Below are 57671 nucleotides of genomic sequence, written 5' to 3'. Positions count from 1 at the left end.
GGGAATATTGGCAGAAGGCAGGTCGGCCGCCGCCACGATCCGCGCCCCCGAGAGTGCAGCCCAGACATGCGCAAGGTGGGTTTTTCCCGATCCCGGCGGGCCTGCGAGGATGAGTTTCCGCGTTGGCCAGTCTTGCCATCCTTCGATCATGGCCACGGCCTCGGCATTGGCGGGAGACACGAAAAAATCCTCGCGCCCGAGTGCGGCGCGCACGGGCAGGTCAAAGCTGAGCTGCTGAGGGCTCATTTCTTGTCCAGACTTTCAAGCCCGCGATACAGGCGACTCTCGCGGTATTGTTCAAGCACGAACCGCGCGATCACGCCGAGGGCGGCTGCCACGGGCACAGCGACGAGCATTCCAACAAAGCCGAACAGCGTGCCAAAGGCCGACAGCGCGAAGATCAGCCAGACAGGGTGCAGCCCGACCGAGGATCCGACAAGCTTGGGTGTCAGGAAATTGCCCTCGATTACTTGGCCAGACACGAAGATCGCGGCCACGAGACCCACACTCAGCCAGTCCCCCCAGAACTGAAAGAGCGCCAGACCAACAGCCAGTGCCCCGCCGACGACAGCGCCGACGTATGGGATGAAGGTAATCAATCCCGCGAGTGCCCCAACCACGAGCCCAAACTGTAATCCCACTAGCATCAGCGTGACCGCGTAGTAGACACCGAGGATCAGGCAGACAGTGCCCATGCCGCGAATGAAGCTGGCCAGCGTATTGTCGATTTGTTGGGCAATCCTGCGAATGACCGGAGCGTGATCGCGCGGCAGCAGATGGTCGATCTCGCCGACCATGTTGTCCCAGTCATAGAGCAGGTAGACCGCAACGACGGGAACGATGACGAGCAGGATCAGGATGTTGACCATCGAGGCCGCAGAACTCAGCGCGGTCTCTAGCAATTGACCACCACGCTCGCGGATCGTCTCACCGAGCGACAACAATGTCTTGTGCAACGCCGAATCGGGCTCGAAGACAGAGGGGAAATGTGTGTTCAGAAAGCCCTGCAAGTCGCGTGCGAGCTGTGGTGCGATCTCGAAGAGTGCGACGGCCTGATTGACGAGGGTCGGCACTACCAAGAGGGCCACCATGACGAAGATGAGAATCGCAATGAGTGTGATCAGCACGACCGACGCAGCGCGGCTCAGGCCCATCCGCTGGAGCCGGTCGGCGACGGGATCAAGGAAATACGCGATGGCTCCGCCAAGCACGAAAGGCAGGATCACATTTCCGAGAAACCACAACAGGACGAAGAAGACCGCAGTCGCCGCGCCCCAGTATTTCATTTGTTCCCTTACGGGCAGCGCCATGCCGTGCCTCCTGATCCTGACCCTATGTCATCGTTCGTTTAGACGGTTTCAAGGGAAAAGACAGCGGGCGCACATAGCAAGCCGAACGCGGCTTGTCGCGCCCAAGGGGCGCGACAGGCGGTCTTATGCAGGCATCCTGCCCTTTGGTATCTCGCTCAGGCGAGGACGATGTTCGCCGCCGATTCACGGCCGTCGCGGCCTGCTTCGATGTCGAAGGTCACTTTTTGGTCGTCGGCCAGACCGGTAAGGCCGGCGCGCTCAACGGCGGAAATGTGGACGAAAACGTCCTTGCCGCCGCCATCAGGTGCGATAAACCCATAACCTTTGGTGGAATTGAACCATTTGACGGTGCCAGTAGCCATTGTACTGTTCTCCTTTAGTTTTTGCTGCCCACGGGACTGCGGCAGCCCGGCTAAGTCGTGCAAGATCGAGTGACTGAGCCGTAAAGGAGCAGATGGTCGATAGTGGTAACGTCGCGCCCTGAAAGATGCGGTCAAATTGCGAAAAAATCAAGAACCAACACCTGCGTGCGCGTAAAATCGCTAAATTGCATCGTCGTTGCCCGACGCCGGGATGCGGTGCGGGCCGCGATCAAAGGACGGTGACGACGGTACCGACCGGTACGCGTTCGTAAAGATCCTGCACATGCGCGTTGATCATCCGGATGCATCCGTTGGACACGGAGCGCCCGATAGATTGTGGCTCTGTGGTACCGTGAATGCGGTAGTATGTGTCACGACCGTTTTGAAAGAGATAAAGCGCGCGCGAGCCGAGCGGGTTGCCGGGGCCGCCGGGCTGTACATAATCGTTCCCCTTGAAGCGACCATAGGCACGGGGATCGCGTTCGATCATTTCATTGGTCGGTCGCCAGGTCGGCCATTTTTTCTTGACGTCAATCGTTGCGGTGCCGGTGAATTCCAGCCCGGCCTTGCCGACACCAACTCCGTAGCGGCGGGCGCGGCCCGGCGCCGTCACGAAATAGAGGAAATGCGCGCGGGGCAGCACGAACAGTTGCCCGGGCTTATATTTAGGATCAAATCCAACCTCTTGCGGCGCGAATTGCGGATCGAGTTCAAACGCGCCTGCGATGGTCGGAGCAAGCCCGGTGGTTGCTGCTGTGGCGAGGCCGGTGGCCATAAAGCTACGACGATCGATCATTTTGGACCTCCTCAGGATTGCACTCGTTTATAAGCGGGTCGCGCACGGTAGAAGAAATCAAAATCCGGTCTACGCAACGTTCCGTGGAAAAGTGTGGCGGCGGCGCCGCGCGATGAGGTCAGATAGCAGCCCAATCGGTGAAGCGAAATGGCAATGCACGAGGTTTCCACGCTGTACGCGCGATGCGAGGGGCGAATTTCGGTTTGGTCATGGTTTCCTCCTTGTCGGCGTGTAGTCCTGACATGGGATCCTGACGGCTTCGCAGCTAGGGCGTCTGTACGAAGTGTGAGTTTCTGTGAGCCGTGTGTCACCGCGCGTTCAGAAAGCCCGAAAACGTCTGTCGCGTCGCATTGGTCTCATGTGGCGGCCTTGGCCCGGGCCGCCATCACGTCGCGGCCCAGCGTGAGCGTGTAGGCCTCCAGCTCCGAAAGTGCAGCCTGTGCCGCATCGGCCTCGTGGCGCTCCAGCGCGTCGGCGATGCGGGTGTGAAACCCGACGATCGCCTCGCGTGAGCGGGCGGTGAAGGTGATCATGTTCATCAGAGGCTGCATCGCCTCGACCGCGCCCGCGAGTTGGTAACTGAGCACCGGATTGGCCGCGCTGTCCACCAAGGCCCGGTGAAACGTGACATCCGAGGCGCAGAACGACTCATCCGTCAGCCCCGGTTGCCCCTGCCGGTGAATTTCTGCCCGCATCGTGGCCAATGTGTCGGGCGTGCGGCGCGCGGCGGCCAGCGGCGTGCAGGCGCGCTCCAGCGCATAGCGCGCCTCGCAGGCCACATCGAAGCTGATCGCGTTCATGCTCAGAAGCAGCGTCGAGGTGGTGATATGCTGCCCGTAAGCCTCCGGATAGCTCAGCCGGTTGACGAAGGCCCCGCCGAACGCACCGCGCGCGGTGCGGATGAGCGACTGCGCCGCCAGCCGCTTGAGCGCCTCGCGCACCGTCGGGCGCGACACCGCGAAGTGATCGGCCAATTCCGCCTCGGACGGCAGGCGCTCGTCGATGATCAGCCGCCCGGCCATGATCTCCTTGCGGATGGCTTCGGCGATCTGGGCCGAAAGGTCGGCCTTGTTATCGGGATCAATTTTCATTTGTCTTACATTTAAATGTCTGACAATTTAAACGCAAGAGATGAGTCGTGAGGGAGCGCGCGATGATCGCGGCACAGGTCAGACGGATGGGAGGCGGGCACTGGCTGGTGCTGTTCGGCCTCATTCTCGGGGCCTGGGGGCTGCTCTATGCCATGGCGCTGCCTGCGGATCTGCGCGACGGCGCGGTGATCTACGGCGCGGATTTCCTGCAGAGCCTTTGCATCGTCACGCCGGATGCTGCCGGGTTCGGCCGCATCGTGCTGATGTGGGCGCTGATGTCGGCGGCGATGATGGCCCCCACGGCGCTGCCCGCCTTCGCCACCTATGAAGAGCTGAGCCATACCGGCGAGACGCGCTTTGGCGCACTGGTCGCGGGGTATCTGTCGGTCTGGCTGGGCTTTTCGGTGCTGGCGGCGGCGGCGCAGATGGCGCTTTTTCAGGCGGGGCTGCTGACGGCCTTCGGCGATAGCCGCTCAGGCGTGCTCTCGGCGGCGCTGCTGGCGCTCGCAGGGCTGTATCAGTTCAGCCCCGCCAAGGAGGCATGCCTGTCGAAATGCCGCCGTCCGCTGGCGTTCTTCATGCAATACTGGGACGAGGGCGCAGCGCGTAACGGCGTACGCCTCGGCCTTGTCTGCCTTGGCTGCTGCTGGGCGCTGATGCTGCTGGCGTTCGTGGGCGGGGTGATGAACCTCGCCTTCATGGGGCTGGCCACGGTGATCATGGTGCTGGAAAAACTGCCCGATATCGGGCGCTATCTGACACGCCCCCTTGGCGCGCTGCTGCTCGGCGCCGCGCCCTGGGTTCTGTTCGCAACGATCTGAAACGGAGGAGGCCGAAAATGGCATTGGATACGGTGGGCACGGTGCCCTGGACGATCAAGGGGGAGCTGATCCTCAACTGCAACTGCACGGTGTTCTGCCCCTGCGTGGTCAGCCTTGGCAAACATGCCCCCACCGAAGGCTACTGTCAGGCGTGGTCGGGCGTGCGCATCGACGAGGGGCAGTATGGCGACGAGGACCTCAGCGGGCTCAACGTCGGCCTGATGCTCGAAATCCCCGGCCTGATGGCGCGCGGCAACTGGAAGGCCGCCGCCTATATCGACGAACGCGCCAATGATGCGGCCTATGAGGGGCTGGTCAACATCTTCTCCGGCAAGGCCCGCGGCACCACCGGACTCTTCGGGGTGCTGGTCAGCGAATTTCTGGGCGCCGAGCGCGCGCCGGTCATCTTCGAGACTGAAGGCAAGGCCCGCCGCCTGATGGTCGGCAAGAAGATTCAGGGCGAGGTGGTCCCCGTGGAGGGCCACAAGGGCGAGGATATCGTCGTCACCAATACCGAATACTGGATGGGCCCCGACATCACCGTCGCCACCGCCACCAAGGGCCGCGTGCGCGCCTTTGGCCGGGTCTGGGATTTCGACGGGCGCAGCGCGGAAATCTGCCAGATCGACTGGAAAGGCCCGCGCTGATGATGCTGACGGCGGATTATGTCGCGCTCATGGCGCGTTATAATGCGTGGCAGAACGCGCAGATCACCCGCGTCCTCGACGGGGTGAGCCTCAAGGTCTTGACCGAGGATCACGGGGCGCATTTCTCGTCGATCCTCGGCACGCTCAACCATATCCTCTGGGCTGACCGCATGTGGCTGCACCGGTTTGGCGTGGAGGACACCCGCCCCGAGGGCGGGATCAAAGAGAGCCCCACGCTCACCCCCACCGGCGCGGCGTGGAGCGCCGAGCGTTTCACCACCGATGGCCGGATCAAGGCCTGGGCAAACCGCGTGCACAGCATCGACCTCACCGGTGATCTGACCTTTTATTCGGGCGCACTCGGGGCCGAGATCACCACCCCTATGGCCGCCTGCGTCGCCCATTTCTTCAACCATCAGACCCATCACCGGGGGCAGGTCCACGCGATGCTGACCCGCGCCGGGCTGCCCGCCCCGGTCACCGACATTCCTTTCATGCCCGAGGAGGCAAAATGAACGCACCCTTGCTGTCCCTGTCGCGCCGGTTGCGCCGCACGCCCTTTTCCGACGGGGTCGAGGCGGCGGGGGTCAAGGCCTACACGGTCTACAATCACATGCTGCTGCCCACGGTGTTCCGCTCCATTGAAGAGGATTACCGCCACCTGAAAGACGCGGTGCAGGTCTGGGACGTGGCCTGCGAACGGCAGGTCGAGTTGCGCGGCCCCGATGCGGGCCGCCTGATGCAGATGCTGACCCCCCGCGACCTGCGCGGCATGACGCCGGGCCAGTGCTATTACGTGCCCATCGTCGATGAGACCGGCGGCATGCTGAACGATCCTGTCGCCGTGAAACTGTCCGAGGATCGCTGGTGGATCTCGATTGCGGATTCGGACCTGCTCTACTGGGTGCGTGCCACGGCGCATGGCTGGCGGCTCGACGTGCTGGTGGACGAGCCGGACGTGAGCCCGCTGGCCATCCAGGGCCCGCGCGCCGATGACCTGATGGCGGCGGTCTTTGGCGACAGCGTCCGCGACATCCGCTTCTTCCGCTTCGGCGTGTTTGACTTTCAGGGCCGCGACATGGTGATCGCGCGCTCGGGCTATTCCAAGCAGGGCGGGTTCGAGATCTATGTCGAGGGCTCTGACCTCGGCATGCCGCTCTGGCACGCGCTGATGGAGGCGGGCAAGGGCATGGACGTGCACGCGGGCTGCCCCAACCTGATCGAGCGGATCGAGGGCGGGCTCTTGAGCTACGGCAACGACATGACCGACGACAACACGCCGCATGAATGCGGGCTGGGCCGGTTCTGCAACACACACACGGCGATCGGGTGCATCGGCCGCGATGCCTTGCTAAGGGTCGCCAAGGAAGGCCCGGTGCAGCAGGTCTGCGCCATCGCCATCGAGGGGGATGCTGTGCCGCCCTGCCGCGAATGGTGGCCGGTCCTGTCGGAAAAGGGCAAGCGTGTGGGTCGGATCAGTTCCGCCGCATGGTCGCCGGATTTTGACACCAACGTCGCCATTGGCATGGTGCGGATGACCCATTGGGACGCGGGCACCGAATTGCGGATCAGCGCCCCCGATGGCGAACGGCGCGGCGTGGTGCAAGACGGGTTCTGGGCCTGAGCGGTCCCTGAGCGTGGGAGTGAGGGGCCAGCCCCTCACACTCCCCGGGATATTTCTGGCAAGATGAAGCAGGGGGCTGGCCCTGCGATCGAAAAAGGAGAGCGATATGTTCAACGCATTGGTCGTCGAGAAGGACGAGGAAAGCGGCAAGACCTCCGCCGCCGTCAAGCAGATCACGGTCGATGATCTGCCACACGGCGAGGTGCTGGTCGCGGTCGAGTATTCCACGGTGAATTACAAGGACGGGCTCTGCGTCGGGCCGGGCGGCGGTCTGGTGCGCAATTATCCGCATGTGCCGGGGATTGATTTCGCCGGAACCGTCGAGGAAAGCAGCGACGACCGTTACAAACCGGGCGACAAGGTCGTGCTCACCGGCTGGCGCGTCGGCGAGGCGCATTGGGGCGGCTACGCGCAGAAGGCGCGGGTCAAGGCCGACTGGCTGGTGCCGCTGCCCGAGGGGCTGGACACGCGTCAGGCGATGGCCGTGGGCACGGCGGGGTTCACCGCCATGCTGGCGGTGATGGCGCTCGAGGATCATGGGCTCAAACCGGGGCACGGGCCGGTGCTGGTCACCGGGGCGGCAGGCGGTGTCGGCTCGGTCGCGACCGCGATCCTTGCCAATCTCGGCCACGAGGTGGCCGCCGTCACCGGTCGCCCCGATCAGGAGGACTATCTGCGCGGGCTGGGTGCCAGCCAGATCGTCGCCCGCGACGAGCTGACCGAGGTGACGAAGAAGCCGCTCGAGGCCGAGCAATGGGCGGGTTGCGTCGATGCGGTGGCGGGCGCGATGCTGGGCCGGGTGCTCAAGCAGATGAAATACGGCAGCTCGGTCGCGGCCATCGGGCTGGCAGGGGGACCGGCCATCGAGGGCGCGCTGATCACCCCCTTCATCCTGCGCGGCGTCAACCTGCTGGGCATCGACAGCGTCATGCAACCCTACGAGAACCGCACCCGCGCCTGGGACCGCATCGCGCGCGACCTGCCGATGGACAAGCTCGAGGCGATGGTGCAGCCCGCCTGCCTCGGGGATCTGCCAGAGCTTGGGCGCGACATCCTCAAGGGTCAGGTCAAGGGCCGCGTCGTCGTGGACGTCAACACCTGAGCCTTGTCAAACCCCGCGCCCCCCGCTAGCCATGGCTTGAGCGGGGGGCGGCGACATGGACAGCGATCAGGGCATCACCATAAGGTACGCGCGCGAGGGCGATTTCAACGCCCTCTGGCCGATCCTGCGCGGTGTCATCAAGGCAGGCGAGACCTACACGATAGAGCCGGGCCTGACCCGCGAGGCGGTGCGCGAGATGTGGATGCAGACCCCGCGCGCCACCTACGTGGCCGAGATCGCGGGCGAGGTCCTGGGCACCTATTACATCAAGACCAATCAGCCCGGCGGCGGCGCGCATGTCTGCAACGCGGGCTTCATGGTGGCCGAGGCGGCGCGCGGTCAGGGCCTGGCCCGGGCGATGTGCCTGCATGCGCAGACGCAGGCCCGCGCCATGGGCTATCTCGCGATGCAGTTCAATTTCGTGGTCGAGACCAATGCCGGGGCCATCGCGCTCTGGGAGGATCTGGGCTTTGAGACTGTGGGCCGCCTGCCGCGCGCCTTTCGGCATCCCGTTGAGGGGCTTGTCGATGCGCGCATCATGTACAAATGGCTCGGTTCTGGCGAAGGCGTGAATTGAGTGTGGAAGACGCGCGGACCCCTCAGATGATCGCGTGGCGCACACGTGCCGAGACCCATTCGCTCAGCACCACGGTGGCGAGGATCAGGAGCAGGATCATCGTCACTTGCGGCCAGGCCAGCACGTTGAGCGAGGCTTGCAGCTTGAGCCCGATGCCGCCGGCGCCGACCAGCCCGAGGATGGTGCTCTCGCGGATGTTAATGTCCCACCGGAACACCGAGATCCCCCAGAAAGCGGGCATGATCTGCGGCACGATGCCGTAGCTCACCACCTGTGCGGGGCTGGCCCCGGTGGCTTGCACCGCCTCGATCTGGCGCGCGTCGGTTTCCTCGATCGCCTCATAGAGCAGCTTGCCGACAAAGCCGATCGAGCGCAGCGCGATGGCGACGATCCCCGCGAGGATGCCTGGCCCGATGATCGCCACCAGCAAGAGCGCCCAGATCAGCGAATTGATCGAGCGTGAGGCCACAATGATGAAAAGGGCAATGGGCCGCAGGATGTGCTGTGAAGGCGTGGTGTTGCGCGCTGCGATGAAGGCCACCGGCACCGCCATGATCACGCCGCCTAACGTGCCGAGGGTGGCGATGTTGATCGTGTCCCAGAGCGGCACCATCAGTTCGGGCAGGTAGCTCAGCCGGGGCGGCATCATTCGACCGCCTATGTCGGCGGCCTGTCGCGGAGCGTCAGACACGAATGCCCAGATGGTGTTCTCGGTCATCACCCGCCAGCACCAGACAAACAGTGCCACCAGCGCCAGCCAGCCCATCCACATAAAGAGCCTCTTGCGAGGCGTGCGGTGTCGCCAGACCTCTGAGTGATGGGTGATCTCGCTCATTGCAGGAACTTTCGCAGGTAGCTGGAGCCGTATTCGGCGACCATCACGATGCCGATGATGATCAGCAGGATCGCCCCCGCGCTGTCATATTCATAGCGGTCGATGGCGGTGTTGAGCGTGGCCCCGATGCCGCCTGCACCGACAATGCCGATGACCGCGCTTTCGCGGAAATTGATGTCGAGCCGGTAGAGCGACAACCCGATCAGGCGGGGCATCACCTGCGGCTGGATCGCGTAATTCACCAGTTGCCACCACGACGCCCCGGTGGCGCGGATCGCCTCGGCCTGCGCCTCGTCGATCTCTTCGATGTCGTCGGCGAGGAGCTTGGCGATGAAGCCGATGGTGGCGAAGCTGAGGGTGAGAAACCCCGCGAAGGGGCCGAAGCCGAACATCGCCACCAAAAAGATCGCGATGATGATCTCCTGCAGCGCCCGGCTGACCGCGATGATGCCGCGGCAGACGTAATAGACCGCGCGGGGCGCAAGGTTACGCGCCGCGCCAACACCGATGGGGACCGATATGACGACCCCAATCACCGTCGAGGTCAGCGTCATCGTCAGACTCTCGATCAGCCCTTGGCGGATATCGGTCCAGCGGCTGGTGAAATCAGGTGCCAGAAACCCCATGACAAAGCGCTGCCCACGCTCCAGCCCGGCCGCGACGCGCGCCCAGTCCACCTCGAGTGAGCCGATGGCGAGGACGAGATATAGGACGATCCCCAGTTGCAGCGCAAAGCGCCAGCGCCGGTCGGTTACGATCTGCGGTGGACGCCGCCATGTCGAAGGGTAGGGCGTCGTCATCAGGCGATGGCCTCCATCCGGGCACGCGCCTCCGCCTCGGCTTCGGCTTGTTCGGCATCGCCTGCGCGCATGGCATTCCAGTCTTCGGCACCGTAGATCTCTGTGAGCGCGGTCTCCGTCAACTCGTCTGGCGGGCCGTCAAAGACCACGCGGCCCGCGCGTAGCCCAACGATACGCTGCATGAATTGCTGCGCCAGCGGCACGTCGTGGATGTTGACGATGGCCGGCAGGTTGCGTTCGGCACAGATCTCGGTAAGCAAGCGCATGATCTGGCGTGACGTCTTGGGATCTAGGCTGGCGGTCGGCTCGTCCACCAGCAGCAGTTCAGGTTCCTGTGCCAGCGCGCGTGCGATGCCCACCCGCTGCCGCTGCCCGCCCGAAAGCGCGTCGGCGCGCTTGTCCGCGTGCTCCATCAGGCCAACCCGGTCGAGCAGCCGGTAGGCGTTCTGGATGTCGCGGGACGGATAGCGGCGCAGGAAGCTGCGCCAGAACGGCACATATCCCAAACGGCCCGAGAGCACGTTTTCCATAACTGTGAGACGTTCGACCAGCGCATATTCCTGAAAGATCATTCCGATCCGCCGCCGCTGGCGGCGCAATTCGCGCTTGCCAAGGCGCGCGAGGTCCACATCGCCCAGCATCACCGCACCGGCGGTCGGTTCGACCAGACGGTTGATGCAACGGATCAGGGTGGATTTGCCCGCGCCTGAGGGGCCGATGAGGCCCATGATCTGACCCTCGGGGACCTCAAGCGTCACATCACTCAGCGCGGTGTCGCCGGTCTTGTAGGTTTTGGACAGACCTGTGAGATGCAGCATGTCTGGGCCTTTTCATGTAGAACACGGGCAGCAACATGCCGCCCGTGCGAAATCTTGCAAGACCTGCTCAGTTGCAGTTATAGGAGACGTCGTTCGCCGCGTCGATGGTGCGGATCACCGACCACTCGTCCTTGAACGTGATCGGGATGAACTGCGCTTCGCCGTTCTTGGAGAATTCCTCTTCGAGCGCCGTGCCCTCCCATTCAAAGCTGAAGAACGCCTCCTCGATCTTGTCCTGCAACTCGGGGGCCAGATTGTAGACCACACCGTAGCCTGTGGTCGGGAAGGTCTGGGACTTGTAGAGCACCTCGAGCTGGTCTTCTGATACCACGTCGCGCTGGATCATCCGCGCCTTGACCGAATTGGCGATCGAGGCGGCCATGTAATCCTTGTTGGCGACACCCAGGATCGAATTGTCATGCTTGCCTGAAAAGGTCGCCTCGAAATCTTCGCCCGCGACCATGCCAAACTCGGCCTTGAGGATCGCGGAGGGAGCCTTGAAGCCAGAGTTGGATGTCTCAGAGGTAAAGGCCAGCTCTTTGCCCTTGATATCCTCGACGCTCGACAAACCCGATTCGGGATAGGTGATGATCTCCATTTCGTAGCCAAAGGAGCCATCCGCAGCCGCCATCATCGTGAACGGGCGGAACCCGGCGCAAGCGACTGCAAGCGGATTCGAGCCGGTATTGAAGCCCGCCACATGCAGCCGGCCCGCGCGCATCGCCTCGATCTGGGCGGCGTTTGATTGCACCGGGAAGAACTGTACCTTCTTGCCGGTCAGCTCGCCCATGTGATCGAGAAAGCCTTGCCAGACCTCGGCATAGACGGCCGGATCCTCGACCGGCGTATAGGCAAAGATCAGCGTGTCGGGGTCAAGCCACTGCGCGCTGTCCTCGGGAATGTCCGCGATCAGGTCACCATCATTGTCGGTGAACCGGTCGCTCAACTGAAACTCTGCCAAGGCTGGCTGCGCCAGGCCAAGTGTCGCGATGGCGGTGAAGACTGTGGTCAGTTTCATGGTGATCCCCTGATTGGCTTTGGTTGAACTTGCCGCATATCGGCTCAATGTAACAGCCCCTTGACCTTAGCTGGCGATTTTACGGTCTGTCCAGTCACAAGCAAGCCCTGGTCAAGTGCGCTTGGTCTGCGCCGCCTTGTGAGACGTCCGCACAAGGCGAGCACATTTCGGTTTCATGGCGTTCAGATCCCGTGCAGCGCCGGCTTGGTTTCGCTGAACCGCGCCGGGTTTGCCGGAGACCTATGCTTCATTTCACGCGACCATATCGAGCACTTCGCGATGGCAGCGCTGAAAGAGCAAGGCTTCACGCCATCCCACATAAAATTCACCTCGGACGGAGGCTTAACTATCGACATCGAGGCCGCAGCTACGTCACGAGACGTACCGGAGGCGGACAGCAAAGGCCCGAAGAATTGGAGTGACAAAAGATGAAGCATCATTTCCCTGGGTTGCTGAAAGACAAGACCGCAGCCGGCACTACAAGATGGCGGGTCCGGGTCGAGGGTCAGCCGAACAAAAAATCGTAAGCCCTTGTGGCCCTGGCGAGCCCGGGTTTCATGAGCAGTACTATGCCGCCAGAGCGGGGCGGAAACTCGAGACTGTGAAGCCAGAGAAAGCAAAGCGCGGAGCACTGCATGCGATGTGCGACGAATTCTTGAAGTGGATGGAATGCCAGGTCGAAGCCGGCAATCTCTCCAGGCTCACGCTTTCAAACCGACGCACGGGGCTCAACCAAGCGTGCGACACGAAAGCCACGACGGCGACCGCATCGGTTCACTCGACGCAGACCTGCCACGACAGGCGTTCATTCACATCCGCGATGCGTTCGGCGGTCGAACCGGAGCAGCCGCCACGTGCTTGAAGGCCCCCCGCGCCGCATACAAGTGGGGCGAAGATCGCAAATATCCCGCTAACAGTCCTGTCTTCGAGGTTGAATCCGGGCATAAAGCGAAAGGCGGCGCAACATCCTGGTCGGCCAAGGACGTCGAGAAGTTCCTGGAGACACACGGCCCACGGACCATGGTCCGGCTTTGCTTCTGCCTCGCATACGCAACGCATGGCCGCATCGGCGACGCGCCCTTCCTGGGCCCTGACAATGAAGCGATGCACGACGATGTACGGTATATCGAATGGCAGCTACGAAAGAGCGGATCCGCATTCGTCTCGATCCCGTTTGACGATATGCTTGCGGAAGAACTCGAGAATCACGAGACGCGTGAGACATATCTCGCAACGGAATACGGTAGGCCTTTCGCGGCGGCCGGATCACTCGACAACCGGGTCCGGAAATGGATCGTCGCTGCGGGCCTGGTAGACGATGACGGCAAGGCGAACCGGAGCCAGCACAGCATCCGGAAGGGTGTTGCCGAACTGATGGCCGCGAACGGCGCTACGGAATACGAGCTCATGTCGGCGTTCGGCTGGACTGAAGCGAAGACAGCGGGAATCTACACCAAGAAATTTCAGCGGCGAGGGGCTGCAAAGTCCGCTCACCAGAGAGCCTCTGGCGCGCAAGGTGGACCATGGCCAGAAATTCGAGGTCCAGTATCTGTCCTAAGTGTCAGTAAAACAAGGGAAAATTAGGTATAGTGGCAGCCCGTAGGGGAATCGAACCCCTCTTTCCAGGTTGAAAACCTGGCGTCCTAACCGATAGACGAACGGGCCAGCGTTGCCGTGGGGCGTAACTAGGCAAAAGCGCCATGGCGCGCAAGAGGGATTTTACAAAAACTTGCGCTCGAAATGCAGAATTATCGGGCGCGTCGACGGCGGTGGAGTCAGCCGGCGCCAGCAGCATCCTCAAGACGCAATTGAACTGTGCACCGCCCGCCCCAGGTGTTTGTGTCAAGCCGGCCCGCCAAGTGAAAACGGGCACCGCCATGGTCCATCAGCGCCGACCCCAATGGTCCATCGAACGCGCCAAAGGCAATTGCGTCGAGGCTGGCGCCCATACCATCCCCAAAGCGCAGTTTAAGATGGTTACCACTTAGTTGTTTGGCGAAAGTGATCTGACAATCTGGGAAGACGTAGCGCGGTCCCGGGGCGCCAGCGCCGAACGGTCCAGCGGCCTCGATCTGCTCGACAAGCTCGATTGTGGCGGCCCCCGGCATGAGCATGCCGTCGAGGCGCAGATCCGCAGGCCCGACTTGTCCCGCGCCTTGCCGCGCAAGCAACTCCGAGAGCCGAGCCATGGCTTCTTCCATCCGATCTCGCGCCACGGTAAGTCCTGCGGCCATCTTGTGTCCGCCGCCCTTGATCAACAGCCCCTCCGAAGCCAGACGCTGAATCGCGGCGCCGAGATCGACCCCCGCGACCGAGCGACCGGAGCCCTTGCCCTCGCTACCGTCAAGCCCGATCACGATGGCGGGCCGGTTGGTGGCTTCCTTGAGGCGGCTCGCGACGATACCCACAACGCCGGGGTGCCAGCCTTCTCCGGCGGCCCATACCAGCGGGCCTTCGATCCCGCGCGTTCGGGCCTGTTCCATGGCGGCATCACGAACCAGCGCCTCGACCTCGCGGCGCTCGGTGTTGAGATGATCAAGCCGTTCGGCTATGGAGCGGGCCTCGGACCAGGTGTCACTCGCCAAGAGGCGCGCGCCCAGATCTGCCTTGCCGATCCGCCCTCCGGCATTCACACGCGGCCCGAGCAGGAAGCCGAGGTGGTAGGCGTTGGGAGCGGTATCCATGCGGGCCACATCTGCAAGGGCCTTGAGCCCGGGACGTTCGCGCCGGGCCATGATGCGCAGCCCTTGGCGCACGAAGGCCCTGTTGACGCCGATCAGCGGGGCGACGTCGGCTACGGTGGCGAGGGCCACAAGATCGAGCATCGCCATCAGATCCGGGCCTTGATGTCCGGTCTCGCGCAGTTGTCGGCCCGCCTCGACCAGCATGAGAAACACGACACCCGCCGCGCAGAGATGTGCGAGGTCTCCAGTTTCATCCTGTCGGTTCGGGTTGACCACGGCAAACGCCGGGGGCAAGGTCTCACCTCCGAGGTGGTGATCGAGCACCACGACCTCGGCGCCGTTCGCCGCGGCGATAGCGTCATGGCTCAGCGTACCGCAGTCCACGCAGATGATCAGATCGTGTCGAGCGGCCAGATCGGTCATGGCGGGCACGTTCGGCCCGTAGCCCTCGTCGATCCGGTCAGGGATGTAGAGCGTGGGTGGTGTCATGCCCATGTGCCGCAACCAGTCAATGATAAGAGCGGCGGACGTGCCTCCATCCACATCGTAATCGGCAAAAACCGCGATCCGTTCATTCCCGCGCACCGCCTTGATGAGACGGCTGGCGGCTGTTTGCATGTCGCGCAGGGTGCGGGGATCTGGCAAGAGGTCACGTAGAGCGGGCGCCAGATATGTATCCGCCTCCTCAGGTGCAACGCCAAGCCTTGCCAAGGTCTGGCACAGCGGACGCGGCAGCGCGGTGGCCTGAGCCATCGCCTCGGCGTGCCGGTCGGTCTCGACAGCGGGGCCAACCCAGCGTCGCCCGGAGAGCGAGCACTCTACGCCGAGATAGGCGGTCACGGGATGCGTACCTTCTTCATCTGGCTGCAAATACCTCGGGGGTGCGGGGGCGGTGCCCCCGCGTGTCCCGGTCTCAGTCACGCTTGCTGCGATAGATCATGCGACGCAGCGACCCGGTGCGCGAGCGCATCAGCAGGGTTTCGGTCTCGACATAGCCCGGACGGCGCTTGACACCCGACAGGATTGAGCCGTCGGTCACACCCGTAGCTGCAAAGATTACGTCCGAGGTCACCATCTCGTCCCGGGCGTAGATACGATTGAAATCTGTAATCCCGGCCTTCTTGGCGCGGGCACGTTCATCCTCGTTGCGAAAAACCAGCCGACCCCACATCTGCCCGCCCATGCATTTGAGAGCTGATGCCGCCAGCACGCCCTCGGGCGCGCCGCCTGTGCCCATGTACATGTCTATGCCGGTGCGATCGGCCTCGGCGCAATGGATGACGCCCGCAACATCGCCATCGGGTATAAGAAAGACCGCAGCGCCGGTTTCACGCAACTCAGCGATCATGTCCTGATGCCGGGGGCGTTCAAGAACACAGACGGTGATCTCGGATGGGCGGCAGCCGCGAGCCTTCGCCAGTGCCTCGACCCGTTCGCGCGGCGACATGGAGAGTGACACGACGTCCTCGGGGTAGCCCGGGCCGATCGCAAGTTTGTCCATGTAGGTATCGGGCGCGTGCAGCAAGGTGCCGCGCGGCGCCATCGCAATCACGGTAAGGGCGTTCGGCATGGCTTTCGCGGTCAAAGTCGTGCCTTCCAGCGGATCGAGCGCGATATCGACACCGGGTCCCTCACCGGTTCCGACTTCCTCACCAATATAGAGCATCGGCGCCTCGTCCCGTTCACCTTCGCCGATCACGACCACGCCCTGAATTGCGAGAATGTTCAGTTGTTCTCGCATCGCATTCACAGCAGCCTGATCGGCGGCTTTTTCGTCGCCGCGGCCGATCAGGTCGGCGCAGGCCAGCGCGGCCTGTTCCGCCACCCGGGCCAATCCGAGTGAGAGCATGCGGTCGTTGAAAGCGGTATCTGAAGTCATGGGTTGGTCCTTGTAAATCTGCGCAAGTTCAGCATTAGCGGTCGCGCGCGGAGCGCACAAGTCTGGCAGGGCGGGCCGGTGCTCAGACGGTTTCAATACGCAAGGCGACCGGCGCGCCCGACAGGACATCGAGGCGGTTGATCCCGGAAAGGGCGGTATCAAGCGCGTCACGTGTTGTCTTGTGAGTCACGATCAGGACCGGTGCCGTACTGGCGTCATGGCGATACTGGCGCATCCGGTCGATGGAAATGCCTGCTTCTCCCAGGATTGTTGCAACTTTGGCCAGCGCGCCGGGTTTGTCGAGCAGCGACATGCGCATGTAGTAGGGGGCGGGGGTGACACTGACAGCCGTTTCGCATTTCACAAGATCGGTTGCGGGCTGGCCGAATGTCGAGAGGCGGAAGCCGCGCGCGATGTCCATCACGTCGCCCATCACTGCGCTCGCCGTGGGGCCCATCCCCGCGCCCGGGCCGCGCATCACGATCTGTTCGACCTGATCGCCTTCGAGCACGACCATGTTGGTGCCACCCTCAAGTTGTCCCAACGGGCTCTTGGCCGGCACGAGGCAGGGCGACATGCGCTGTTCCAGTCCCCGCCCTGTCATTTGCGCCACGCCAAGCAGCTTGATCCGGTAGCCCATGTCGGCGGCGTGGCGGATGTCACCGAGGGTGATTTCTTGTATGCCCTCGAGCGCAACCGCGTCGAAATCAACCTGGCAGCCAAAGGCGATCGAGGACAGGAGCGCTAGCTTGTGGCCCGCGTCGATGCCGCCCACGTCGAGATTTGGATCGGCCTCAAGATAGCCCAGCTTGTCGGCCTCTTCAAAAAGCGCGTTGTAGCCCTGCCCGGTGGCCTGCATCCGCGTGAGGATGTAGTTGCAGGTGCCGTTCATGACGCCCATCACGCGCGTGATCTCGTTGCCGGCCAGCCCTTCGGTCAGGGTCTTGACCACAGGGATGCCACCCGCGACCGCTGCTTCGAAGCGGATCACGCGCCCGGCCGTTTCCGCAGCGGACGCGAGCGCCTGACCGTGATGGGCGAGCATTGCCTTGTTCGCGGTGACGACATCCTTTCCGGCCGCGATCGCCGCCTCGGTCGCGGCCTTGGCTGGCCCGTCCGATCCGCCCATGAGTTCGACGAACACATCCACATCGTCGCGTTTGGCAAGTGCGACCGGGTCGTCTTCCCACGCGTAATCCGACAGGCTCACACCGCGGTCCTTGTCGCGGGTGCGCGCAGAGACCGCGCTGATGGTGATCGGGCGGCCCGCGCGTGCCGCGAGCAGCGCGGCCTTTTGCCGAACGATGCGCACGACGCCGGTGCCAACGGTGCCAAGACCGGCAATGCCAAGACGCAGGGGGGGATTCATAAGGCTCTCCGATCGTCACTGTGCAAGAATTGAAGGGCGATGTAACGGGTTCGTCCGAGCCTTGCAACGCGGCTTGGCCGCTTTGGGGTGCGGTTTTTCACGGGTTGACGCCTGCGCGCATCCGGCTTTTGGTGTCAGTGTCGATCACCCCGCCTTTAAGGCGCGCTGCGCGTGCCCTCAGATCTGCACCACGCTTTTCGAGGTTGGCTTGATCGTCAGGATTTATCCTGTCGTTCGGTACGCGCTCTGTTATCTGTTCGGCGGGTACCAGATCGGGATAGCTGGCGTTGCGCGCGGCTTTGTCGAGCCCGGGCTCCAGCGGCGGCAATTCGCTGCATCCGGCGGCGATCCCGCAAAGGAAGGGCAGTAGGGGTATAATGGGGCGCAGGCGCATGTGGACAACCTTCCTTTTCCCGGGGTCCACCATCCTATTGCCATTCTTTTCCGCTCCGGGGCAAGCGGGGCTTTGATCTGAACATTTGTTCAGTTAAAACGCCAGCCATGGCACGTACACAAGGCTCACATTCCGACATTACAGGCCCGCGCATCCGCCTAGCCGCCCTCAGGCTCTTTGCGCGCGATGGTTATGCTGCCGTATCGATGCGCCAGATCGCGGGGGAGGTGGGGGTGCAGGCTGGCGCGCTCTATAATTACACGCCTGACAAGCAAACGCTGCTGTTTGATCTGATGCGCGCGCATATGGAGGATTTGCTGGCGGCCTGGGACGCCGAAGCGCCCAGAGATGCAAGTGCCTTGACGGTGCTCGAAGCCTTTACCCGCTTTCACATCCGTTTCAACACGCGACGTGCCGAGGCGGTCTTTGTCTCTTACATGGAACTGCGCAGTCTCACTCTGGAGAATTTCGAAGTGATTGAAAGGCTGCGCCGCGAGTATGAAACGAGGCTCGAGACAATCCTGAGGGCAGGGGCGCAGGAGGGCGTGATAGTGGTCGCAGAGCCGCGCATCGCCAGCATGGCGCTCATTGCGATGCTGACGGGGGTAAACACGTGGTATCGTGAACAGGGTAGGCTGTCGCTGAGCGAGGTAGAAGCGGTTTATTGGGGCATGGTGCGCCGGTCCGTGACGGCATGAATTTCCAAAGGCGGACCAGGCTGAGACCAATGTGATGGGCGCCGTGCTTGGCGAAATACTGCCCTAAAGTGAACAGCAAAAGATGCCGCGCGGTGTCTTCGGCGCTGTTCACCGGTGTGTGTTTTGGTCCGCAACAGGACAACCCGTTCGAAGCCACTAACCAGTTGTATCAATGCCCCGCCAGTCTTGCCGTTGCAACGGCGCCGTGGCGGGCCGCAGGCGCGATCAGGTAGTTCTAGAATGAGCCAAGGCGCGGGGAAAGAGGCCACTTGCAGAACACTCTAACTTCGCGCCTGTTCGCGGGCACTCGGGTGCTCTGAGGCCACGAATGGCACTTCGGATACGACCGCCGCAACCGACTGCCCCGAGGTCTCCTGATACATCTCCGGCAATTCGACCAGCAACCTTGTACCGATAGAGGTCTTGTCCCAGGGAACGTAGGCCAGCGCGATGTTTTGCTCCAGTTCAGGCGAGTACCATGGCGAGGTGACGTAGCCGCAGCGCGTGCCATCCTCATCACCGACTAACCAGAAATCCGGCGCGTAATCCGTGATCGGTTTGCCGCCCATTTTGAGGCCGACCAGCTTGAGGGCAAAGGGATAGCGACCCGCCTCGATCTTGTCGCGCTGCGCCTCGAGTGCGGCTTTCCCTATGTAGTCGGCGGATTTCGTGCGTGGCACCTGATAGGCGAGATTGACCTGAAATGGCGAGGTTTCCGCATCCATGTCCTGTCCCCACGATAATATACCGGCGGCGATCCGGCGGTGATGACCGGGTGCGATCACCCGCAGCCCGTAATGTGCGCCCAGGCCACGCAGCGCATACCAGACGCGCTCGGCCGTTTCCGAGGCGTTGTGCACATAGATTTCATAGCCCTTCTCACCGCTGAAACCGGTCTGGCTGATCACCACAGGGCAGCTGTCGATCTGCGCCTCCATCAATCCGTAATAAGGGATCTGCCGCAATTCCTCGCCGATCAGCTCTGCCATCAGATCCTCGGACAGCGGCCCCTGCACCTGAAGCGGCGCCACGTCCAGCTCGCGGATATCGACATTCCACCGGCGCGGGGTGTTCACCCCCTGCAACCAGAGCATCAGGTCGCTATCCGAGAGAGAGAACCAGAATTCGTCCGCCGAGAGGCGCAACAGCACGGGATCATTCAGAATGCCGCCTCGGTCATTGCACAGGATGCAATACTTGCCATGCATTGGCCTGATCCGTGCTGCATCGCGGGTAATCACTGTGTTGACGAAGTCCTCGGCATCAGGTCCTTTGACACAGATTTGTCGCTCGACGGCGACGTTCCACAATGTCACGCCATTGACCAGCGCGCGGTACTCCGCCATTGCGCCACCTTCCTCGGGCCGGGCATATCCGCGCGGATGATACATACGATTATAGATCGTGGCGCACCACGCCCCTGCTTCGATGGAAAGATGCCAAAAAGGCGATTTCCTGACCCGCGTCGAGACAAGCATTTGCACAGGGGTAGGGCCGGATTGGCGCAGATTCGCCGGGACGGTTCGGTCTGACTGATCGACGCCCGGAACATTTGGATGGCTGCGGTTCTGGTAGGTCATCCGTATTATGTGGTCATCCACGAAAGTGCGGTCAATGATAACACCGATAAAACCGAGCTTCCGCAGGTTACACCGGGGCTGACGGGGCAGGCGGGAATGAAACGCGACTTGGCTACGTTCTGTTAGCATCCAAGTTCACGTGAATGCGGATGTTTCACTCCCATAGCGCCAGCCCGCGGTGCTCTACATGAGGACGTATGATATGGCAAAACGGGTTGGAACCGACCGCGCGGGTCGCCTCCAGGGGGGCGCCTATTCGCAGATCAGAATTTGGGCATAGATGCGCGGTGGCGACCATCCGGCGCTCGATTTCGGCGCACATGAACGGACGTCGCACAATTTCGATATCGTCCAACGTGTTTCGGACGACTTTACACTGTGAAAATCGCACCGGCGCGTCCCCGCGTGGCCCGGGGGCGGGGCTTGCCTCAGATGTTGTCCGCCTGCGGCATGCCAAGCACGTGATAGCCGCCATCCACGTGGATAATCTCACCGCTGGTGCAGGCCCCGGCATCAGAGGCCAGATAAACTGCGGTGCCGCCGATCGCCTCCAGCGTGGCATTGGCACGCATAGGCGCGTTCATTTCGGTATGTTTGAAGGTTTTGCGCGCGCCCCCGATGGCCGCCCCTGCCAGTGTTTTCATCGGGCCCGGGCTGATCGCGTTCACACGAATACCCTCAGGGCCCAGATCATTGGCCAGATAGCGCGTCGCCGCCTCAAGCGCCGCCTTGGCCACTCCCATGATATTGTAATTTGGCACCACCTTGTTCGATCCTTGGTAGGTCAAGGTCAGCAGGCAACCGCCACTGTCGCGCATCAACGGGTGCGCCCGGCGTGCCACCTCGATGAAGGAATAGGTCGAGATTTCCATCGAATGCTTGAAATTTTGACGACTGGTATTGAGAAACCTCCCCGTCAACTCTGACTTGTCGGAATAGGCGATTGCATGCACCAAAAAATCAATGTGCGGCCAGCGCTCGCCGAGTTTTGCGAAAGCCGCATCGAGCGAGGCGTCATCGGTCACGTCCACGTCAAGCAGGATGTCAGAGCCTACGCTCTCGGCGAGAGGGGCCACGCGCTTGGCGAAATTTTCGCCCTGATAGGAAAAGGCAAGCTCTGCGCCGGCCTTGTGCATCGCCTGCGCAATGCCCCAAGCGATGGAGCGGTCATTGGCAACCCCCATGATGAGGCCGCGCTTACCCTTCATAGAATTCGTCATCTGCCTGTCATCCGTGAAATTTGCTCAGCAACATGGATCCGTTGGTCCCACCAAAGCCGAAAGAATTGGTCATCACCGTATCGATCCCGGCATTATCGACGCGTGCCGTGGCGATCTCGGCGGCATCAAGAGCGGGGTCGAGCGTGTCGACATTGATCGAGGGAATGATGAAATCATGCTCCAGCGCCAGCAGGCAATAAATCGCCTCTTGTGCGCCGGTCGCACCCTGGCTGTGCCCTGTCATCGATTTCGTCGAACTGATCGGTGGGGTCTGCCCCTGTCCAAAGACGCGACGCACCGACTCGACCTCACCGACATCGCCCACTGGCGTCGACGTGCCATGTGCGTTGATATAGCTAACTTTTCGACCCTCCGGCAGAGACGCCACCGCCAGCCGCATGGCCCGCTCGCCGCCCTCGCCAGAGGGTGCCACCATGTCGGCCCCGTCCGATGTCGCACCGTATCCCGTGACCTCGGCGTAAATCTTGGCGCCGCGTGCAAGAGCGTGATCGAGATCTTCGAGCACCAGCATGCCGCCGCCACCAGAGATCACGAATCCGTCGCGCTCCGCATCAAAGGCCCGGCTCGCCTTTTCCGGTTCATCGTTGTATCTGGACGACATCGCCCCCATCGCATCAAAAAGACATGACAAGGTCCAGTCCAGTTCTTCACCGCCACCGGCGAACATCACATCCTGCTTGCCCATCATGATTTGTTCGGCGGCATTGCCGATGCAATGCAGCGACGTCGAACAGGCCGAGGTGATAGAATAGTTGATACCCTTGATTTGGTGGGCGGTGCAGAGATTGGCCGATATGGTAGAGCACATGGTCTTGGGCACCGCGAAGGGCCCGATGCGCTTGGTCGATCCGGTTTTCAGCACCGTTTGATGCGCCTGCAACATTGCCGAGGTCGATGGCCCGCCCGATCCTGCCACCAGCCCGGTGCGCGGGTTGACGATATCGGCCGCTTCAAGACCACTATCTGCAATGGCCTGTCCCATTGCGATATGGGCATAGGCGGCACCAGGCCCCATGAAGCGCAGCGTGCGCTTGTCCACATGTTCAGCCACATCGAGCTTGACCTCGCCCGCGATCTGGCTGCGAAAGCCGTGTTCGGCCATTGCTGCGTTCGCAGTGATACCCGACCGGCCCGCCTTTAGCGAAGCCAGAACCTCTTGGGCGTTGTTGCCAATGCTGGAGACGATCCCCAGACCGGTGACGACGACACGACGCATGGATGCCTCCCTTTGCCTTGTTAGGATCTGTGTAGGACAGCGTAGCAAGCGGGGCAAGCGCTTAGCGGCGATTGGCGCAGAATGACCGTCGTGCCGTTCGCAGCGCGTTGATTTTCGGCACGACTGTGGCCTGCGAGGGCGCGCATCGCGTGGCAAAAGGGAACGTCAGCCCAGAATGCGACGGTGTGGAGCTTGCTCACAAGCACTCACTACCACTACGGCACGTCCGCTGTGCCTTACCGGAAGATCGCTTCACCCTGCTCGTCAATGACTTGTTTGGCCTTGCGGATTGAAAAGGCCTCGGCCTCGTCCAAGCTGCGCAGGGTATCGGCGCGCAGAAGGTGATGAGTTTTCACCTCGCCTCCGATCTCCTTTTCGATCCGCGCACCGACGCGGTAGCCGTCACCGTCGCTTTGCGGCGCGGCGATGATCCGAAAATCCTTGTAGATTTCCGACACCTCCGCCGGCGCCTCAGGCTTGGACCGACCTCCGAACAGGCGTGACAGGATCGACATGGGGGCCTCCTTACTGATCCAGGAAACTCCGCAGCTTCCGCGACCGGCTGGGATGCTTGAGCTTGCGCAGCGCCTTGGCCTCGATCTGGCGGATACGCTCGCGCGTGACCGAGAACTGCTGCCCGACCTCTTCGAGCGTGTGGTCAGTGTTCATCCCGATGCCGAAGCGCATCCGTAGCACCCGTTCCTCGCGCGGGGTCAGCGACGACAGAACGCGCGTTGTCGTCTCTTTCAGGTTGTCCTGAATGGCTGAGTCCAGCGGCAGGATGACGTTCTTGTCCTCGATGAAATCGCCAAGCTGGCTGTCTTCCTCATCGCCGATCGGCGTCTCCAATGAGATTGGTTCCTTGGCGATCTTCATCACCTTGCGGACCTTTTCGAGCGGCATTTGCAGCTTCTCGGCCAGTTCCTCGGGAGTCGGCTCGCGGCCGATCTCATGCAGCATCTGGCGCCCCGTGCGCACCAGCTTGTTGATCGTCTCTATCATGTGCACCGGAATGCGGATGGTGCGCGCCTGATCGGCGATGGAGCGGGTGATCGCCTGACGAATCCACCATGTTGCATAGGTGCTGAACTTATAGCCACGGCGATACTCGAACTTGTCCACCGCTTTCATGAGGCCGATATTGCCTTCCTGAATAAGATCTAGGAATTGCAGGCCACGGTTGGTGTACTTCTTGGCAATCGAGATGACCAGACGCAGGTTCGCCTCAACCATTTCCTTCTTGGCCTGACGCGCTTCTTTTTCGCCTTTCTGCACTTGCGACACGATGCGGCGGAATTCGCTGATATCAAGGCCGACATACTGGCCGACCTGAGCCATATCGGCGCGCAACTCAGCCACCTTCTCGGGGCTGCGCTCCATGAACATCTGCCAGCCGCGACCCGACTTCTGCGCCATGTCCTCCAGCCAATTCGGGTCGAGCTCGCGCCCGCGATAGGCCTCGATGAATTCCTTGCGGTTGATGCGTGCCTGATCGGCCAGCTTCACCATCGCGCCGTCGATCTGCATGATCCGGCGGTTGATGCCATAAAGCTGGTCGATCAGCGCCTCGATCCGGTTGTTGTGGAGGTGAAGCTCGTTCACCAGCTCCACGATTTCCGAGCGCAGCTTTTGGTACTTCGCTTCCTGATCCTTGGAAAAGGATCCGTCCTCGTTAAGCGTCGCAGAGATACGGCTGTCCTGCATCTCGCTCAGTTGCGCGAAATCCTCGGCGATGCGATCAAGCGTATCGAGAACCCGTGGCTTGAGCGCGGCCTCCATGGCGGCGAGGCTCATATTGGCCTGCTCTTCCTCTTCATCGTCGTCGTCGGATTGAATCGGATTGCCATCGGCATCAAGCTCGGGCTGGGCCTGATCGCGATTGTTGCCAGCGGGCGCGCTGGTCACATTTGCCGCCTCGACCACCGGCTCTGCCTCCTCATCGCCCAACTGGTTGCCGAACGTGGCTTCAAGGTCGATCACGTCGCGCAGCAGAATGTCTTCGCCCAGAAGCTCGTCGCGCCAGATGGTGATTGCCTGAAAGGTCAGGGGGCTCTCGCAGAGCCCGGCGATCATGGTATTGCGTCCGGCCTCGATCCGCTTGGCGATGGCAATCTCGCCCTCGCGGCTCAAAAGTTCGACCGAGCCCATTTCGCGCAGATACATGCGCACCGGATCGTCGGTGCGGTCGAGCTTTTCCTCCTTGCCCGAGCCAAGCGTGATCTCGCCGCGTTTGCCCACTTCGGCCACGGCAGTCGATTTGCTCTCTTCCTCTTCGGCGTCCTCGGCCTCGATGATGTTGATACCCATCTCCGACAGCATCGACATCACGTCCTCGATCTGCTCGGAACTGACCTGATCTGGCGGCAGAACCTCGTTGAGCTGATCGTAGGTGATGAAGCCTTTCTCGCGCGCCTCGGAGATCATCCGTTTGACCGCCGCCTGGCTCATGTCGAGCGAAACTTCCGCATCGGGCTCTTCGGGCTTTTGCTCGTCGGTATCCTTGGCGGCCATGAAAGACTCCTCAGCTTGGGGCGGAACGGGTGATTCGGTTGACCCGAATCAATAGCGCGATCCATCGATTCGCACACCCGTTTACTCCGAATTATTCAGTACTTCCTCACCAAAAACAGTCATCTTCTCGGTTTAGAAAAGGTTATCTTGTCGAGCAACGCCTCGAATCGCTCTTTCTCGGCGCGTTTTATACGAGCGCCATTGTCACCCATGTCATACTCGGCCGTGTCCTCTTGCTGGTTGCGACGCGCTCTGTTTCTTGCCTCTGCCGCCTGGCCCAGCCGCCAGGTCAGCGCCTCGTCGGCCAATCCCGCCATGTCCTCGCTGGCCTCCGACACTTCGGCAAGCCATCCGCTCTGGGCCTTCAGTTTTGCCAGTTCTTCGGCCAGGGTCATCGAGGCCAGTTCGGCATCGCCAGGATGACGTATCGCAGGTGTGAGCGCGACATGGGGCACCCCCAACAGCTTTTCAAGGGGCGCGTCGCCCATGTGCTCGACAATCCGGCCGCGCAGGTCCTCTGTCCCGTCGCCGGCATGCGCCAGGATGAGGTCGCGCAAGCGGGCATGATCCGGGTCGCGGCACTCCAGCCGTTCGATCTGAGCCTCAAACGTCTCGGTCATCTGCGGACAAAAGATCAACGTGGCCAACACGACGGCCTCACGCAGATGCGTTTCCGCATCTGTGCCCGACGCCACGAGAAGCGACGATTTTGTGCTGGCGCGTGCTGGTTCCGGCAGGGGCCATTTGCCACCGCGGGGACGGGGGGTGAACGTACCGCCCCCCGTTGCGCGGCGCGGGTTGAAGAGCTGCCAACGCAGGTCCTTGAGTTCCTGATCGTAATAGCTGCGCAGCGACGGGTCGCGAATCAGCCCGGTCTTCTCGCGGCAGACGCGCTCCAGCGCCGCTTTGCGCTCGGGGCTGTCGAAATCGCGCCCCTCGGTCTCGCGTTGCCACAGCAGGCGCACCATCGGCAGCGCCGCGTCGATCCGCGCCTGCACCGCTCCCGCGCCCTCGGCCCTGAGCAGATCGTCAGGATCCTGCCCCTCGGGCATCAGCGCAAAGCGCAGCGATTTGCCCGCCTCCAAGAGCGGCAGTGCCAGATCGATCACCCGGTAGGCGGCCTGAAGCCCGGCCCGATCCCCGTCGAGCATGATCACCGGCTCGGCCGCGATCCGCCACAAGAGTTGCATCTGATGCTCGGTCACCGCCGTGCCGAGCGGGGCAACGGCCGCGCCAAACCCTGCGGTCACCAGCGCGATCACATCCATATAGCCCTCGGCCACGATCAGCGGCTGACCCTTGCCCGCCGCTTCGCGTGCGGGCCCGTGATTATAGAGCGTGTGCGACTTGTCGAAAATCTCGGTCTCGGGCGAGTTGAGATATTTGGCGTTGTCATTCGGGTCCATCGCCCGCCCGCCAAAGGCGATGCACCGCCCTCGCGCGTCTCGGATGGGAAACATGATCCGGTTGCGGAACGTGTCATAGGGCTTGCCGCCCTTTTGGCTTTCCTTGGCCAGACCACAGGCAAGGATCATCTCGGGCGCCACCCCCTTGCCCGTCAGGTGATCCCACAGCCCCTGCCAGCCATCGGGGGCAAAGCCGATGTCAAACTTGGACAAAGTCGCCTCATCCAGCCTACGCCCCTTGAGATAATCGCGCGCCGCAGTCCCGGCCCCGGCCCGCAATTGCAGGCCGAAATACTTGACCGCCTGTTCCATCACCTCGACCAGTTGCGCGCGCCGATCGGCCGTTTTCTGCGCCTGCGGGTCGCGTTCGGGCACGCTCATCCCCGCCTCAGTAGCGAGGATCTTCACCGCCTCGATGAAATCGACATTCTCTGTCTCGCGGACGAATGAGATCGCGTCGCCCTTGGCGTGACAGCCAAAGCAGTAGTAAAACCCCTTGCGGTCATCGACATGAAAAGACGCGGTTTTTTCCTGGTGAAACGGGCAGGGGGCCCACATGTCACCCTTGGCCTGATTGGATTTGCGTGTGTCCCACATGACCTTGCGCCCGACGACCTGAGACAGCGACAGGCGGCTTTGCAACTCGTCAAGGAATCCGGGGGGCAGGCTCATACCCCTATATTGGGCGCGTGGCGCGCAGAGTCCAGAGGTCTACTGCGCCTCGCATTGCGTGACATAGCTGCCCGCGACGTCCTCCTGCAACGCGGCCTCGTCCAGTTCATAGACCCATGTCACCAAGGGCTGAACCGCAGGCTCATAGGCGGCCCTGTCGCCGGTCATGTCGGCGCTGATCGCCTTGATCGTCTGCGGGGCCTTTTGTCCGTCCTTGCGCGCCTCGACGGCCCGCGCCACGATCTCGCCTGTGGGGGCACAGATCGGGTTCTGCGCCGTCGCAGATAGCGGCAGGGTGCTCAGGACGGCAATCAACATCAGGCGCATGGCGGTCTCTCCCTTTCGACTATGGACGTATCTAGGGCAAATCGCGCGCGATGTCAGCGCCTTCGCCCGTGGAATTTCGCCGCGCCGCGACCCGTCGCATCGCCGTCTCCGCCTCATGGATCAACGTCCCGGCCATCGAGCGAAAGACCATGATCCGCCAGTTGTCTGCGCCCATCCGCGCAATCGCCCCGGCCATATGCGCCACCTCGGTGCGGGCGACATGGCCGCGCTTGAACACATGATCGCGCAGGTCGAGCGGGCAGAGCCGCGCCAAGACATCCGCCGCCCCCGGCCCCTCCAGCACCAGCACCGCCCAGGCGTCGGATTGATCGCTGAGCGCTGCATGCGCAGTCAGCCCCGTATCAGGCTCCGGCCCGATCAAAAGCGCCGTCTCGCGCCCGAACCACATCGCCCGCGCGCCGTTGCGACCGGTCATCCGTCCGGGCACAGGCCATGCCATGCCATGCGCCGCCTGCATCGCCTCCGATAGGGCCTCGGCCTGCCCGTTGTAGGGCGCCAGCGACGTCATCCGCTCCGGCGCGACCTCGTTCAGCCGCAGATCCCCGATCACTATCGGCAAAAGCCCCGCGCCGGGGCTCTGCGCTTGCAACTCAACCACGCAACCGCCCTCCGTCCGGGTCATACTGCACCACGCCCGTCACCTCGCACACCGTCTCGGAGCCGCGCAGGTGGTCGACCATCCGCACCCGCTCGCCGATCCGCTCCGGACCGCGCCGCAGAAACGCCTGCCCGATCACATGGCCCAACGTCGGCGAATAGCAGGCGCTGGTGATATAGCCCTGATCGTTGGCACTGACCGCCTCCGCCCCCTCATCAAACAGATGCGCGCCGGGCAGAAGTTCCTTCACCGCTCCAACGGGTTTCAGCCCCACCAGCCGCTCACGCTCCGGGTCCAGCAACCCGACCCGCGACGCCGCCGGTTTGCCGATAAACTCTTTCTTGCCGCTCATCATCCCCTGCATGCCGATATCATGGGCCGTCACCCGCCCATGGATCTCGGCATGGGTGATAAAGCCCTTCTCGATCCGCAACACATTCAGCGCCTCCATCCCGTAGGCCCCGCCGCCCATGGCCTCGGCGCCTGCCACCAATTCCTTGAACAGCGCCGCCCCATAGCGCGCGGGCACCGCGATTTCATAGGCATGCTCGCCCGAGAACGAGATCCGGAACAACCGCCCCGCCACGCCCCCCACACTCACCGGACCACAGCCCATGAAGGGAAAGCCCGCGTCGTCGATTGGCTCATCGAGCAGGCCATTGAGCAAGTCACGCGCCTGCGTCCCCGCCACTGCGAACTGCGCCCACTGTTCCGTCACCGACACCATCCGCAGATCCCAACCGGGCCGCAGCACCTGCGCGACAAACTCCAGATGCCGCATCACCTGCCCCGCCGCCGCCGTGGTGGTGGTCATCAGGTAATGCTGCTCGCCCAGCCGCGCACAGGTGCCGTCATCCATGACATGCCCATCCTCGCGCAGCATCAGGCCATAGCGCACGCGGCCCTCGCGCAGCGTGGAAAACGTGTTGGTATAGACGAAATCCAGAAACCGCGCCGCATCCGGGCCCTGAATGTCGATCTTGCCAAGGGTCGAGACATCACAGATGCCCACCGATCCGCGCACCATCGTCACCTCACGGTCGCAGGATTGCCGCCACGTCCGCTCCCTCTTGCGCGGGAAATAGCTGGGCCGATACCACAGCCCCGCCTCGATCATCGGCGCGCCGCGCGCCACGCTCTCGGCATGCGAGGTGGTCAGGCGTTCGGGCGCAAAGCCCTTGCCCTTGGCCCCCGCCCCCATTGCCGCAATCGGCACCGGCACATAAGGCGGGCGAAAGGTGGTGGTGCCGGTCTCGGGGATACCGCGCCCGGTCGCATCCGCCAGCACGGCAAGCGCGTTGACGTTCGAATTCTTGCCCTGATCGGGCGCCATGCCCTGCGTCGTGTAGCGCTTCATATGCTCGACCGAGCGAAAGTTCTCCCGCGCGGCAAGCTCCACATCCTTGACCGTCACATCGTTCTGGAAATCGAGCCAGGCGCGGCCCTTACCCGGCACCTGCCACAGCGGAAAGATGTCATAGGCGGCGTCTCCCGCCGACGGCACGCTCATCTTCGGCACCTTCAAGCCCAGATCGCTTGCCGCGCGCAGCCCCTCGGCCAATCCGCTCTCCAGACAGGCGCGGGTGGAAAACTCCCCCGCCGCAGCGCCCGCCGCGCGCTGCCCCGGCACGGCCCCCTCGGGCGGCAGAAAGGCCAGCCGGTCCGCGTCCCACACCGGCCGCGCGCCCATGTGACAGGCCAGATGCACCGACGGGTTCCACCCGCCCGACACCGCCAGACACTCGGCGGCAATGCGCGTTTCGCCCTTTGCGGTGGCAATCGTCACCGCCTCCAGCCCGCGCCGCCCCGCCGTTCCGCAAACCTGCGCGCCCGGATAGAACGCCACATCGAGATCGCAGCGCGCGTAATGCCGCGAGTCGACCAGGGCCGCGACATGGACCCCCGCCTCCTGCAAATCCGCCGCCGTGCGATGCGCGCTGTCATTATTGCCAAACACAACCGTGCTGCGTCCCGGCACCACGCCCCAGCGGTTGAGATAGGCCCGCACCGCGCCCGCCATCATCACCCCGGGCCGGTCGTTCCCCGCAAAGGTCACCGGCCGCTCCAGCGCCCCCGCCGCCAGAACTGTGCGCTTTGCCACGATCCGCCAGAATGCGCCCTTTGGCGCGTGGGCGCGGTCGGCCACCTCGGGGGCAAGCCGTTCCAGCGCGCCATACGTGCCCTGATCATAGGCCCCGGTCACGGCCATGCGCGTCATGATCCGCACATTGGGCATGGCGGCCAACTCGGCCACGATCTCCTCCACCCACGCCACGGCAGGCACACCGTCGACCTCTTCGCTCTCGGCCAGCAGCCGCCCGCCAAGCCGCGTGTCCTCCTCGGCAAGGATCACGTCGGCCCCGGCCTTGGCCGCCGCGCGCGCCGCCATCAGCCCGGCAGGCCCGCCGCCGATCACCAGCAGATCGCAATGGGCAAAGGCCCGCTCATACCGGTCCTGCGCCGGGTCGCCCGAAAGCGCCCCCAGACCGGCGGCGCGGCGGATCACCGGTTCATAGATCCGCTCCCAAAAGGCGCGCGGCCACATGAAGGTCTTGTAATAGAACCCCGCCCCGAGGACGGGCGCAAAGAGATCATTCACCGCCAGCAGATCAAGCCCGAGCGTCGGCCAGCGGTTCTGACTGCGTGCCCAAAGCCCCTCGTGCAACTCGACCGTGGTCGCGCGCAGGTTCGGCTCCTGCGCCGCGCCCAATCCCAGCGTGACCAGCGCATTCGGCTCCTCGCTGCCCGCGGTCATCACGCCGCGCGGGCGGTGATACTTGAACGACCGTGCCACCATCCGCACGTCATTGGCCAACAGCGCCGAGGCCAGCGTATCGCCCGCAAAGCCCTGATATTCCCGCCCGTCGAAATGAAACACGACCGGGCGGTCGCGGTCGATCAGCCCCTTGTCCTCAACCCTCATGCGCGTGCGCCCACTGCCAGATCGCAGCGCAGCACCGTGTGGCTCACCGTGTCGCGGGTCACGATCAGCCATGCCCCGCAGCCCTGCTCATGCTGCCACATATCGCGCGTCACACCCGCCGGATTGTCGCGGTTATGCAGGTAGTCGTCCCAGTGCGGCCCCCACTCCTCCCCCTCGGGCTGCGCCAGCGCCGCGCCCTGATAGTAGAACTCGCGACGATCCCGTTCGCCGCAGACCGGACAGACAAGTCTCATCGCACCCGCGCTTTCATCGTTCCAAAAATACTCAAAATCCCACCCTCTCCACGCCGCTCAATGCAGGTTATGCTGCGCGCCGGTGCCTTCCTCGTCCATCAGCCCCCGCCCGGTCGCAAAGCGGTCCAGCCGAAACCCGGTGGCCGCCGGATGCGGCCGGTCGGTGGCGATCAGATGCGCCATCGCATCCCCCGACCCCGGCACCGCCTTGAACCCGCCATAGCACCAGCCGCAATTGAGATAGAGGCCGTCGATGCCCGCATGGTCCATGACGGGTGAGCCATCGGGCGACATGTCCATGATCCCGCCCCAGCTGCGCAGCACGCGGGCGTTGCCGATCATCGGCATCAGCGTCATCCCCGCCTCCATCACATGCTCGACCAGCGGCAGGTTGCCGCGCGCGGCATAAGACGCATACATGTCCAGATCGCCGCCAAACACCAGCCCGCCCTTGTCGGACTGGCTGATATAGAAATGCCCCATGCCGAAGCTGATCACGTGGTCGATGCAGGGTTTCAGCCCCTCGGTAACAAAGGCCTGCAACACATGGCTCTCGATCGGCAGGCGTATCCCCGCCATCGCCGCCACCTGAGACGAGCGCCCGGCGACGACAATGGCCAGTTTCCTGGCGCGAATGGCGCCGCGCGTGGTCTGCACACCGCGCACCCGGCCATTCTCGATGTCGATCCCCGTGACCTCGCAATTCTGGATGAGGTCGACGCCCCGGTCGCTCGCGCCGCGCGCATAGCCCCAGGCCACCGCGTCATGCCGTGCGGTGCCCGCGCGCCGCTGCAAGAGGCCGCCATAGATCGGAAACCGCGCCTGATCGTAATCGAGATAGGGCACCATGCGTTCGAGCTCCGCCACGCTCAGCAATTCCGCATCGTCGCCCTGATTGCGCATCGCGTTGCCACGCCGTGCGGCCGCATCGCGCTGACCGTCGGAATGAAACAGCACGATCTGCCCGCGCTGTGAATGCATGACGTTGTAATTGAGATCCTCCTCCAGCCCCTCCCAGAGCTTCAGGGAATGGCTGTAGAATTCCGAATTGCCCGGCAGGAAATAATTGGCCCGCACAATGGTGGTGTTGCGGCCCACATTGCCACCGCCGAGATAGCCCTTTTCCAGAACCGCGACATTGGTGATCCCGTGTTTCTTGGCCAGGTAATAGGCGGTCGACAGGCCATGCCCGCCGCCGCCGATGATCACCACGTCATAGTCGGATTTGGGCGTCGCATCGCGCCAATGCGCCTGCCAGCCTTTGTTGCCGGTCAGCCCCTCGCGCAGAACCCGCAGACCCGAAAGCCGCATGTTTATCCCCTTGCCATGACCTGCCGCGACTGAATCAACTTCGGCTTGGAATAGCAATGGTAGAGCCGAAGCTCTGCCATGTTTCCCGCCAATTTCAGGCCAGTCCGCGACGCGCGCGCCTCAGAGCCCTTTACAGCCCCATGGCGCGATAGCTGGCCGCGACCTTGGCGATGGACACAAGATACGCCGCCGTGCGCAGATCGGTCACGTCCTGCCGACTGTGCCAGACCTCGCGCATCGACTGGTAGGCGCTGCGCATGGTGTCATCAAGACCCGAGCGCACCAATTCCAGTTCGCCCGCGCCCTTGAGGTATTTCTGCTTGAAATCGGGTGACATTTCCCATGCGTCGCCGATGCCGCGATTGAGGCGCTCCAACTCGGTCACGATCAACTGGTGACGCGCCTCTTCCTGCCGCCGCCCGATCCGGCCAAAGCGGATATGGCTGAGGTTTTTGACCCATTCGAAATAGGACACGGTCACACCACCCGCATTGGCATACATGTCCGGAATTATGACCGTACCCTTTTGGCGCAGAATATCATCTGCACCTGCCGTCACTGGCCCGTTGGCGGCCTCGATGATAAGTGCGGCCTTGACGTCTTTGGCGTTCTCCAGATTGATCACGCCCTCCATGGCAGCCGGAATCAGGATGTCACACTCATTCTCCAGCGCCTTGTTGCCGTCCTTGATGTATTTGCCATCCGGATAGCCATCGACCCCGCCATGTCCTGCGATCCAGTTGCGCACTGCCTCGACATCCAGGCCGGTCTCATCGATCAATGCGCCGTCACGCTCGATGATGGCCGTCACCTTGCAGCCATCTTCCTCGCTGAGGAATTTGGCCGCGTGATAGCCCACATTGCCGAGGCCCTGAACGACCACCCGCTTGCCGTCTAGCGTGCCGGTCATGCTGGCCGCCTTCACGTCTTCTGGATGGCGAAAGAACTCTTGCAACGCGAATTGCACGCCGCGCCCGGTCGCCTCGGTGCGGCCCTGTATGCCGCCGCCGTGAATCGGCTTGCCAGTGACACAGGCGCGGTAGTTGATGTCGGTGGTGGCCATGCGCTTGTACTGATCCGCGATCCAGGCCATTTCGCGCTCGCCGGTGCCCATGTCGGGGGCGGGCACGTTCTGTGCGGGATGGATCAGGTCACGCTTGATCAGCTCATAGGCAAAGCGGCGGGTGATCATCTCGAGCTCATGCTCTTCCCACTCGCGCGGATCGAGGCGGAGCCCCCCCTTGGAGCCCCCGAACGGGGCCTCGACCAGCGCGCATTTATAGGTCATCAGCGCCGCGAGTGCCTCGACCTCGTCCTGATTGACCCCCATGGCATAGCGAATGCCGCCCTTGACGGGCTCCATATGCTCGGAATGGACGCTGCGATAGCCGGTGAAGGTGTGGATCTGCCCGCGCAGCCGAACCCCGAAACGGACAGTATAGGTAGCGTTGCAAACGCGGATCTTCTCCTCCAGACCCGGGGGCAGATCCATGAGTGCGACCGCGCGGTTGAACATCAGATCCACGCTCTCGCGAAAGCTCGGTTCCTTGATGGCGTTCATTCGTCCTCTCCCTGTTCTGGCACGGGGCCCGTCGGAAGTGTCCGATCACATTGGCCCGGTGACGTCGACCATGGTTAAGACATGTGATCGTTTTGTCCACCCGCCGTACCGATGACATTGGCAAACCCGTTTGTATGGACAGGCCAAGTCGGCCTTTGTCGCTAGGTTGCACACAATGCCTAATGAAGCTTTAGATTGTTGATTTTATTTGGTTAAGTTCTGTATTTCTAGCCCAAATCCGCCACAATTTGGCCATAGAGAACGGGCATCAAAGCGATTGGTGGATTGCGAGGCCGATGTCCCGCGACGTCACAATGAGGTGTATCAATGTTTAGTAACGGCAAAATTTCAGGAGACATGATGCGCCGGGGCGAAGGCACGCCTGCCCCGTCTCGGCGTCATGTCGACAACTTCGTCAAGGATGAAGAGGGATCCATTACCCTGCTGTCCTTTTTCATTTTCTTCATGTTACTTCTCATGGGTGGCATCGGTCTTGACACGATGCGTCAGGAAATGTCGCGCGCCAGCCTTCAGGCGACGCTCGACCGTGCCGTGCTTGCCGGCGCCACTGCTATCGACGAAGAGACCGCGCGGAACGTTGTCGAGGATTACTTTGCGAAATCCGGGCAGTCCGAATATCTCGAGGATGAGCAGGAGGGCGATATCGACATTCGCCTCAACTCGTCGAGGGTGACGGCACGAGCCTCGCGGTCGTTGGACACATACCTGATGAAGCTCGCCGGAGTTGACACGCTCGACTCGCAGGGCACTTCAACGGCGGAAGTCACCATTCCCAAGCTGGAAGTCGCGGTTGTGCTCGATGTTTCAGGTTCGATGATGGGCGACCGCATTGACGCGCTCAGGCCCGCTGCCAAGGAATTCGTGTCGTCGATCCTAGACAGCACAGAGCCGGGTGACGCCGTCATCTCGGTCATTCCGTTCAGTTGGGGCGTGACCCCATCCGACAGCATGTTCGAAGCGCTGAACGTAACGCAGACCCACAACTATTCGACTTGCATCAAGTTCTCCGACAGCGACTTCACGAGCGTCGCCGTCGACCCGAACTCCGCGTTGCCTCAGCAGATCTACACGTCGCGCGAAGGTCTGACATTCGGCAACCTCATATCGACACCGCTCACCAGCTTCGATGACCGCTATTACAGGTCGTGTTACACGGATGAGTATTTCCGCATCATGCCTTACGCGACAGACAAGTCCAAGCTTCACGCCAAGATTGATTCGCTAAAGGCGGGTGGAAGTACGTCGGGCGACGAGGGCATCAAATGGGCCGCCGCTTTGATGGACACTGCGTTTGTGCCTGTCGTCAGCGAGTTGCAGCAGGAAAAGCAGGAAGTGCGAGATGATGGCACGATCCACACATATACCGAGGTCGATCCGACGCTAACCAACCTGCCGGCGTCCTACACCGAGAGCGACACGCTCAAGGTCATCGTGATGATGGGAGACGGTGCCAATGACAATTCCTACTTCTTCTCGGAGAATTCCTATAGAGGTTCGAATTCCGACTTGTTCAAGGTCACATACCAGGAACAGGATTTCGCATATGCCTACGACATCTACGACCCCAGCCGGCAATGGCACGGATCTTATTACGAACAATACTGCTACCTGAACTGGCTGGAATGCGTCTACGAGCCGCGTGGCGAGCAGTCCTCTGCCTATTATCTGCGGCGCCCGTCTGACAGCCGGATGCTAAACATCACCGATGGCGGCTCCGTTTCCTGGTATGAGTTTAACAACTTCGATGACAACATGAACGGCTTTGTCTCGAGCGAGCGCTTGTCCTGGGAAGAGGCATGGGGCCTGATGTCGGTGCGGTTCTACGGCAACAAGACAGGCAACTGGGGGCCGTGGAACAACTATATCGGCAACTCCGTGAACAAATCCACCAAGGACGCGCGCATGGCCAACATCTGCGAAGCCACCAAATCGAACGGTGTTGTCATCTACACGATCGCCTTCGAAATGGGGTCGCAGCAATCCGCCGCCGAGCGCATTCGTCAATGCGCCTCCTCCACAGCGCATCACTATAACGCAACCAACGTGAATATCGGTAGTGCCTTCAGCGCCATCGCGGCCAATGTGAAACAGTTGAGGTTGACCCAATGACCCGCCCCTTCAAAAAGTGTCTTCGCCATTTCCGGCGCGACGAAACCGGGACCGCATCGGTGGAGTTCGTCATCGTCGTGCCCTTCTTCCTGGCTCTGATGATCCTCTCGATCGAGGTCGGCTTTCTGACGATGCGCGCAACCTTTCTCGAACGCGGTCTCGACATGGCAGCGCGCGAGGTGCGCCTCGGGACGGGAACGGCACCGCAACACGACGATATCAAGCGCATCATCTGCGCCAACTCGATCGTCATCAACGATTGCGAGAGCAACCTGCGGCTGGAAATGCGCCCCACCGATATCAGGAACCTGACGGCGCTTGAGCAGGGTGCGGATTGCACCGATCTGGCGCAGCCTGCAAAGCCGGTCCGAGAGTTCACTCCGGGGCAACAGAATGAGCTGATGTTGCTTCGGGCCTGCGTCAAGTACAACCCCTTGTTCCCGCGGTCACTTCTGGGAAGCAGGCTGATCGACGACGAGAACGGTCAAAGCTCGCTTGTTGCCATCACCGCCTTTGTACAGGAGCCGATCTGATGTGTATCCGATTTGCAAAAAACGCCCTTCGCCGCTTTTGGCGGCAAGAGGCCGGTACGGCGTCAATGGAAACGGTCGTGATGTTCCCATTCCTTTTCATGGGGCTGGCGTTCAGCTACGAGTACTACGACATGTTCCGCTACCAGAGCGTGCGTGAAAAAGCCACCTACACCGTGGCTGACATGCTCTCGCGCGAAACACAGGTGGTCGATGCCGCCTACATGGACAACGTCAAAGAGCTTTTTGACGTGATAACCAACGACTCTGGTGTCAACCAGGTTCGTGTCACTGTCGTGCGGTACCGCCTCGACGAGGGCCAGAATGTCGACGAGTTCGAACTGCGGTGGTCAGAAGTACGCGGAACCGGTGCTCTTGTGCCGTTGACCTCGTCGGACGTTCAGAATGCGCATGACAGCCTGCCGCAGATGGTTGACGGACAGGACATCATTCTCGTCGATACGCTTTCCAGCTATGATCCCAAAGTCTCTGCCGGATTGGCCGGTGGCACAGAGATCACCACCCGAATGTTCGTGCCGCTGCGCTTTGCGGCGCAGCTCTGCTATGATGGCGTGTGCACCGCGTCTTAAGAGGCGTCGTTCCGGGCGATGAGATCCTGAATGATCTCGGCCATGACCTTCGCGGGTGTGCTGGCGGTCACTCCGCCCACGCCGACCCGGCGACCGGCTCTCCACCATAGCCCCGGCTGCCATGCGGCCGGGGCTTTTTTCTTGAGGCGGATCATGAAACCGTTTGAGGGCTTGAACGCGAACACTCCCCGATCAACCGATATGATCTGATCGATTGGCGCAATCATGCGCCCGTTATTGTCGCGAAGCCCTTCGCGTGTCAGCTCAAGCCACTGTTCGGTCGCGCGCCACATCCGCGTGGCCATCCACAGAGCCAACGCGCCCGAACCCATCATGAACACCTGCCAGCCCAGCGCGGGTGCTTGCGCCAGCACCAGATAGAGCAGCGTCAGCCCCAGCCCGCCGACCGCACCAACGCCAAAAAGGCGGCGCCCTGTCGAGGCCGAAAGAACCACCAGAACCTCACTGTCATTCATCTCGCGTCTCCCTTTTGTCCCGGCTTTACCCCGGATGCCGTCTCATGGCGAGAGGCCACGTGGAAAACGCACAGACTGCGTTCGCAGGTGAACAACACGGGCCATTTCACCCGGCCCGGGCGTCCCTATATTTGGTCGGAAAGGAGAGTTCACATGTCCATCAGACCTGTACTGGAGACTCGCAGCGCAACACCCACGCTGGAGGGCGCAGGCGTGCATCTGCACCGTGCCTTCGGTTTCCAAGATCCGTCGGAGCTGGACCCGTTCCTGCTGTTCGACGATTTCCGCAACGACGATCCGGCGCATTATGCCAAGGGGTTTCCATGGCATCCGCATCGCGGCATCGAGACGATCACCTACGTGCTCGAAGGCGAGGTGGCGCATGGCGACAGCCTCGGCAACGCGGGCAGCTTGGGTGCGGGCGATGTGCAATGGATGACAGCCGGATCAGGCATTTTGCATCAGGAAATGCCACGCGGCAATGCCCACGGGCAGATGCACGGCTTTCAGCTTTGGGCGAACCTGCCCGCGTCGCTCAAGATGACCGCACCGCGCTATCAGGACGTGAAGGCCCCGGATATTCCCGAGATCATCGACGATGACGGCACCCGCGTGCGGGTGATCGTGGGCGACTTCTGGGGCAAACGCGGTCCGGTGGATGGGATCGCAGCCGATCCGCAATATCTCGATATCTCGGTGCCGCCCGGCGTGAAAAAGACGTTTCGCGTAGATACCTACCGGCGCAGCTTTGCTTATGTCTTTGCCGGCTCGGGTGCTTTTTCGGATGCCTCGCATCCAACCGGTGTTCTGTTGGAAAAGGAACTGGCCGGGCAGGAGCTGCATCTGCGCGACCCTTCAGGTGATCGCACACTTGTCCGCTTTGGCACCGGTGACGAGGTCACGGTGCAGGCTGGCCAGAAGGGGGTGCGCTTTTTGTTGATCTCCGGTGCGCCCCTGCAAGAGCCGGTGGCGTGGCATGGCCCGATCGTGATGAATACGAAAGACGAATTGCGTCAGGCAATGCGCGAATTGCGCGATGGAAGCTTCATCAAGTGAGGCGGCTGTATGCAAGGGGAAGTTGGTCGGCGCGAATGGTACGACAAGCGGACCATTGCGCGTAAAGAGTCGGCGCGGCGTCAGGGCCGAAGGCTGCCGCGTCATTCATCAGAACCACCATCAGAACCACTGTCCCGGCTCCATCAGGCCCAGATCCAGCAATTGGCGGGAATGCCATTCGAACGGGATCGAATTGTGCCACTTGAAGGTCTGGATGTCGAACGTCGATCCAGGGTTGCGCTTGAGCGCCTTGGCTGTACGAAACGAGACGATGGCGCTGGTCAGGTTATGGTGCCAGGGACAGGCATAGGTGTTGTATTCCTCGTCCGAGAAGGTGTGATCGTCACGCAACCGTAGATCCGGCTTGGACCGGAAGAGCGCGATGCGATCAATCTTGCGGCGTTTCGCCGGAATATGCTCTTCGTAGCGCCAGCGTAGCCCCCCAAAGAAGTCGAGCTGCCGCTCTTTCGGGTAATTGTGGTTGTCCGGGTCGGGGCGCGCAAGCGCGTAATACCCGCTTTTGTCCATATGCGCGGCTTCCAGTGAGACAGCATCGTGATGCGTTTCTATGTTGTCAGCATAAAGGTCGATCACATAGGTGAGCATGGCATCACGTCGCTCTTCGGTGTGAAAGCTCAGCATTTCCGCGACTGTCCGGGTCTCGCAGAACGGGTAAAACAGATATTCCGCGTTATAGCAGTAGTACATCCAAACGCTCGGCGCGGCATTGATGACCGCGTTGACCGCGTCGGTCAGGCTGTCGCCGGAGGCCAGATCGTGACGGATGCGGTGGAGGGCAGGGGCTTCGACCAGGTCTTCGGCAAGATGAAACACGTCGGGCGCAAAGAGCAGCACTGATTTGAAGCCGGTGTCGAAATGGTGCCGCAAGGTCGAATTCAGCTCGACCTCGTCTTCGGCAAACACCATCGCGATCGGACCCTTGGCGAGTGCCGTGCCGGGGTTCTTGAGAAACGCGTCGAGATCGGGTGTGCTCATGCTGTGCCCTGCGGTTGGATTTTCGATGTAGAATCCGTCAAACGCAGAGGCATTGCAAGTGCCCCCTGCGGTGATGTAGATGAGCGCCCTGAACCCTCAGGCGGAGGCCCGGCGCATGGCGGATGTGAAAAAACTCTATATCAAGACCTATGGCTGTCAGATGAACGTCTATGACAGCGAGCGCATGGCCGAGGCGATGGGCGGGGCGGGCTACGTCACCACCGAGAATGCGGCCGAGGCCGACATGATCCTGCTCAACACCTGTCATATCCGCGAGAAGGCCGCCGAAAAGGTCTATTCCGAACTGGGCCGGTTCCGCGCGCTCAAGGACGAAAAGCCAGATCTCAAGATCGGCGTGGCGGGTTGCGTGGCGCAGGCCGAGGGGCAGGAAATCATGCGCCGTCAGCCGCTGGTCGATCTGGTGGTGGGGCCGCAGAGCTATCATCGCCTGCCGCAGATGGAAGCGCGGGTGCAGACGGGCGAAAAGGCGCTCGCCACCGATTTTCCGCTGGATGACAAGTTCGACACGCTGCGGCAGCGCCCCAAGGCAAAGCGCGGTCCGACCGCGTTTCTGACCGTGCAGGAGGGCTGCGACAAGTTCTGCGCCTTTTGCGTGGTGCCCTATACCCGTGGCGCCGAGGTGAGCCGCCCGGCGGCGCGCGTGCTGGAAGAGGCGCGCGATCTGGTCGAGAGGGGCGTGCGCGAGATCACCCTGCTGGGGCAGAACGTCAACGCCTATCATGGCGCGGGAGAGGGCGGCGACTGGTCGCTTGCGCGGCTCATCTGGGCGCTCAATGACATCGACGGGCTGGAGCGTATCCGCTTTACCACGAGCCACCCCAACGACATGGATGACGACCTGATCGCGGCGCATGGCGAGTGCGCAAAGCTGATGCCCTATCTGCATCTGCCGGTGCAGTCGGGCAGTGACAAGATTCTCAAGCGGATGAACCGCAGCCACACCGCCGAAAGCTATCTGCGGCTGATCGAGCGTATTCGCGCGGCGCGGCCCGATATCCTGATGTCGGGGGATTTCATCGTGGGCTTCCCCGAAGAGACAGAAGAGGATTTTCAGGCCACGATGGATCTGATCGAGGCGGTGAATTACGGCTATGCGTTCTCGTTCAAGTATTCCACGCGCCCCGGCACCCCGGCGGCGGAACGGCCGCAGGTGGCGGAGGACGTGAAATCCGAGCGGCTGCACCGGCTTCAGGCGCTGATCACCCGGCAGCAGCGCGCGGCGCAGGATGCGATGGTCGGGCGCACCGTTGGCGTGCTCTTCGAGAAACCCGGGCGGATGGCCGGACAGATGGTTGGCAAGTCGGATCACCTTCACGCCGTTCATGTGACCAGTGGCGACGTGGCGGCTGGTGATCTGAGGCAAGTAGAGATTGTCGAAAGCGCCTCGAACTCTTTGGCTGGTCGGCTCTTGCAGGGTTGAAAACAAAGCGATTTTCGCGCGATTGTGGCGAAATTGCGGCGTTGCCTAGGGATTGTTTCGCAAGTGGCCACAATATCTGGTGGAATTTACTTCACATTGAGCCGATAGTTGTTAGTATTTCATGGTATTAGCTGGGTGGTATCCTTGTAGGCGAACACATCCGCCCGGGGGGTAGAAAGAGGACAGTGGCCGTGACGAAAATAATTTCAAAGACGCTGCGCGCGATGGTAAGGGGGGCAGGTGCCGTTGCCCTCGGCCTCGTCGTAACAGCCGGAATGGCGGAGGCGCAACAACAGCGTACCGTTGTAGGAGAACGCTATATCCCGACGATATGGGTCGACCCCGACGGGTGCGAGCATTGGGTCATGGATGACGGGGCAGAGGGCTACATGAGCCCGCATGTCAACCGTCAGGGTATCCCGATCTGCCGCGAGATGAACCTCTGTGGCGTCGTCAATACAGACCAGCACTTTGCAACTGACAGTGCGCGCATTCATGCGGCGGGCCGTCAGCGCCTCGCGGAATTCTTCCAGCAGTCGAACGCGGTTGCCTATACGATCGTGGGGCATACCGACAGCCGCGCCTCGGATGAGTACAATATGGGCCTGTCCCTGCGTCGCGCCAATTCGGTGGCATCGGTGGCGCGCAGTGTGGGATCGCGGATCTCTGATGTGCGTGGCTACGGCGAGCGGATGCCCAAGGCGTCCAACAATACCGCAGAAGGCATGGCGCAGAACCGCCGTGTCGAAATCATGTGCTGGCGCTGAGGGGACTGAACAATGAGAATTTCAAAACTAGCACTGGTGATCCCCGCAGTCAGTCTTTTGGCGGCGTGCGCTGGCGGGCATGGTGGCGTCGGCCCTGACAAGACCCGTGACCGTGGCACAGACAAGAAGCATCTTAGCCAGTTGCAATCCGGCATTTGGGTGGATCCCAACGGGTGTGATCACTGGATCATCGACGACGGTGTCGAGGGCTATCTGTCGCAGCGGCTGGACAAGTTCGGCAAGCCGGTCTGCTCTGGTGTTGCCCCCCCGACCGTGGCCACTGGAAACTTCAAGGGCGGAAGCAGCATTGCGGATACGCTCTGAACGTGCCACGCCTTGGCAACAATCATTGGACTGCGGGCCTGATTGCCCGCAGTTTTTTTGTGCCAATCTTATGACATTCCGCGCCGGGCGCTTGCACCTTGCGGCGCATCTTGGCAGGCTTATCGCAGACCTCTGACCCGTGGGAGATTTGTTTGGGTAACAGCGCACCGCCCCCCGCCCCTGACATGGCCTCAATGCAGGAAGCCGTGATCGAATTCCCCGACAACATGCTGCTGATTGATCTATGCGGCGAATATGACCGGAACCTTGCTGAGATTGAGCGCAAGCTTAGTGTGCAGATTGTACGGCGCGGCAATCACCTGTCGGTGATGGGCGAAGAGGGCACCGTGCAGGAGGCATCGGATGTCCTGAGCGCGCTTTATGCACGTCTGGAAAGCGGGCGCGCGGTTGAGCATGGCGACGTTGACCGCGAATTGCGAATGGGAGGCTCTGACGACGAGAGCGCGACCATGACCGGCGATCAGTTGGAGATGTTCAAGGGCGGTCCGGTCGAGATCAAGACGCGCAAGAAGTTCGTCGAGCCGCGGACCGATGCGCAAAAATCCTATGTCAGATCACTTTTTGCACATGAACTGGCCTTTGGCATTGGCCCCGCAGGGACCGGCAAGACGTATCTGGCCGTGGCTGTGGGTGTGAACATGTTCATCGAGGGCCATGTAGACCGGATTATCCTGAGCCGACCCGCAGTCGAGGCCGGTGAGAAGCTGGGCTATCTGCCCGGTGACATGAAGGACAAGGTCGATCCGTACATGCAGCCGCTTTACGACGCGCTGAACGACTTTCTTCCAGCCAAGCAACTCGCAAAGTTGATTGAGGAAAAGAAGATAGAGATTGCGCCGCTCGCCTTCATGCGGGGGCGCACGCTGAGCAATGCGTTCGTGGTGCTCGATGAGGCGCAGAACGCGACGTCCATGCAGATGAAGATGTTTCTCACGCGTCTGGGCGAGGGCTCGCGCATGGTCATCACCGGGGACCGCACCCAGATCGATCTGCCGCGTGGCGTGCCCTCTGGGCTGGCGGATGCCGAACGCTTGTTGAACTCGATACCGGCAATCAGCTTCAACTACTTCACCGCCAAGGATGTCGTGCGTCACCCGCTGGTCGCTGCGATTATCGAAGCATATGAGGCGGATGGCTGAGCCGCGCATGTTGATGGATGTGGTCATCGAAGAGCCCTGCTGGCAGGCGGCGGGCCTGGAGGCGCTGGCCGAGCGGTCCGCGCGTGCAACCCTTTTGCATGTTGGCCTCGATCCGGGGGATTGGGAGGTCAGTCTGCTGGCCTGCGATGACGCGCGCATCGCCGCGCTCAATGGGGATTTTCGGGACAAGGCACAACCCACCAATGTCCTTAGTTGGCCGAGCGAGGAACGTGCGTCCCGCTCTCCTGGCGGACGGCCGGAATTACCTGTGGCCGGACCTGACCCGGAACTTGGTGATATAGCCATTGCATGGGAAACCTGTGTGCGCGAGGCTGCGGAGGGCGGCAAGCCGCTTGCGGACCATGTGGTGCACCTGATTGTACATGCAGTGCTGCATTTGCTGGGATATGATCACATCCGTGACCAAGATGCCACTCTGATGGAGACAACAGAAGTGGAGATACTTGGCAAACTGGGGGTCCCTGACCCATATTAGGCGTGCATGGGGCATTTCCCTGTCACTTGGAAAGAAACGAATGGACGACAGCACAGACGGATCGTCTACGGCAGCGCAGAGCGCGCAGCCGGAACACGATGACGAAACCGATGAAAATGGCGGATTTTTTCGCCGGATTTTTGGGGCTTTTTCTTCTGATGATGAGGATGCCTCGGAGGATGGCGCACAGGGCGCGGCGGTGAACGGCGCGCCGGGCATCGGCAATCTTAGAAATATGGCGGTTGAGGATGTGGCGATCCCAAAAGCCGAGATCGTGTCGATACCGGATACGATTTCACGCGAAGACCTCGTGCATGTCTTTCGAGACAGCGGCATGACCCGGCTGCCGGTTTACGAAGGTACGCTCGATACGCCCACCGGTATGATCCACCTCAAGGATTTCGCACTCAAGCATGGCTTTAACGGGGGCACCACGCGGTTCATACTCAAGGATTTGTTGAGGCCGCTGCTGTTTGTTCCGCCCTCGATGCCGATCGGCGTTCTGTTGCAGAAGATGCAGGCCGAGCGGCGGCACATGGCCCTTGTGATCGACGAGTATGGCGGTGTGGACGGTCTCGTAACCATTGAGGATCTTATCGAACAGGTCGTCGGTGAGATCGAAGACGAGCACGACATCGACGAGGGGCAATTCTGGACGCAAGAGAGACCGGGCTGCTACGTCGCTCTCGCCAAGACACCGCTGGAAGAGTTCGAGGCCGAGATAGGCCAATCGTTGACCGATGTGGAAGAGGTCGATGAAGAGGAAATTGATACTCTGGGGGGGCTGGTGTTCATGCTTCTGGGCCGCGTGCCGGTGCGGGGCGAAGTGATCGAGCATCCTGCAGGTCCGGTGATCGAAGTGATGGAAGCCGACCCGCGCCGCATCAAGCGGGTACGCGTGCGGCTCGCCGAAACGCAGGATGCCTGACACTGGCCGCGTCGCGGCGATTGTCTGTCATGTTTCGGCTTTGCCGCGATTGGCGCGTGTTTGTGTGGTTGGCCTAACAGGGGCGCTCGCCGCGTTGGGGCAGGCCCCTGTCGGGGCATGGCCGCTCACAGTTGTCGCGCTGGCCCTTTGCTATGGGCTGTTCTCGCAGTGCGCTGGGTGGCGTCAAGCCGCGCGGCTTGGCTGGGTCTTTGGGACAGGGTATTTCCTGCTGTCTCTAAATTGGATTGTTGAGCCTTTCCTTGTAGATGCCGCGCGCCATGGCTGGATGGCACCCTTTGCGCTTTTGGGTCTGGCCGGTGGGCTTGCGCTGTTTTGGGCCGGCGGATTCGCATTGGGCCGTGCCGCAGGCGGCGGGGCCATGGGGTTTGTTGGCGGCCTTGGACTGTCAGAGGCGGCGCGCGGCTATATCCTGACCGGGTTTCCGTGGGCGCAGCCGGGGCATGTTCTGATAGACACCGCGTTCTTGCACTGGTCGGCATATCTTGGGGCGCTGGGCCTTTTGGCGCTGGTGGTCTTCTCGGGAGTGGCGTTATGGCACGCGCTCGCCGGCGTGACCCGCGTCGGCCTCGCTGGTTTGACCGTGGTTGGGTTATTCTGGCCTCTGGGTGCTTGGCTTACGCCTGCCACAGCCCCTAAGCTTGATGCATCGGTGGTTCGTCTCATTCAACCCAACGCACCCCAGCATGAAAAATGGCACCCCGACAAGATGCAGGGCTTTTTTGATCGGCAACTGGCCTTTACGTCGGCGGGCGAGACGCGGCCTGATCTGATCGTATGGCCGGAGACGTCAGTCCCGGTCCTGCTCAATAACGCGGGTCGCACGCTGGAGATCATTTCGCAGGCGGCGCGCGACGCGCCGGTGGTGGTCGGGGTTCAGCGTTACGAGGGCACGCGGCTCTATAATTCCCTCGCGCTGGTCGAGGCCGGAGGGCGTGTGTCGGCGGTCTACGACAAACACCATCTTGTCCCTTTTGGCGAATATTTGCCCTATGGCGATCTGCTGGCAAGATGGGGCATCCACGGCCTTGCCGCAAATGAGGGGCAGGGGTTTTCAGCTGGGCCGGGTGCGCGTGTCCTTGACATGGGCCCGCTTGGCAAAGCTTTGCCATTGATCTGCTACGAAGGGGTTTTCCCGCAGGATTTGCGCGCCGCGCAGGAACGGCCCGATTTTATTCTTCTGATCACCAATGACGCCTGGTTCGGCAGGTTTTCCGGCCCGTACCAACACCTTGCCCAAGCGCGGCTGCGGAGTGCGGAGCAGGGGTTGCCGATGATACGGGTCGCGAATACGGGCGTGTCCGCCATGATCGACGCGGCCGGGCGGGTGCGCGCGGCATTGCCCCTCGGCGAGGCAGGCTGGCGCGATGCGCCATTGCCTCCGCCTTTGCCAGCGACGGTATACGCCCGTACCGGGGACTGGCCAATGCTTGCGGGTTTCCTCATGCTTCTCGCCTTGTCACCACTGGGCCACAGGCGGACGCAGGCGCCAAGATAGGCATTGACGCTTGCGGGAGGTGGGCGTAACCACACGCAACCCGTCACAACGGCTTCCTGGCGTGACGGCGTCACATAATGGAGCACTTTCATGGCAAGACAGAACTATCTCTTCACCTCCGAATCCGTTTCGGAGGGGCACCCCGATAAGGTCTGCGATAGGATTTCCGACGCGATCCTCGATGCGTTTCTCGCCGAGGAAGAGAACGCGCGTGTCGCCTGCGAGACCTTTGCCACCACCAATTGCGTGGTCGTCGGCGGCGAGGTGGGGCTGTCGGACAAGTCTCGGCTTGCGGATTTCATGGGCCGGATCGACGGGATCGTACGCGACTGCGTGCGTGATATCGGGTACGAGCAGGACGAATTTCACTGGAATACCTTGCAGTTGCACAACATGCTTCATCCACAGTCGGCGCATATCGCGCAAGGCGTGGACCGCGACGGTGCGGGCGATCAGGGCATCATGTTCGGCTTTGCGGTCGATGAGACCGATGCGCTCATGCCGGCGCCGATCCTGTTCTCGCATGCGATCCTCAAGCGGCTGGCGGAGGTGCGCAAATCCGGCGCCGAGCCGACGCTAGGGCCCGATGCCAAGTCGCAGCTGACCCTGCGCTACGAGGATGGCAAGCCGGTCGAGGTGACCCAGCTTGTGCTGTCCACGCAGCATACCGACGCGGCGCAGACGAGCGACGACATTCGCGCCATCGTCGAGCCGTATATTATGGACGTGCTGCCGAAAGAGTGGATCACGAGCAATACCGAATGGCATGTCAATCCCACCGGCACCTTCGTGATCGGCGGCCCCGATGGGGATGCGGGTCTTACCGGACGCAAGATCATCGTGGATACCTATGGCGGGGCGGCCCCGCATGGCGGCGGCGCGTTCTCGGGCAAAGACCCGACCAAGGTGGACCGCTCCGCGGCCTATGCGGCGCGGTATCTGGCCAAGAACATCGTGGCGGCCGGTCTGGCAAAGAAATGCACGCTGCAACTGAGCTATGCGATCGGCGTGGCGCGGCCGCTGTCGATCTATGTCGATACGCATGGCACCGGCCAGGTGCATGAGGCGGAGATCGAGAAAGCGGTTGCGCAGAACATGGATCTGACGCCGCGCGGCATTCGTGAGCATCTGTCGCTGACCCGTCCGATCTATGCGCGCACGGCGGCCTACGGTCATTTCGGGCGCGCGCCCGAGGATGATGGCGGGTTCAGCTGGGAGCGCACCGATCTGGTCGAGGCGCTGAAAAAATCCGTTTGATCAAGGGGCTGGCGCGTGAACCTCATGCGCCAGTTTAAGTTTTATGAGCCAAGACAAGCACCCGACCGGCGCGCCGTGGCGCAATTTTCACGGTCGGTTCAAGGGCAAGGCCCTGCGCCCCAAGCAAGAGGAATATCTGGCCGAGGATCTGGGCAAACTGTCGCCCGGGCCGGTCGATTGGGAGGTGAACCCCGAACGCGATCCCATTGATCTCAAGACGCTTTTTGGGGATCGGGAGGTCTGGCTGGAAATCGGGTTCGGTGGTGGCGAGCATATGGTGCATCAGGCCGCCCAAAACCCCGATGTGGGGATCATCGGCTGTGAGCCTTATATCAATGGCGTGGCGATGCTGTTGGGCAAGATCCGCGATGCCGATTCGCAAAACGTTGCGGTTTATCCGGGGGATGTTCGCAACATGTTTGACGTTCTGCCGGAGCAATCCGTCTCGCGGGCGTTCCTGCTTTATCCTGACCCATGGCCGAAGAAACGCCATCACAGGCGCAGGTTCGTGACCAAGCAGCATTTAACTCCGCTTTCCAAATGCCTGAAACCCGGCGCTATTTTCCGGGTGGCGACGGATATTCCGGATTACGTGCGCCAGACATTGGAAGAGGTGCCGCGCCACGGGTTCGAGTGGCTGGCGGAGCGGCCTGCCGATTGGCGGGAGCCTTGGGGCGACTGGATATCGACGCGCTACGAGCAAAAGGCTCTGCGCGAAGGCCGCGTGCCGCATTACCTGACATTCCGGCGGCTCTGAGGGGCGTCACGCGCTCAGGCAGGCTCACCGCCGAAATGCGCCCAGAACTCGTCACGCGGATTGCTGCGCGGGAAGGGTGTGTCGGGCACCGGTACGTTTAGGAAATCGCAAAGCGGCCGCCACCCGTCTGCGACATGAAAGACCAGAAGGCGATCCGCCGGGACCAGATCGCGCACCGCCTTGTTGTTCCTGCGATATGCGGCGATGGCGCAGTCGCGATCGGTATGGTCTTCGAACGTCTCCTTCAGGAACCATCCAGACATGGTGCGAAAGATGTCCTGAGTATGCGGCGGCAGGTCCATGGTGGGCGCGTTGGTGAAAAACTTGCTGATGGTGGTGCTGAAGCTGCGCCACCAGTCCTCTTCGGGGCGCTCGGTATGGATCACCTTGGCCTCGGGGAAAGCGTGCATCGTCTGCTGCCAGACAGCAGCGCCGGGCCAGTCCACCTGGGCATTGAAGCCGTCGAAGACCGCGTGCCAGTCGACCGGGCGACCGGCGGCGATGGCGGCCCAATGCGCCGGCTGGTCGGGGCGTTGCATGACCTCCAGCATGTGATGACAGGGGCCGAAGCCCAGCTCTTCCAACGCCAGTTTGGTCGACATGGTGCCGGTGCGCCCGAAACCCGAGCCGATAACCTTGAGTGTCATACCGTCCCCCATATGCGGTGTCCGCCACTCTGCGGTGACTGAGCGGATGGGCAGAAGTATGGCTTGGATCGGCCGAATTCCCTAATGGAATCGCGTCAGGCCGCGAGCTTGTCGCCCAAGCGGCCCAGCATGTCGAGGCATTGCTGCAACTGGTCTAGGGCGACGTATTCGTCGGGCTTGTGCGCCTGCTCGATCGAACCGGGGCCGCAGACTACCGCCGACATGCCGTATTGCTGGAAGATCCCCGCCTCGGTGCCGAAGGGCACAAGCTCGGCGCCGTTGCGACCGGTGAGTTCCATCATGATGTCCTTGGCCTCGTTGATCTCTGTCGGTTCCAGCCCGTCGACCTCGCCGATCACCTCGGTGGTGATGCTGGCCTCGGGGTGGACGCCGCACATCCGGGGCAATAGCACCTCTTCGCAATAGCGGCGCATGTCCTCCTTTACGAATTCGGCATCGGCCAGGGTGACGGGCCGCATTTCCCATTCGATGGTGGCGTTCGAGGCGATCACGTTATGCGCCACGCCGCCCTTGATCGAGCCGGTGTTGATCGTGGTCCAGGGCGGCTCAAAGCGGCTTTCGGGCGGGGCGCGAAAGCGCAACGATTCCTTGAGTTCCAGGAGGCGGTTGACATAGCGCACCGCGTATTCGACCGCGTTTACACCGCGGGCGGGATGCGAGCCGTGCCCGGCCAGACCGCAGAAATGGGTGGTGTATTCGTAGCAGCCCTTGTGGCCCTCGATGATGCGCATCGAGGTGGGTTCGCCGATGATCGCGACTCCGGGGCGGATGCCGCGCTTTTTCAGGCTGTCGACTAGCGCCTGCGCGCCGAAGCAGCCGACCTCTTCGTCATAGGTAAAAGCGAAGTGAACCGGGCGGTCGCGGACCTTTTCGGCAAAGACCGGGGCCATGGCGCAGGCGGCGGCGATAAAGCCCTTCATGTCGCAGGTGCCGCGGCCGTAGAGGTGGCCGTCATGTTCGATCAGCTCGAATGGGTCGCTGGCCCAGTCCTGTTCGGCCACCGGCACAACGTCGGAATGCCCCGAGAGCACGATGCCGCCATCCACGTCTTCGGGGCCGATGGTGGCGAAGAGATTGGCCTTATGCCCGATTTCGTCGTGAAAGATGTCCACCCTCGCGCCGTGGGATTCCAGCCTGTGGCCGAGATAGGCGATCATATCGAGATTGCTGAGTTCGGAAATCGTGGGAAAGGCGATCAGATCGCGCAGGAGAGCCACTGTATCGGATAGCTGGGTTGTCACGGTGTACTCCCTGTGGTTCGGGTCAGTGCAAAACTGTGTGACTTTGTGGAGCCGGTGCGCCCGCGTCAACCCCTTGTGCTGCTGATGTGTGGCCAGGAAAGCGCGCAAAGAGTGTGTCGCATGATATCTGGTCGGCTTGGGCGTGTGGCGCGGAGATTTTGCGCGGGACCTAAGTGGCGAAATATATGGGAAATATGCACATATTGGTATCTTTAGAGTAAAAACACCTAGCGATAGTGTCAAAAAAAAGGTAATTTACGGTCAGAAAACAAATCGGCACGTTCAAGTGCTGAGTTCTGAGGCAAGAGTGGTGGTGTTATGAAGGTGATTGATTTCGTCGCCCGTACAGATGCGGGCAATTCTCAGCGTGGCTCAATTCCAGATCAGGAAGGGGTTACCGTCATTCCGGCGGGTCACGAACAGGAAATTTCTCTAAATATCAGGCAAATGGATGTCCAGGGGTTTGCTCGGGACGGATCCAATCTGGTGATCAACCTGTCGGATGGGCGGGTGGTTGTCCTCGAAGGCTACTACGGCGAGGCCGGAGTTGCGGAGAGTCGGCTTTTCATCAGTGCTGACGGCTATCTCAACGAAGTGACGTTGAGCGAAGGCATCGATGGTGCCGTTTATGCGCAATACGGGCCAACCGAACAGTGGGGCAAATGGAGCCCGGATGAAGAGCTGATATTCCTGGGAGGCAGCGATGTCACGCCGCCGGCGGGCGATGAGGAGGTCTCGATGCTTGGGACCGGGCTTTTGGCGGGCAGCGGCCTTTTGGGATTGGGCGGTGTCGGCGCGGCAGGTCTCGGCGCAGCCGCGATTCTGAGCGGTGATGAAGGCGATGGCGGTGTAGGAGATGTCGAAGGCGGTGATCCGGGCACGTCCGACGCTGAAAATTCTGATGATGCCGATGAAAGCGCCGACGAAGGCGATGATGCCGATGAAGAAGCTGACGAAGGCGATGATGCTGACGAAGACGGAGACGTCACGGATGGCACGGACACCGGCGAGGGTGATGCCGGTGGAGACAACGACAACGGTGAAGGCCCGGGGCGGATCGAACCTTCCGTAAACGAGGACGGAACGATCACCATAGGCGGCGATGAGGGAAGCGATCCGTCGATTTCCATCACCGGACAGGCCGAGCCAGGCTCTGAGGTGGATGTATCCATCGGAGACCAGGAGGTGAGCACAGAGGCCGACGAGAACGGGGAGTGGGATGTCATCTTCGAAGGCGAAACCTTCCCCGAGGACGGTGAACACGATGTTGTGGTCAATGTCACCGAACCGGATGGTACCGAGACAAACCTCGATGGGCCAATAGTTGTGATCGACACAACGCCACCGGCAATCGTCATCGAGGATGGCGTGGTGTCGACCGACGATGTGGTCAATGCCGAAGACTATGCCGATGGCATCGAGATCACCGGTACTGGCGAGCCGGGTGCCAAGGTTGATCTCGAGCTGGAGGGGACAACACAGAGCACTGTCGTGGGTGAGGACGGTCAGTGGCAGGTGGTATTCAACCCGGCTGACGTGCAGGGTGGCGAGCGCGAGACAGGGGTCACGATTACCGCGACCGATGATTTCGGCAACTCGGCGGAGGTGGTCGACGCGGTGGCGATCGACACTGTGCCGCATCCTGTCGCGATCGAGTCCGACGCGGTTGGCGGCGATGGTGTGGTCAACGCGGCGGAAGAGGCCGGTGGTGTCAAGATTTCTGGAAGTTCCACTCCCGGCGCTCCCGTCAAGGTTACGGTCGCCGGTCAGACCCAGGACGTGGTCACGGGTGAGGATGGGACCTGGAGCGTGGTGCTCGAACCGGGCAGCCTGCCTGGTGGAGAGGCTGACGTCGACGTGACAGCGAGCACGGTGGACGCCGCCGGGAATCCGAGCCGCGCCGATGAAACGTTCCGTGTCGACACCGAAGTGCGTGATTTCGGGATGGAAGGTAGCCCCGGCGGGGCGGATGGGGTGATCAACGCCGCCGAGCAACCCGACGGATTTACCATGACCGGACAGGTTGAGCCGGGCTCAAGCGTGCAGCTGAGTTTTGGCGATGCAGTGGTCGACGCGGTGGTGGCCGAAGATGGCAGTTGGAACGCCAGCTTCGCCGGTGAGCAGATCGCGGGCGGCACTTACGGAGCCGAGATCTTGGCGGTGGCCACCGACGCGGCGGGCAACGTGACCGAGCTTCGGCAAGCGGTGAGTGTGGACACTGAGGCCAATGATCTGAGCGTCGACACGGCTGCGGTCAGCGGTGACGGCACGGTGAACGCGGTCGAGAGCGAAGGACAGGTGGCGGTGAGTGGCGTGGCGACGCCGGGCGCGGCCGTGACGGTCAGCTTTGCCGGGAACACGCAGGATGTCTTGGCCGATGCGAGTGGCAACTGGTTGGCTAGTTTCGATGGCAGCGGTCTGGAACTGGGCGAATACGACGCGCCGGTAAGCGCCGTGTCTGTCGATGCGGCGGGCAACAGCGCACAGGTGAGCGGCTCGGTTCGGGTCGACACCGAAGTGCGTGATTTCGGGATGGAAGGTAGCCCCGGCGGGGCGGATGGAGTGATCAACGCCGCCGAGCAACCCGACGGGTTTACCATGACCGGGCAGGTTGAGCCGGGCTCGAGTGTGCAGCTGAGTTTCGGCGATGCAGTGGTCGACGCGGTGGTGGCCGAAGATGGCAGTTGGAGCGCAAGCTTCGCCGGTGAGCAGATCGCGGGCGGCACCTACGCAGCCGAGATCGTGGCGGTGGCCACCGACGCGGCGGGCAACGTGACCGAGCTTCGGCAAGCGGTGAGTGTAGACACCGAGGCCGGGCGCCTGACCCTTGGCGCGTCGGATATCGGTGGCGATGGCGTGATTAACGCGGCTGAGGCCGATGCCGGTGTTCTGGTGACAGGCGAGGCTGACCCCGGCGCAACTGTGGTTGTGAGCCTTGATGGGGTCGAGCATACGGTCGAGGCCAATGGTGACGGTCTTTGGCAGAGCCGCTACGAGAGTAGCGAGATTACGCGTGGGGTACATGATCCGCAGGTTCACGCAAGAACGGTGGACGCGGCGGGCAATGCAGCCGAGGTTGATGCCAAAGTGGCAGTCGACACGCGAGTCGACAATCTCAATGTTGACGATCTCAATATCGCGATCGGCGCGGATGGGCGCGATGTCATCAACAATGATATCGCGACGGATGGGTTCAGTGTGACTGGCACGATCGAGCCCGGCAGCCAGGTTTTCGTGACCATAGATGGCGTGCGCCACGAGGCTCAGGTCGACGCCTCGGGCGACTGGGTTGCCAGTTTCGGCCCCAACGAAATCTCGTCCGGCGAACGAGATGCCGATCTGCGGGTCGATGTGACCGACCCGGCGGGCAATACTGCCTCTCTGACCGATACTGTGCGGGTCGATACTTTGGTCAACGAATTGGCGCAGGATGGGCCGGTGACGCCGGACAATATTATCAACATTTCCGAGGCCGCTGCGGGCGTGACCCTGACCGGACGGGTCGAACCGGGGTCGAGCGCCGAGGTGTCGGTCTTTGGCCGCACCTACCAGGCGGTCGTGGATGCTGACGGCAACTGGTCTCTCGATTTGCCGCCGGGGGATGTGCCACGGCAGGATGGCGAGGCCCAGATGGTTGTCTCCGCCACCGATTGGGCAGGCAACGTCAGCGAACTCACTGGCAGTCTGACGCTCGACATGGTGGCTCCCGAGACGCCCGGTATCGTGGGTTATTTCCGGCAGGGCGATGGCTACCGTAACGCCACGCTCGAAACCGGCGAGGAAGACGTCGGCATTCACCAGGTGGATGCCGGCGGCAATGTGCAGGAGCTGGTACTGGGTGAACAGGCCAACCAGTTCACAGGCGAGACGGATTACTTCTTTCTCGACGAGGTTGGGCAACTCTCGCCGATTTCGGATGGCTCTCAACTGGTGGTGACGAGTACGGACGAGGGTGGCAACACGGCCAGTACCTATGTCGTGCTCGACGAGACCAGTACATCGGTTGTCAATATCGCCAATCCCAATCTCGGCGCGTTTGACATCGAGACGATCGACCTGCGGTTCGGGGATCAATCCCAGCTTACTCTGAGTGAGGAGCAGGTTCTGGCGCTGTCGGGTAACAGCGACACGGTTCTGGTGCAGGGCGGTACGGATGACCAAGTGACGCTCACCGGGGCACAGGCGGCAGGTAGCACCGTGATCGACGGGCAGAACCATGACATCTACACGCTGGGCGACGATGCCACCGTGGTGGTGGATGATGATATCCAGATCGTGACCTGATCCGGCGCCGGGGCGCGCGTCCTGTCAGACTGCGCGCCCCCAACGACAAGACCGGAACGGTCGGGGGACAGGGTATGAGACAAATGGCTAGGGGGTTGATGGTGGCGGGGGCCTGCCTCTGGGTTGCAGGCTGCATGACCACGGGGCGCAGCGATGCGGATGTGTCGCGGCTCAATATGGGGCCAGATGCGCGGCCAGATGAAGTGGCGCGCGCGCGCGAGGCGGCCCAATCGCCGATCATCAGCGATTTGCAGGGCAGGCGCTCTGTGTTGGTGCCAGGAAGCAGTTTCGACCGAGTGGCGACGGCGGTTTTGACGGCGTATAGCCGCAGCGCCGAGGCCGACCTGACGAGTGCACGGCTGCGCGCCGAGGCCGCGTCGAAGAACTGGTTGCCGCGCATCGGTCCCAATATCAGCCTGACCAGCCTGAGTGATATTGTCAGCCAGTTGATCGTTGAGCAGGTGCTGTTCGACAATGGCGGCAAGAAGGCGGAACGCGCATTTGCCAAGGCCGATGTCGAGGTCGCGGCTGTGACACTGGCGGAAGACGTGAACGGGCGGGTGTTCGAGGCTCTCTCGCTTTATCTCGATGCCTCTCGGGCACGCGAGCGGCTGGCGTTGGAGGGTCGCACGCTGGAGGATATGAGCCGGTTTGAATGGATCATGTCCGAGCGGGTCAAGGGTGGTGTGTCGGATATGTCCGACCTCAGCATCCTGCGCTCTCGACTGGCCGAAATCCGTGAAGAGATCGCTGGCCAAAAAGAGGCTGAGGCGACCGCACTTGCCGAGCTTAACGCTATGGCGTCAGCCCCTCTGGGCAGCGTCAAGGGGCTGTCGGAGGTCGTGGTCGACGCCAATAGTGGCCGCGCACTTGATGTCTTGCTTGCCGAGGCAGAGGCCGAGCGCGACGTGGCGCAGGCCGTCGTGGCGCGGGCCGGGCTGTTGCCAAGCTTGACTGCAGGCGGCACGGTTGGGTCGGGTGACAGCGGTATCGGGCTTAATTTGCGCTCAGAGCAGCTCATAGGCCTTGGCACGGGCGCCGAACTGCGCGCGGTGGAGGCTCAAAAAGAGGCCGCCGCGCGTCGCAAGGTTCAGGCCAGCGAAGATAGCAATCGCGTAGTGCGTCGGCTGGACGCACGGCTGAACGCTTTGTCGCGGCAGGTGGGCGAGGCGAGTAAGCTGCGCGATACGGCACAGGCCAATCTCGACCTTTTCCAGGCGCAGTACGATGCCGGGCAGCGGCAGGTGATGGACGTGGTTGGCGTGTACGAGACCTTTGCCGAGCGGCAGGTGCGTGCATTGGCCCTGAAATACGAGTTGGCGCTGGCCCGGATCGAGTTGGCGCGCCATCTTGGCGTGCTTGCGGAGGGAAGCCGGATTTGACCGATGCCCCAATCGCCCTGTCAGTGACGCGCGGCCCCGGTTCGGTGCAACGCGACGGCCCGGCCTCGGCGCCTGCACGGTTTGGTGAGCGGGCCGTTGCACGGGCAAGGCTAGGGGCGGCGTATGCCGCCCTTTTGGGGGTCGCGGCGGTTGAGCGCGATATTCTGGAGGCGATGATCGCCAGCGATGCCGGCGGCGGCCCTGCCGATCAGCCGCAACCGCGCGCACTTGCCGACGGACTTAACGCAGCGGGGCTGATCGCGCGGGTCGAGCCGGTGGCGCACCCCCATCCAGACCAATGGCCAGCCCTGGCACAGATGACGAGCGGTCAGTTCGTGCTGGTGCTGGGACAGGCCGGAGACGTTCTGCAAATCCATGACACGACTTTTGACGACCAGCGTGCCGAGGTCCCGCTGTCGGAATTCGAGCCGTATTTCACCGGCATGGTCGTGCGCGCCGAGGCCCCGACACAAAGCCTGAGCCGTGCGCATGATCTGCCAGAGGCGCAGGCCCATTGGTTCTGGGGGCAGTTCAGCGGATTTCGCCGATACATCGCGGAGGTCGCGCTTGGCTCTTTTGTCGCCAATATCTTGGCGGTTGCGGTCGCGCTCTTTGCCTTGCAGGTCTATGATCGGGTGATCCCGCATCAATCCGAGGCAACGCTTTGGGTGCTGGCGGCGGGCGCGGGGCTCGCTCTCGTGATGGAGGCGGGGCTCAAGATTGCACGCGCGCAATTGATGGACGGGGCCGGACGCCAGATCGAGTTGAATGTCCAGAGCCTGTTGATGGACCGTATTCTCGGGATGAGGTCCGAGCTTGCCGGAAAAACTCCCTCACAGATATTCTCGGCCATGCGCGAATTTGGGTCGTTGCGCGAATTCTTTACAGCATCCACCATCGGAACGCTGGCCGACTTGCCCTTCATCGTGGTGTTTCTGGCATTGGTGGCGTCGATCGCCGGGAATGTCGTTTGGGTGCTTATCGCAGGCGGCATCGTCATGGTGATACCCGGTTTTCTGTTGCAAAAGCGGATGATGCGCCTGACGCAGGAAATGCAGGGCGCGGGCGCGCGGGGCGCGCGGCTCTTGCACGAGACGATATTCGAGCTCGACACGCTCAAGACGCAGCGGGCCGAGGACAGGTTCCGTCGCATCTGGGGCGAGCTGAGTGCGTTGCAGGCGCTGAAATCGAGTGAACAGCGCAGGCTTGGTTCCGTCCTTACATTC

At 62.0% G+C, this 57671-nt stretch carries 53 protein-coding genes, 1 tRNA gene and 1 riboswitch (2 of these 55 cut by a window edge); of the genes, 24 read left to right on the top strand and 30 right to left on the bottom strand.

Features of this window, described 5'->3' with window-relative positions; translation table 11 throughout:
* The 5 genes from Q0X85_RS04815 to Q0X85_RS04795 form a co-directional block, all read right to left on the bottom strand.
* Positions 1–246 carry the beginning of a DnaA/Hda family protein gene (locus tag Q0X85_RS04815; protein WP_297769734.1) on the bottom strand. It extends 432 nt beyond the left edge of the window, so the window shows 246 of its 678 coding nt (coding positions 1–246); it begins with the start codon at positions 244–246; the stop codon falls past the left edge of the window.
* The gene (locus Q0X85_RS04810) at positions 243–1310 is read right to left on the bottom strand and encodes an AI-2E family transporter (protein ID WP_297769732.1); all 1068 of its coding nucleotides are present in this window, start codon (positions 1308–1310) and stop codon (positions 243–245) included. Before Q0X85_RS04810 ends, Q0X85_RS04815 begins: the two co-directional genes overlap by 4 nt.
* Before the next feature lie 155 nt (positions 1311–1465).
* Positions 1466–1672: a cold-shock protein gene (locus Q0X85_RS04805; protein WP_297769730.1), complete on the bottom strand. Its 207-nt coding sequence runs from the start codon at positions 1670–1672 to the stop codon at positions 1466–1468.
* 229 nt (positions 1673–1901) lie between these two features.
* Positions 1902–2468 (bottom strand): L,D-transpeptidase, encoded by a 567-nt coding sequence (locus Q0X85_RS04800; RefSeq protein ID WP_297769728.1) that lies wholly within the window; start codon positions 2466–2468, stop codon positions 1902–1904.
* A 356-nt stretch (positions 2469–2824) separates the two neighbouring features.
* Positions 2825–3559, bottom strand: coding sequence for an FCD domain-containing protein (locus Q0X85_RS04795; protein WP_297769726.1), 735 nt, complete (start codon positions 3557–3559; stop codon positions 2825–2827).
* An 86-nt stretch (positions 3560–3645) separates the two neighbouring features.
* On the opposite strand from Q0X85_RS04795, the gene Q0X85_RS04790 reads away from it, so the two are divergent.
* From Q0X85_RS04790 to Q0X85_RS04765, 6 genes are all read left to right on the top strand, one after another.
* Positions 3646–4380, top strand: a complete 735-nt coding sequence (locus Q0X85_RS04790; RefSeq protein ID WP_297769872.1) for a DUF2182 domain-containing protein — start codon at positions 3646–3648, stop codon at positions 4378–4380.
* Positions 4381–4397: 17 nt separating this feature from the next.
* The gene (locus Q0X85_RS04785; RefSeq protein ID WP_297769724.1) at positions 4398–5027 is read left to right on the top strand and encodes a DUF1326 domain-containing protein; all 630 of its coding nucleotides are present in this window, start codon (positions 4398–4400) and stop codon (positions 5025–5027) included.
* Entirely contained in the window at positions 5027–5542 is a 516-nt protein-coding gene (locus Q0X85_RS04780; RefSeq protein WP_297769722.1) for a DinB family protein, read from the top strand. The genes Q0X85_RS04785 and Q0X85_RS04780 overlap by 1 nt, the downstream gene beginning before the upstream one ends.
* Positions 5539–6651, top strand: coding sequence for a dimethylsulfoniopropionate demethylase (locus Q0X85_RS04775; RefSeq protein WP_297769720.1), 1113 nt, complete (start codon positions 5539–5541; stop codon positions 6649–6651). Before Q0X85_RS04780 ends, Q0X85_RS04775 begins: the two co-directional genes overlap by 4 nt.
* A gap of 106 nt (positions 6652–6757) precedes the next feature.
* Entirely contained in the window at positions 6758–7753 is a 996-nt protein-coding gene (gene acuI / locus Q0X85_RS04770) for an acryloyl-CoA reductase (protein ID WP_297769718.1), read from the top strand.
* Between the two features lie 55 nt (positions 7754–7808).
* Positions 7809–8330 (top strand): N-acetyltransferase, encoded by a 522-nt coding sequence (locus tag Q0X85_RS04765; protein ID WP_297769716.1) that lies wholly within the window; start codon positions 7809–7811, stop codon positions 8328–8330.
* A 22-nt stretch (positions 8331–8352) separates the two neighbouring features.
* Here the strand turns inward: Q0X85_RS04765 and phnE (Q0X85_RS04760) are convergent, their stop codons facing one another.
* The 4 genes from phnE (Q0X85_RS04760) to phnD all read right to left on the bottom strand — a co-directional run bounded on the left by phnE (Q0X85_RS04760) (position 8353) and on the right by phnD (position 11801).
* Positions 8353–9165, bottom strand: coding sequence for a phosphonate ABC transporter, permease protein PhnE (gene phnE / locus Q0X85_RS04760; protein WP_297769714.1), 813 nt, complete (start codon positions 9163–9165; stop codon positions 8353–8355).
* A complete protein-coding gene (phnE, locus tag Q0X85_RS04755) occupies positions 9162–9965 on the bottom strand; it encodes a phosphonate ABC transporter, permease protein PhnE (protein ID WP_297769712.1) in 804 nt (267 codons plus the stop codon). Before phnE (Q0X85_RS04755) ends, phnE (Q0X85_RS04760) begins: the two co-directional genes overlap by 4 nt.
* Positions 9965–10783: a phosphonate ABC transporter ATP-binding protein gene (phnC, locus tag Q0X85_RS04750; RefSeq protein WP_297769710.1), complete on the bottom strand. Its 819-nt coding sequence runs from the start codon at positions 10781–10783 to the stop codon at positions 9965–9967. Before phnC ends, phnE (Q0X85_RS04755) begins: the two co-directional genes overlap by 1 nt.
* A 67-nt stretch (positions 10784–10850) precedes the next feature.
* The gene (gene phnD, locus Q0X85_RS04745; protein WP_297769708.1) at positions 10851–11801 is read right to left on the bottom strand and encodes a phosphate/phosphite/phosphonate ABC transporter substrate-binding protein; all 951 of its coding nucleotides are present in this window, start codon (positions 11799–11801) and stop codon (positions 10851–10853) included.
* Positions 11802–12539: 738 nt separating this feature from the next.
* Between phnD and Q0X85_RS04740 the strand changes: the two genes are divergently transcribed.
* Entirely contained in the window at positions 12540–13385 is an 846-nt protein-coding gene (locus Q0X85_RS04740; RefSeq protein ID WP_297769706.1) for a tyrosine-type recombinase/integrase, read from the top strand.
* A 6-nt stretch (positions 13386–13391) separates the two neighbouring features.
* Here Q0X85_RS04740 and Q0X85_RS04735 read toward each other — a convergent pair.
* The 5 genes from Q0X85_RS04735 to Q0X85_RS04715 all read right to left on the bottom strand — a co-directional run bounded on the left by Q0X85_RS04735 (position 13392) and on the right by Q0X85_RS04715 (position 18127).
* A tRNA-Glu gene (locus Q0X85_RS04735) sits at positions 13392–13466 on the bottom strand.
* Between the two features lie 110 nt (positions 13467–13576).
* Positions 13577–15325 (bottom strand): single-stranded-DNA-specific exonuclease RecJ, encoded by a 1749-nt coding sequence (gene recJ / locus Q0X85_RS04730; protein WP_297769704.1) that lies wholly within the window; start codon positions 15323–15325, stop codon positions 13577–13579.
* Positions 15326–15398: 73 nt separating this feature from the next.
* Positions 15399–16364, bottom strand: coding sequence for a class II fructose-bisphosphatase (glpX, locus tag Q0X85_RS04725; protein ID WP_297769702.1), 966 nt, complete (start codon positions 16362–16364; stop codon positions 15399–15401).
* A gap of 82 nt (positions 16365–16446) precedes the next feature.
* Entirely contained in the window at positions 16447–17733 is a 1287-nt protein-coding gene (locus Q0X85_RS04720; RefSeq protein ID WP_297769700.1) for a homoserine dehydrogenase, read from the bottom strand.
* A gap of 97 nt (positions 17734–17830) precedes the next feature.
* On the bottom strand, positions 17831–18127 hold the full coding sequence (locus Q0X85_RS04715; RefSeq protein ID WP_297769698.1) for a hypothetical protein: 297 nt from the start codon (positions 18125–18127) through the stop codon (positions 17831–17833).
* 107 nt (positions 18128–18234) lie between these two features.
* Here Q0X85_RS04715 and Q0X85_RS04710 point away from each other — a divergent pair, with 107 nt between their 5' ends.
* Positions 18235–18825: a TetR/AcrR family transcriptional regulator gene (locus tag Q0X85_RS04710; RefSeq protein WP_297769696.1), complete on the top strand. Its 591-nt coding sequence runs from the start codon at positions 18235–18237 to the stop codon at positions 18823–18825.
* Positions 18826–19106: 281 nt separating this feature from the next.
* On the opposite strand, the gene Q0X85_RS04705 is transcribed toward Q0X85_RS04710, so the two are convergent.
* The 12 genes from Q0X85_RS04705 to Q0X85_RS04650 all read right to left on the bottom strand — a co-directional run bounded on the left by Q0X85_RS04705 (position 19107) and on the right by Q0X85_RS04650 (position 34446).
* Positions 19107–20303 carry a glycine cleavage T C-terminal barrel domain-containing protein gene (locus Q0X85_RS04705; RefSeq protein WP_297769869.1) on the bottom strand — a complete coding sequence of 399 codons (1197 nt, stop codon included), beginning with the start codon at positions 20301–20303 and terminating at the stop codon, positions 19107–19109.
* A gap of 530 nt (positions 20304–20833) precedes the next feature.
* Positions 20834–21625: an enoyl-ACP reductase gene (locus Q0X85_RS04700; protein WP_297769694.1), complete on the bottom strand. Its 792-nt coding sequence runs from the start codon at positions 21623–21625 to the stop codon at positions 20834–20836.
* 7 nt (positions 21626–21632) lie between these two features.
* Positions 21633–22862 carry a beta-ketoacyl-ACP synthase I gene (fabB, locus tag Q0X85_RS04695; RefSeq protein WP_297769692.1) on the bottom strand — a complete coding sequence of 410 codons (1230 nt, stop codon included), beginning with the start codon at positions 22860–22862 and terminating at the stop codon, positions 21633–21635.
* Positions 22863–23098: 236 nt separating this feature from the next.
* Positions 23099–23377 (bottom strand): HlyU family transcriptional regulator, encoded by a 279-nt coding sequence (locus Q0X85_RS04690; protein WP_297769690.1) that lies wholly within the window; start codon positions 23375–23377, stop codon positions 23099–23101.
* Positions 23378–23387: 10 nt separating this feature from the next.
* Positions 23388–25373, bottom strand: a complete 1986-nt coding sequence (gene rpoD / locus Q0X85_RS04685) for an RNA polymerase sigma factor RpoD (protein WP_297769688.1) — start codon at positions 25371–25373, stop codon at positions 23388–23390.
* A gap of 119 nt (positions 25374–25492) precedes the next feature.
* Positions 25493–27451, bottom strand: a complete 1959-nt coding sequence (gene dnaG, locus Q0X85_RS04680; RefSeq protein ID WP_297769686.1) for a DNA primase — start codon at positions 27449–27451, stop codon at positions 25493–25495.
* 39 nt (positions 27452–27490) lie between these two features.
* Positions 27491–27778, bottom strand: coding sequence for a DNA primase (locus Q0X85_RS04675; protein ID WP_297769684.1), 288 nt, complete (start codon positions 27776–27778; stop codon positions 27491–27493).
* Between the two features lie 31 nt (positions 27779–27809).
* The gene (locus tag Q0X85_RS04670) at positions 27810–28397 is read right to left on the bottom strand and encodes a sarcosine oxidase subunit gamma (protein WP_297769681.1); all 588 of its coding nucleotides are present in this window, start codon (positions 28395–28397) and stop codon (positions 27810–27812) included.
* Positions 28390–31320: a sarcosine oxidase subunit alpha family protein gene (locus Q0X85_RS04665; RefSeq protein ID WP_297769677.1), complete on the bottom strand. Its 2931-nt coding sequence runs from the start codon at positions 31318–31320 to the stop codon at positions 28390–28392. Before Q0X85_RS04665 ends, Q0X85_RS04670 begins: the two co-directional genes overlap by 8 nt.
* Positions 31317–31574, bottom strand: a complete 258-nt coding sequence (locus Q0X85_RS04660) for a sarcosine oxidase subunit delta (RefSeq protein WP_297769674.1) — start codon at positions 31572–31574, stop codon at positions 31317–31319. Before Q0X85_RS04660 ends, Q0X85_RS04665 begins: the two co-directional genes overlap by 4 nt.
* Before the next feature lie 57 nt (positions 31575–31631).
* Positions 31632–32885, bottom strand: coding sequence for a sarcosine oxidase subunit beta family protein (locus Q0X85_RS04655; protein WP_297769672.1), 1254 nt, complete (start codon positions 32883–32885; stop codon positions 31632–31634).
* A gap of 130 nt (positions 32886–33015) precedes the next feature.
* On the bottom strand, positions 33016–34446 hold the full coding sequence (locus tag Q0X85_RS04650; RefSeq protein ID WP_297769669.1) for a Glu/Leu/Phe/Val dehydrogenase: 1431 nt from the start codon (positions 34444–34446) through the stop codon (positions 33016–33018).
* A 360-nt stretch (positions 34447–34806) separates the two neighbouring features.
* Here Q0X85_RS04650 and Q0X85_RS04645 point away from each other — a divergent pair, with 360 nt between their 5' ends.
* The 3 genes from Q0X85_RS04645 to Q0X85_RS04635 all read left to right on the top strand — a co-directional run bounded on the left by Q0X85_RS04645 (position 34807) and on the right by Q0X85_RS04635 (position 37696).
* Positions 34807–36576: a pilus assembly protein TadG-related protein gene (locus tag Q0X85_RS04645; RefSeq protein ID WP_297769665.1), complete on the top strand. Its 1770-nt coding sequence runs from the start codon at positions 34807–34809 to the stop codon at positions 36574–36576.
* Positions 36573–37109, top strand: coding sequence for a TadE/TadG family type IV pilus assembly protein (locus Q0X85_RS04640; protein WP_297769660.1), 537 nt, complete (start codon positions 36573–36575; stop codon positions 37107–37109). Before Q0X85_RS04645 ends, Q0X85_RS04640 begins: the two co-directional genes overlap by 4 nt.
* Before the next feature lie 80 nt (positions 37110–37189).
* Complete coding sequence (locus tag Q0X85_RS04635; protein WP_297769657.1) at positions 37190–37696, top strand: pilus assembly protein; 507 nt, start codon at positions 37190–37192, stop codon at positions 37694–37696.
* On the opposite strand, the gene Q0X85_RS04630 is transcribed toward Q0X85_RS04635, so the two are convergent.
* Complete coding sequence (locus Q0X85_RS04630) at positions 37693–38172, bottom strand: hypothetical protein (protein ID WP_297769654.1); 480 nt, start codon at positions 38170–38172, stop codon at positions 37693–37695. The genes Q0X85_RS04635 and Q0X85_RS04630 overlap by 4 nt on opposite strands.
* Positions 38173–38325: 153 nt before the next feature.
* Here Q0X85_RS04630 and Q0X85_RS04625 point away from each other — a divergent pair, with 153 nt between their 5' ends.
* Entirely contained in the window at positions 38326–39228 is a 903-nt protein-coding gene (locus Q0X85_RS04625) for a pirin family protein (RefSeq protein ID WP_297769652.1), read from the top strand.
* Between the two features lie 120 nt (positions 39229–39348).
* Here Q0X85_RS04625 and Q0X85_RS04620 read toward each other — a convergent pair whose 3' ends face one another.
* A complete protein-coding gene (locus tag Q0X85_RS04620; protein WP_297769649.1) occupies positions 39349–40224 on the bottom strand; it encodes a glycosyltransferase family 2 protein in 876 nt (291 codons plus the stop codon).
* Between the two features lie 115 nt (positions 40225–40339).
* On the opposite strand from Q0X85_RS04620, the gene miaB reads away from it, so the two are divergent.
* The 9 genes from miaB (at position 40340) to Q0X85_RS04575 (ending at position 48870) form a co-directional block, all read left to right on the top strand.
* Positions 40340–41665: a tRNA (N6-isopentenyl adenosine(37)-C2)-methylthiotransferase MiaB gene (gene miaB, locus Q0X85_RS04615; RefSeq protein ID WP_297769867.1), complete on the top strand. Its 1326-nt coding sequence runs from the start codon at positions 40340–40342 to the stop codon at positions 41663–41665.
* A gap of 191 nt (positions 41666–41856) precedes the next feature.
* Complete coding sequence (locus tag Q0X85_RS04610) at positions 41857–42432, top strand: OmpA family protein (protein ID WP_297769646.1); 576 nt, start codon at positions 41857–41859, stop codon at positions 42430–42432.
* 12 nt (positions 42433–42444) lie between these two features.
* A complete protein-coding gene (locus tag Q0X85_RS04605; protein ID WP_297769644.1) occupies positions 42445–42756 on the top strand; it encodes a hypothetical protein in 312 nt (103 codons plus the stop codon).
* Positions 42757–42941: 185 nt separating this feature from the next.
* The gene (locus tag Q0X85_RS04600; RefSeq protein ID WP_297769864.1) at positions 42942–43916 is read left to right on the top strand and encodes a PhoH family protein; all 975 of its coding nucleotides are present in this window, start codon (positions 42942–42944) and stop codon (positions 43914–43916) included.
* A 7-nt stretch (positions 43917–43923) separates the two neighbouring features.
* Entirely contained in the window at positions 43924–44412 is a 489-nt protein-coding gene (gene ybeY, locus Q0X85_RS04595; protein ID WP_297769861.1) for an rRNA maturation RNase YbeY, read from the top strand.
* A 40-nt stretch (positions 44413–44452) separates the two neighbouring features.
* Entirely contained in the window at positions 44453–45340 is an 888-nt protein-coding gene (locus Q0X85_RS04590) for a hemolysin family protein (protein WP_297769641.1), read from the top strand.
* Positions 45341–45404: 64 nt separating this feature from the next.
* Positions 45405–46856: an apolipoprotein N-acyltransferase gene (gene lnt, locus Q0X85_RS04585; RefSeq protein WP_366129306.1), complete on the top strand. Its 1452-nt coding sequence runs from the start codon at positions 45405–45407 to the stop codon at positions 46854–46856.
* 37 nt (positions 46857–46893) lie between these two features.
* A riboswitch (SAM-SAH riboswitch) is annotated at positions 46894–46941 on the top strand.
* Positions 46942–46946: 5 nt separating this feature from the next.
* Positions 46947–48113, top strand: coding sequence for a methionine adenosyltransferase (gene metK / locus Q0X85_RS04580; RefSeq protein ID WP_297769636.1), 1167 nt, complete (start codon positions 46947–46949; stop codon positions 48111–48113).
* Positions 48114–48156: 43 nt separating this feature from the next.
* On the top strand, positions 48157–48870 hold the full coding sequence (locus Q0X85_RS04575) for a tRNA (guanine(46)-N(7))-methyltransferase TrmB (RefSeq protein ID WP_297769633.1): 714 nt from the start codon (positions 48157–48159) through the stop codon (positions 48868–48870).
* Positions 48871–48884: 14 nt separating this feature from the next.
* Here the strand turns inward: Q0X85_RS04575 and Q0X85_RS04570 are convergent, their stop codons facing one another.
* Both Q0X85_RS04570 and argE read right to left on the bottom strand, forming a co-directional pair.
* Entirely contained in the window at positions 48885–49517 is a 633-nt protein-coding gene (locus Q0X85_RS04570; RefSeq protein WP_297769630.1) for a sulfotransferase family protein, read from the bottom strand.
* Positions 49518–49612: 95 nt separating this feature from the next.
* Entirely contained in the window at positions 49613–50779 is a 1167-nt protein-coding gene (gene argE, locus Q0X85_RS04565; RefSeq protein ID WP_297769627.1) for an acetylornithine deacetylase, read from the bottom strand.
* A gap of 447 nt (positions 50780–51226) precedes the next feature.
* On the opposite strand from argE, the gene Q0X85_RS04560 reads away from it, so the two are divergent.
* The 3 genes from Q0X85_RS04560 to Q0X85_RS04550 form a co-directional block, all read left to right on the top strand.
* Positions 51227–55063: an Ig-like domain-containing protein gene (locus Q0X85_RS04560; RefSeq protein WP_297769624.1), complete on the top strand. Its 3837-nt coding sequence runs from the start codon at positions 51227–51229 to the stop codon at positions 55061–55063.
* Positions 55064–55146: 83 nt separating this feature from the next.
* The gene (locus tag Q0X85_RS04555) at positions 55147–56445 is read left to right on the top strand and encodes a TolC family protein (protein ID WP_297769621.1); all 1299 of its coding nucleotides are present in this window, start codon (positions 55147–55149) and stop codon (positions 56443–56445) included.
* On the top strand, positions 56442–57671 hold the 5' portion of the coding sequence (locus tag Q0X85_RS04550) for an ATP-binding cassette domain-containing protein (protein ID WP_297769618.1). 987 nt of this gene lie beyond the right edge of the window; 1230 of the gene's 2217 nt are visible here — the first part of the coding sequence; it begins with the start codon at positions 56442–56444; the stop codon falls past the right edge of the window. Before Q0X85_RS04555 ends, Q0X85_RS04550 begins: the two co-directional genes overlap by 4 nt.

It is taken from the genome of uncultured Roseovarius sp. (assembly GCF_947259555.1).
In the GTDB taxonomy this organism is placed as follows: Bacteria; Pseudomonadota; Alphaproteobacteria; order Rhodobacterales; family Rhodobacteraceae; genus Roseovarius.
Note: the sequence above shows the minus strand (reverse complement) of the source record. Positions and strands in the feature narration are given on the sequence as shown.

Bases quoted from the DNA above. Each gene is read 5' to 3' on its own strand.
- phnC (WP_297769710.1), bottom strand. From the start codon at position 10,783: ATGCTGCATCTCACAGGTCTGTCCAAAACCTACAAGACCGGCGACACC.
- Q0X85_RS04720 (WP_297769700.1), bottom strand. From the start codon at position 17,733: ATGAATCCCCCCCTGCGTCTTGGCATTGCCGGTCTTGGCACCGTTGGC.
- phnE (WP_297769714.1), bottom strand. From the start codon at position 9,165: ATGAGCGAGATCACCCATCACTCAGAGGTCTGGCGACACCGCACGCCT.
- Q0X85_RS04590 (WP_297769641.1), top strand. From the start codon at position 44,453: ATGGACGACAGCACAGACGGATCGTCTACGGCAGCGCAGAGCGCGCAG.
- Q0X85_RS04805 (WP_297769730.1), bottom strand. From the start codon at position 1,672: ATGGCTACTGGCACCGTCAAATGGTTCAATTCCACCAAAGGTTATGGG.
- Q0X85_RS04780 (WP_297769722.1), top strand. From the start codon at position 5,027: ATGATGCTGACGGCGGATTATGTCGCGCTCATGGCGCGTTATAATGCG.
- fabB (WP_297769692.1), bottom strand. From the start codon at position 22,862: ATGCGTCGTGTCGTCGTCACCGGTCTGGGGATCGTCTCCAGCATTGGC.
- Q0X85_RS04795 (WP_297769726.1), bottom strand. From the start codon at position 3,559: ATGAAAATTGATCCCGATAACAAGGCCGACCTTTCGGCCCAGATCGCC.
- Q0X85_RS04660 (WP_297769674.1), bottom strand. From the start codon at position 31,574: ATGAGACTTGTCTGTCCGGTCTGCGGCGAACGGGATCGTCGCGAGTTC.
- Q0X85_RS04620 (WP_297769649.1), bottom strand. From the start codon at position 40,224: ATGAGCACACCCGATCTCGACGCGTTTCTCAAGAACCCCGGCACGGCA.
- Q0X85_RS04790 (WP_297769872.1), top strand. From the start codon at position 3,646: ATGGGAGGCGGGCACTGGCTGGTGCTGTTCGGCCTCATTCTCGGGGCC.
- Q0X85_RS04555 (WP_297769621.1), top strand. From the start codon at position 55,147: ATGGCTAGGGGGTTGATGGTGGCGGGGGCCTGCCTCTGGGTTGCAGGC.
- Q0X85_RS04690 (WP_297769690.1), bottom strand. From the start codon at position 23,377: ATGTCGATCCTGTCACGCCTGTTCGGAGGTCGGTCCAAGCCTGAGGCG.
- Q0X85_RS04665 (WP_297769677.1), bottom strand. From the start codon at position 31,320: ATGAGGGTTGAGGACAAGGGGCTGATCGACCGCGACCGCCCGGTCGTG.
- rpoD (WP_297769688.1), bottom strand. From the start codon at position 25,373: ATGGCCGCCAAGGATACCGACGAGCAAAAGCCCGAAGAGCCCGATGCG.
- Q0X85_RS04640 (WP_297769660.1), top strand. From the start codon at position 36,573: ATGACCCGCCCCTTCAAAAAGTGTCTTCGCCATTTCCGGCGCGACGAA.
- Q0X85_RS04655 (WP_297769672.1), bottom strand. From the start codon at position 32,885: ATGCGGCTTTCGGGTCTGCGGGTTCTGCGCGAGGGGCTGACCGGCAAC.
- Q0X85_RS04630 (WP_297769654.1), bottom strand. From the start codon at position 38,172: ATGAATGACAGTGAGGTTCTGGTGGTTCTTTCGGCCTCGACAGGGCGC.
- Q0X85_RS04575 (WP_297769633.1), top strand. From the start codon at position 48,157: ATGAGCCAAGACAAGCACCCGACCGGCGCGCCGTGGCGCAATTTTCAC.
- phnE (WP_297769712.1), bottom strand. From the start codon at position 9,965: ATGACGACGCCCTACCCTTCGACATGGCGGCGTCCACCGCAGATCGTA.
- Q0X85_RS04560 (WP_297769624.1), top strand. From the start codon at position 51,227: ATGGATGTCCAGGGGTTTGCTCGGGACGGATCCAATCTGGTGATCAAC.
- Q0X85_RS04705 (WP_297769869.1), bottom strand. From the start codon at position 20,303: ATGCTTGTCTCGACGCGGGTCAGGAAATCGCCTTTTTGGCATCTTTCC.
- phnD (WP_297769708.1), bottom strand. From the start codon at position 11,801: ATGAAACTGACCACAGTCTTCACCGCCATCGCGACACTTGGCCTGGCG.
- Q0X85_RS04765 (WP_297769716.1), top strand. From the start codon at position 7,809: ATGGACAGCGATCAGGGCATCACCATAAGGTACGCGCGCGAGGGCGAT.
- glpX (WP_297769702.1), bottom strand. From the start codon at position 16,364: ATGACTTCAGATACCGCTTTCAACGACCGCATGCTCTCACTCGGATTG.
- Q0X85_RS04715 (WP_297769698.1), bottom strand. From the start codon at position 18,127: ATGCGCCTGCGCCCCATTATACCCCTACTGCCCTTCCTTTGCGGGATC.
- ybeY (WP_297769861.1), top strand. From the start codon at position 43,924: ATGTTGATGGATGTGGTCATCGAAGAGCCCTGCTGGCAGGCGGCGGGC.
- miaB (WP_297769867.1), top strand. From the start codon at position 40,340: ATGGCGGATGTGAAAAAACTCTATATCAAGACCTATGGCTGTCAGATG.
- Q0X85_RS04645 (WP_297769665.1), top strand. From the start codon at position 34,807: ATGCGCCGGGGCGAAGGCACGCCTGCCCCGTCTCGGCGTCATGTCGAC.
- Q0X85_RS04600 (WP_297769864.1), top strand. From the start codon at position 42,942: ATGGCCTCAATGCAGGAAGCCGTGATCGAATTCCCCGACAACATGCTG.
- Q0X85_RS04650 (WP_297769669.1), bottom strand. From the start codon at position 34,446: ATGAACGCCATCAAGGAACCGAGCTTTCGCGAGAGCGTGGATCTGATG.
- Q0X85_RS04700 (WP_297769694.1), bottom strand. From the start codon at position 21,625: ATGACGAATTCTATGAAGGGTAAGCGCGGCCTCATCATGGGGGTTGCC.
- Q0X85_RS04605 (WP_297769644.1), top strand. From the start codon at position 42,445: ATGAGAATTTCAAAACTAGCACTGGTGATCCCCGCAGTCAGTCTTTTG.
- metK (WP_297769636.1), top strand. From the start codon at position 46,947: ATGGCAAGACAGAACTATCTCTTCACCTCCGAATCCGTTTCGGAGGGG.
- Q0X85_RS04810 (WP_297769732.1), bottom strand. From the start codon at position 1,310: ATGGCGCTGCCCGTAAGGGAACAAATGAAATACTGGGGCGCGGCGACT.
- Q0X85_RS04570 (WP_297769630.1), bottom strand. From the start codon at position 49,517: ATGACACTCAAGGTTATCGGCTCGGGTTTCGGGCGCACCGGCACCATG.
- Q0X85_RS04775 (WP_297769720.1), top strand. From the start codon at position 5,539: ATGAACGCACCCTTGCTGTCCCTGTCGCGCCGGTTGCGCCGCACGCCC.
- dnaG (WP_297769686.1), bottom strand. From the start codon at position 27,451: ATGAGCCTGCCCCCCGGATTCCTTGACGAGTTGCAAAGCCGCCTGTCG.
- Q0X85_RS04800 (WP_297769728.1), bottom strand. From the start codon at position 2,468: ATGATCGATCGTCGTAGCTTTATGGCCACCGGCCTCGCCACAGCAGCA.
- Q0X85_RS04785 (WP_297769724.1), top strand. From the start codon at position 4,398: ATGGCATTGGATACGGTGGGCACGGTGCCCTGGACGATCAAGGGGGAG.
- Q0X85_RS04635 (WP_297769657.1), top strand. From the start codon at position 37,190: ATGTTCCCATTCCTTTTCATGGGGCTGGCGTTCAGCTACGAGTACTAC.
- Q0X85_RS04625 (WP_297769652.1), top strand. From the start codon at position 38,326: ATGTCCATCAGACCTGTACTGGAGACTCGCAGCGCAACACCCACGCTG.
- Q0X85_RS04675 (WP_297769684.1), bottom strand. From the start codon at position 27,778: ATGCGCCTGATGTTGATTGCCGTCCTGAGCACCCTGCCGCTATCTGCG.
- Q0X85_RS04710 (WP_297769696.1), top strand. From the start codon at position 18,235: ATGGCACGTACACAAGGCTCACATTCCGACATTACAGGCCCGCGCATC.
- acuI (WP_297769718.1), top strand. From the start codon at position 6,758: ATGTTCAACGCATTGGTCGTCGAGAAGGACGAGGAAAGCGGCAAGACC.